Here is a 57,329-nt window from a genome sequence, read left to right as displayed (position 1 = left end):
ATTATAGCTAAAAATAGTCATTAGCAGCGCTAAAACATTTCCATTAGCATATTTCATCAATAAAAAAACCTGAAAATTTATGACACTTATAGCTTAGAGTACGACGATTTCGGAATATATATTCCCACCATTACTTTTATTAAAAGGACCACCAGATAAATAAATCAACCGTTCTGGAATAACGAAATCACTTATACGGCATAACACTTATTTAAATACGGATATAATCTGATGACATCCCCCTCTAAAGGACTTTTTACCTTTAAGACGAAAGCTATTGTCTGGAGTCAAATCATCACCCTGGCCCTTTTACCATTAGTTACTGCCTTTTCCGCCAACGCCGCTTCACCGCAAAATAACGATGATTTACCGAATGAGCAGATGGTAAGTTCGCTCGCGAGTTCATTATCGACAAGTGGCGCCAGCGGGCTTAAAAATCATGCGCAAAGTATGGCTACCGGGGCAGCATCTGCCAATATAGAACAGTGGCTGAGCCAATTTGGCACAGCCAAAGTCGCTCTTAATGTCGATAGCAACGGACACTGGGACCAAAGCGCATTCGATCTGCTCGCCCCACTTTACGATAATCGCAAAGCCGTATGGTTTACGCAGTTCGGGTTGAGAGCACCTGACGGACGCATCACGAGCAATATCGGCACTGGTGTACGAACGTTCTATGTCGATAACTGGATGTTTGGTGGCAATGTTTTTTTTGATGACGACGTTAGCGGAAAAAACCGGCGCATTGGATTTGGAGCTGAGGCGTGGACTAATTACCTGAAATTATCGGCCAACACCTATGTCGGTACTAGCCAGTGGCATGATTCTCGCGATCTTGATGACTATGATGAAAAACCGGCAGACGGTTTCGATATTCAGGCTGAAGGTTATCTCCCTGCCTGGCCGCAGATGGGCGCAAAAGTTATCTACGAAAAATACTATGGCAATAACGTTGCACTCTTCGACACCGACCATCTACAACATTCCCCCTCAGCCATCACCTTAGGCATGAGCTACACCCCTATCCCACTTATATCTTTGGAGACCCATTTTCGCCAGGGGCAGGACGCTGAGAACGACACGCAGTTCCAGATGAATGTTCGTTATGATTTAGGTCACGACTGGCGCTACCAACTGGATCCCGAAAATGTGGACGCATTGCGTACCCTGGCCGGGAGCCGCTATGACCTGGTTGAACGAAATAACCAGATAATTATGCAATATAAAAAGAAAGCTACACAGGGCGTGGCCAATCTCACGCTACAAACCATTACCGATAACTCGCCTGCCGACGGACTAACGCCGAATACTCTGCGAGTGCTGGCAACCAATCGGAACAATACACCGGTCATTAATGCGCCTGTGGTATGGTCAACCAGCGGTCAAGCAAAATTGGAGAATACCGTCACCGTCACTGACGCACAGGGGATCGCCAGCGTCAACCTGACCAATACGGCAGTGGAAACAGTCAACGTCACAGCCCAAAGCGGCGCATCTACCGTGGCGCAAGAGAGTCATTTCAGCGCCGTTAGCATCAGCAATCTGGCGCTGAAAATGACTAAAGATGGAAGCGTAGCTGACGGCAGCTCAGCAGACATCGCTGTCGCAACCATCACGGACGCCAATAATCGTCCCATAGCTAACAGCAAGATTAGCTGGTCGGTCACCGCTCCAGCGGTGGTAAAACAAGCCGATACGCAAACGGATGCCAACGGTCAGGCGCTAATACAACTAACCGCAACGCAGGCCGGTACGGCAACCATCAAAGCTAACGCAGGAAACCTTAGCGCAGAACAACAAGGTACGTTTGTCGCCAATGCGGCAAGTGCGGTAATTTCCACCTTTGCTATCGTCAAGAACAACAGTCCAGCCAACGGTATCACACCTGATGCCGCGCTGCTCACTGTAACGGACGCCAACCACAATCCCATCAGCGATACACGTGTCAATATTAGCGTCAATAACGACACGGTCATGCTCAGACCGCTGAAAGCTACCTCGGTATCATCGTCTGCGCAAACGGATAAAAACGGCCAATTACGGGTAGTCTTTACCGATACCATTGCGGAGTCGGACACACTGACAGCTAGCCTTGATAACGGTGAAACAAAAACAGCAACGGCACAGTTTGCAGCTGACGCGAAATCTGCCCAATTGCAGGATTTGCAACTCACCCAAGATGGCAGCCTTGCAAATGGCTCAATGGAAAATGCTGCGCAAGTGTATGTCACAGACGACCACGGCAACGCCCTCAGTGGCATACAGGTTAACTGGCATGCCGATAAATCAACCGTTCATTTTACCCCGTCCCCCGTCACCGATGCGTCGGGTAAAACAACTATTCATTTTACCGACACCATCGCCGAAAACGTCACCGTGACGGCTCAACTGGAGAACGGAAACCACTTGAGTGTGACCTCCAGTTTTGTCAAGGGCCAGCAAACAGCGACTATCCAGTCTCTGGTGGTTGAGCACGACAACAGCCCGGCTGATGGCGTCACTCAAAATCTGGCAACGGTGACCGTAGTCGACGAAAACGGAACCCCAAGGCCCGATCAACATGTCCGGTGGGCAAGGCAAAGCGGCAACGCCAGGTTCACGCAAATAAATACGACGACTGATGCCAATGGCAGGGCATCGGGCACATTTACTGATACCAAAGCCCAAATGGTAACAATCAGCGCGACACTGGATAACAGCGCCACAAAAACGGTGCAGAGCCAGTTCGTTGCCAACAGCGCAACGGCAAAAATTGCCAGTTTTATCGTCCATCCAAACGGCAGCTTTGCAGATGGTAAAAGCACAGACATTGCCACTGTGATGGTGAACGATGCCTATGGTAATAAGATCGCCGGAGAGAATATTACCTGGCAGAGTAGCCGTAGCAGCGTAGTATTAACACCATCCGGCGCGACGGATGAAGAAGGGAAAGCCTCGGTCACAATGACGGATACCGTTGGCGGGAATGCCACCATTACGGCAATACTGGACAACGGTCAGACGCGAAGGGCAAACGCCTCATTCATTACTATCGCGGTTGGAGCATTAACCTCTGACGTAACCACACAAGATGCGAATGGACAGGCAACGATCGCCTTCACTGCCACACTCACCGCCAATGGTCAGAGCGCCAGCGCCCGAGTGCCAGACTCAGATGTCATCTTCAGTATTACAAACGGTGTCGGCACGCTCAGTGCAACTGAAGCCACCACCAACACCAGCGGCCAGGCAACCGTCACACTCAGCTCAACAACAGCAGGTTCGGTTACCGTTAACGCCAGGTCGAAGGCGAATACCGCCGATAGCGGCCAGTCTCGCAGCGTTAGCTTTAATAAGAACGCGATAAGCCAGGTCATGATTAACGGCTTTAGTTTTGATCCCAGCGCAGGAGTCCCAACCACCGGTTTTCCTGGCGCGAACTTTCAGATATTAATCAATTATGATGCCCGAAATGCAGCCAACTATAGCTGGAGCACGAACCAGTCCTGGGCGAGCGTCGACAGCAGCGGTACCGTCACGTTTTCCGGCGCGCCTGGCACCGCGACTAAAACGGTTACCGTCAGCGCGACGCCCAAAAATGGCGCAACCGGCGATCCTCTGACCTATACCTTTACCGTCAATCGCTGGTTTATATCCGCCGGGAAACAGACGGCCGATCAGTCTGAACCTGATGGCGTTTGCTCAGCGATGGGGATGAACGTCCCCAGCTATACGGAAATGAGCAATTCCCCTCTCGGCGGGAGTGGGCATAATGGAACGCCAGGCACGTTATACGGCGAGTGGGGATCGCTGCTCCACTACCCTACATGGACACGGGTCAGCAACGAAAACGCTGGCTGGGCACAAGAACAGGGACGTAACTCAAGAACCTATATGTTCTGGTCCAACGGGAACGTTTACGATAATGCAGGCGATCACGCCATGGATATCGCCTGCTCTCGCAGTGTGTAATAGATTGACTAAAAAAACAGAGGCGATTGTGTAATCGCCTCTGTCAGACTCGGCCACTAAAAAAGTATTTTTACGCGTTTTTCAACACTTCGCTGACGATCTCAACGGCTTCTTTTTCGATCTGTTTGCGGTGTTCTTCACCGAGGAAGCTTTCGCAGTAGATCTTGTAAGCGTCTTCCGTGCCTGACGGACGCGCGGCAAACCAACCGTTGTCAGTCATCACTTTCAGGCCGCCAATCGATGCGCCGTTGCCTGGCGCTGCCGTCAGACGCGCTGTGATCGGGTCGCCCGCCAGCGTGCTGGCGCTCACCATTTCCGGAGAGAGCTTAGACAACGCCGCTTTCTGCGCGGAGGTGGCTCCAGCCTGAATTCGGTTATAGCTCGGTGCACCAAAGCGCGCCGCCAGTTCGTTGTAATGCTCTTGCGGGTTCTTGCCTGTCACAGCCGTAATTTCCGCTGCCAGCAGACACATGATGATGCCATCTTTGTCAGTCGACCACGGTGTACCGTCGAAACGCAGGAAAGATGCCCCCGCACTTTCTTCGCCGCCGAAACCAAAGCTACCGTCGAACAGACCGTCAACGAACCATTTGAACCCTACCGGCACTTCGACCAGTTTACGTCCAAGGTCGTTCACCACACGATCGATCATCGCGGAGGACACCAGTGTTTTACCCACAGCGACATCTTTGCCCCACTGTGGGCGATGCTGGAACAGGTAGTTGATCGCCACCGCCAGGTAGTGGTTCGGATTCATCAGCCCCGCCGGCGTTACGATACCGTGACGGTCATAGTCTGGGTCATTGGCAAACGCCAAATCGAACTTGTCACGCAGCGCCAGCAGACCGGCCATCGCGCACTCGGAGGAGCAGTCCATACGAATGGCGCCGTCTTTATCAAGATGCATAAAGCGGAAAGTCTGGTCAACCTGATCGTTAACGAGGGTCAGATTCAGGTTGTAGTGCTTCGCAATACGTTTCCAGTATTCGATACCGGAACCACCCAGTGGATCAACGCCCAGCGTCAGACCCGCTTTCTGGATTGCCGCCATATCGACGATATCTGCCAGCCCTTCCACGAAGGGTTGAACCAGGTCTTGCTCTTTAACATGACCGGACGCCAGTGCGGCATCCAGCGGGATACGCTTCACGCCTTTCAGACCATCAGCCAACAGTGCATTAGCCCTGTCCTCTACGACTTTGGTGACGTTGGTATCCGCCGGGCCACCGTTTGGCGGATTGTATTTAATGCCGCCGTCTTCTGGTGGGTTATGGGACGGCGTGATCACAATACCGTCAGCCAGCAGACCGCCTTTTTTATTGTGGACCAGGATAGCATTAGACACGGCAGGTGTTGGCGTAAAGCCGTTGTTTTCCTGCACGATGACATCAACACCGTTCGCCGCCAGCACTTCCAGTACAGAGATAAATGCCGGTTCAGACAACGCGTGGGTATCCTTGCCCACATAGCACGGGCCAGTAATCCCGTTTTTCGCACGTTCTTCGGCAATCGCCTGAGCGATAGCCAGAATATGCGGCTCATTAAAACTATGACGACCCGCACTACCGCGATGCCCGGATGTACCGAACTTCACCGCGTGCTCCGCATTCCCTGCCGTCGGTTTTAGTACATAGTATTGCGCCGTTAACTGGGCGACATTAATCAAATCACTCTGTTGTGCAGGTTCACCTGCACGGTTGTGGATTGCCATTGCCTGGTCCTTCTAATGCAAGGATTAAATTGTTCCGCAAACCTTTTCAATCAACTCCGCGGGGAATTGCATTGACTGCATGATATGTTCAACCATGCTGCATTTACGGCCGGTATTCGTGTTGGTGATCACCCAATATGGCGTGCCTGGCACGTGTTTCGGTTTGGTTTGATTACCATTTTTCAGCAACGTCTGTTCATCCGCTGCGAAATAAACGCGCGTGCGGCCATGCAACGATTCTGTTGCTTGTGCAAACGCGTGTTGATCCAGTGAGTAAAGTGTAGACAGCACCAGCATAAAGCGATTCACTGCTTTTTTCTGTTCCGCATATTCATCGGAAAGCAGCAGTTCACGCATGGCGCGCACTTTGTCTTTCGCGGGGTTGACCGGCTTGGCTTCCACGACAGGTTGCACGGCGCGGACTTCTTTTACTACCGGAGTGACAGGCTGTGATGCGGCGGAAAACTTCAACATACGCCGTAAAATGTCGGATGCGCTCTCGCCAATATGCTTGGTGTGGCTGGCAATATAGCTATAGAGTTCATCATCAACTTCAATCGTTTTCATCTTAATCCAGTGCAATGTTTGGCTGAATACAAGTTGTCAGGACTTTACACACTGTAGTGTAAAGGCAAATCCTAACAGCGGATAGCGTCGAGCCTGGTGACCAGCAAAACTCGGAGTAACCGTAGTTGTTGCAGCCATGTGGCAGAATGGTCAACATGATACCCTAACCCGTGAGTGTGAAAAAAAGAACTTTGCCATGAAATTGAATATCCGAGCGCAATCTGCGCAAAACCCGCACAATAATTCTCCCATCGTCCTGGTTCACGGTCTGTTTGGCAGTCTGGATAATCTGGGCATACTGGCACGCTCCCTGGTCGTTGATCACGATATCATCCAGGTCGATATGCGAAATCATGGCCTCTCTCCCCGCTCACCGGAGATGAATTATCCTGCAATGGCGCAGGATCTGTTGGATACCCTCGATGAGCAACACATCGAAAAAGCGACCTTTATTGGGCACTCCATGGGGGGCAAAGCCGTCATGGCACTGACCGCACTGGCACCGGAACGCATCGATCAACTGGTCGCCATCGATATTGCACCGGTTGACTATCACGTACGCCGCCACGATGAGATTTTTGCCGCCATTAACGCGGTAACAGATGCCCAGGCTTCCTCTCGCCAGCAGGCCGCGAGCGTCATGCGTCAGCATTTGCAAGAAGAAGGCGTGATCCAGTTTCTGCTGAAATCCTTTGTTGACGGCGAGTGGCGCTTTAACGTCCCGGTGTTGTGGGATCAGTATCCCCATATCGTAGGATGGGAAACCATACCCGCCTGGGAACATCCGGCGTTGTTTATCCCCGGCGGTAATTCACCTTATGTGACACAAGCGTATCGCGAGCAATTACTGGCCCAGTTTCCGCAGGCCCGCGCCCACGTTATTGCCGGCGCAGGCCATTGGGTACATGCGGAAAAACCCGATGCGGTGCTGCGCGCTATCCGTCGTTATCTGAGTGAGAAGGTTAACTGATTAAAAACTCAGCGTCCGCGCGCGATTACGTGCGTGGGCGTTGGCGCGCCTCCCCTGCTGATGTATTATGGCGCGCTATCCATCCGGGCAGGCGCCTGGCTGATTGTTTCCCCGAAGTCACCAAGATCATGGCCAAAGAACAAACGGACCGTACGACATTAGATCTGTTCGCGCAGGAGCGTCGCCCGGGACGACCCAAAACTAATCCGCTCTCGCGTGATGAACAGTTACGTATAAATAAACGTAATCAGCTTAAACGTGACAAAGTTCGCGGGCTTAAGCGTGTCGAACTGAAACTGAACGCGGATGCCGTTGACGCATTAAACGAGCTGGCCGAGGCGCGCAACATGAGTCGCAGTGAACTCATCGAAGAGATGCTGATGACCCAACTCACCGCATTGCGCGGTCAGGCATAGTCTGAATTTCTGCTCTAAATCATAAATCGTGTAGCACAGAGTGCAGTCCCGCGTGTTTGCTGTTTCCGCATGCCGGACTGTTCTGCTATGATTGCCCTTATCCGTGGGCAATGCGCCACCACCATTTCAATAAGTTTCAAGAGGTTATTTTACTCATGGCAATCACTGGCATCTTTTTCGGCAGCGACACCGGTAATACCGAAAATATCGCAAAAATGATTCAAAAACAGCTTGGTAAAGACGTTGCCGATGTACATGACATTGCAAAAAGCAGCAAAGAAGACCTGGAAGGGTATGACATTCTGCTGCTCGGCATCCCAACCTGGTACTACGGTGAAGCGCAGTGCGACTGGGATGACTTCTTCCCTACTCTGGAAGACATTGATTTTAACGGTAAACTGGTGGCATTGTTCGGCTGTGGCGACCAGGAAGATTACGCAGAATATTTCTGTGATGCGTTAGGCACCATCCGCGACATCATCGAGCCACGCGGCGCTACCATCGTCGGCCACTGGCCAACGGCGGGCTACCATTTTGAAGCGTCCAAAGGCCTGGCAGATGACGACCACTTTGTGGGTCTGGCTATCGATGAAGATCGCCAGCCGGAACTGACCGCTGAGCGCGTAGAAAAATGGGTTAAGCAGATCGCTGAAGAGCTGCACCTCGACGAAATCATCAATGCCTGATTTCGTGCGGCGTAGATATTCATCTGCGCCGCATCAATAGATAAAACCAATCAAAATAATTGCTACAAATTTGTAACTTTTTCGCCTGACCCTGTACAATGGCTGGATGCCAATCGGGTATTGCACAGTGTGTTTGTTGGTGATACCACGTTTTGATTAACAATATTTGCCAGAGACTTGCAGTTTTCATTTAGGCATGGCAGTTCTATAATGATACGCATTATCTCAAGTGCAATTTCTGTCACTTCTGTTAATGAAGTGAACCGTTTAGCTACAGGACAGATTCCGCATGACTGACAACAATACCGCATTAAAGAAGGCTGGCCTGAAAGTAACGCTTCCTCGTTTAAAGATTCTGGAAGTTCTTCAGGAACCGGATAACCATCACGTCAGTGCGGAAGACTTATACAAACGCCTGATCGACATGGGTGAAGAAATTGGTCTGGCGACCGTGTATCGCGTGCTGAACCAATTTGATGATGCCGGTATCGTGACCCGCCACAATTTCGAAGGGGGTAAATCCGTCTTCGAACTGACCCAGCAACATCATCACGATCACCTGATTTGCCTTGACTGCGGCAAAGTGGTCGAATTCAGCGATGACTCCATCGAAGCGCGTCAACGTGAGATTGCGGCTAAACATGGTATTCGTTTAACTAACCATAGCCTCTATCTTTACGGTCACTGCGCTGAAGGCGATTGCCGCGAAGATGATCATGCGCACGACGCCAAATAATGTGATGCTTTCTGAAAAGCCAACCTTACGGTTGGCTTTTTTTATGGGCGTTACCTGCCCCTTTCCCCTTCCCACCGCTCCTGTGTTGCTTTAATGTAAAAATCAATTGCCTTCATCGGAGAGTCGAAATGGAACTTCGCCAGTTACGCTATTTTGTGCGCATTGTAGAAACCGGCAGCATGGGTAGCGCAGCGCTCGACCTCAATATCGGTGTTTCGGCGCTCAGTCAGCAAATGACCCGTCTGGAAAACGAACTCGCCATACGTCTGCTGCAACGGACTTCTCGTGGCGTGACGCCCACCAGCGCTGGACTGGCTTTTTACTCTCAGGCACAACTGGCATTACGCCACGCAGACGATGCCATCCTTGCGGCACGGGAGGCCAGACTTTCCGGGCACGTCAGCGTCGGTATGGCACCCAGCACCGCTTCCGTGCTCGGAATGCCTTTCATCAACGCTATGCGGGAAAGCTATGCCGATGTCCGCCTGCATGTAGTGGAAAGTCTCTCTGGCAATCTGGAACGAATGATTAATACCCGTCAAATTGATTTGGCCGTGGTCTTTCAGAAGGAAAAAATCCTGCGCTGGAGCGCAAGAGCGATTCTTGAGGAACGGTTATTTTTGATTGGTACTCATACCTTGCTGGCAGGTATTGCGGATGACACTATTGCGCCAGCCGAACTGGTTAATATTCCATTGATAATGCCAAGCCCAGGTCATGGTCTGCGCGGCAGACTGGATGCTATCAGCCAGGAGCATGCGCTGAACATTGAGATCGCCACAGAAATTGACGGCCTGACGCTACTGATGCACGCCGTTCGCAGCGGAATTGGTGCAACACTTCAGCCCGGCGCGGCAATTTCCCATCTTGATAAAGAGACATTAAGAGTGGTTGGCATCCATAATCCCATACTTAGCCGCCCCAACTTTTTGGTCAGCCTTTCTGACGATGAACTCACCCCAGCAGGCCTCGCTGCCCGTGTGGTACTCACCAAAGTGATGCATCAACTGGTGGAATCTGGACGCTGGCCAGGTGCTACCCTTTACAATAATTAAAGGGCTGTTTAGCATCACGTCATAGCGTCCCCACAACTTACTCGTATACATTTTAATTACAAACTTAACAATTGGTTAAGTGGTAATGGAGTCTGCGATGGTTGATGTTCTGGTGATTGGCGGCGGCAATGCAGCACTATGTGCCGCTTTAACCGCCAGGGAGCAAGGCGCTTCGGTATTGCTGCTTGAGGCGGCCCCGCGTGAATGGCGCGGAGGGAACTCCCAACACACGCGTAATTTACGCTGTATGCATGATGCGCCACAGGATGTACTGGTGGAGAGCTATCCCGAAGAGGAGTTCTGGCAGGACCTCTGGCGTGTAACGGAAGGTAATACCAACGAAGCACTGGCTCGGCTGGTGATCCGTACCTCTTCCCAATGCCGCGACTGGATACGCCAGCACGGCGTTAACTTTCAACCGCCACTTTCTGGCGCTTTGCATGTCGCGCGAACGAATGCCTTCTTTATGGGCGGAGGAAAAGCACTCGTAAACGCCTATTATCGCAGCGCAGAAAAACTGGGGGTGCAAATCCGCTATAACACACCAGTCCAGGCACTTGAACTGCATAATGGCAAGTTCGTGGCAGCACTGGCAGGTGCAGAACGCATTCCGGCAAAGACCTGTGTACTTGCTGCTGGCGGGTTTGAATCTAACCGCGAATGGCTGCGAGAAGCATGGGGTGAGAACGCCCGCGGTGAATGGCCAGCGGATAACTTCCTCATTCGCGGCACGCGCTTTAATCAGGGCGTACTACTCAAATTTATGATCGATGCCGGCGCGGACATTATCGGCGAGCCCTCGCAATCACACTGCGTGGCGATTGATGCCCGGGCTCCCTTATATGACGGCGGAATTTGCACCCGGGTGGACTGTGTCTCTCTGGGCATCGTAGTGAACCGTGATGCAGAACGATTTTATGATGAAGGCGAGGATTTCTGGCCAAAACGTTATGCCATCTGGGGACGTCTGGTTGCCCACCAGCCCGGACAAATTGGTTACTCCATTATCGACAGTAAAGCCATCGGTCACTTCATGCCCCCGGTTTTTCCTGGTGCACAGGCCAATACGTTAGCAGAGCTGGCACGTCAGTTGGGACTGGATACTGAGCGCTTTACCCATACTGTCATGCAGTACAACAGCGCCTGCCGGCCAGGGCACTTTGACCACACCACACTGGATAACTGTGCAACACAAAATCTGACACCGGCAAAAACACATTGGGCGCGACCACTGGATACGCCACCTTACTATGGCTATGCCTTACGTCCGGGGATCACCTTCACCTACCTGGGGTTAAAGGTGAATGAACACGCCGCGGTGCATTTTGCAGGGCTTCCAAGTCGCAATCTGTTCGTAGCCGGAGAGATGATGGCGGGCAACGTGCTGGGAAAAGGCTACACCGCAGGTGTGGGCATGTCGATAGGGACCACCTTTGGTCGTATTGCCGGAAAAGAAGCCGCTCTGGCAGCACGTGAGGAGGCTCATCATGAAACAGCTTGAGAGATTAATTATCGAAGCGAAAATGCTTACCGAGCCAGAAGCAGAAGTTGAACGAGTCATGCAAGTTTGCAATGCCTGCCGCTATTGCGAGGGTTTTTGCGCCGTTTTCCCGGCGATGACTCAGCGTCTGGAATTCGGAAAAGCGGATATCAACTATCTGGCCAATTTGTGCCATAACTGCGGCGCCTGCCTGCACGCGTGTCAATACGCACCGCCCCATGAATTTGCCATCAATGTGCCGAAAGCAATGGCAGAAGTAAGGCTGGAAACCTATCAACACTATACGCAACCCGCCACTTTTGGCGCGCTTTACCGCCGGGCTGGCATGACCGTAACGCTGTCGCTGGTTTTCGGCCTGATCCTGTTTTTACTTCTTGCCGTGGGGTTAAAAGGTTCCCTGCTCCATCCTCCGCTGGCCGGAGATTTTTATCAAATTTTCCCGCATAACCTGCTGGCATGGATGTTTGGTTCAGTCTTTATTCTGGCGATGGGTCTGCTCATGGCGGGCGTTATCCGGTTCTGGCGGGAGATTTCTCCGGGGATGCCGCGTTCTGCTGACATTGCTGAAGCCTCACACAATGCGCTGACGCTGAAATATCTCGATGGTGGGCACGGTAAAGGGTGTAACGAAGCGGATGATGCTTTCACCCTGATGCGCCGCCGGTTTCATCACTTCACTTTCTACGGTTTTATGCTCTGTTTTGCCGCCACCGTCGTGGCGACAGGCTACCACTATTTCGCTGGTATCGAAGCCCCCTACCCGTTTTTCAGCATCCCGGTAATCCTTGGCACATTGGGCGGTATTGGTCTGGTGATCGGACCTGCAGGCTTGCTATGGCTGAATTTTAAACGCTCACCGCTACAGGGCGACGCAAGGCAAAAGCCGATGGACCGCGGTTTTATCCTGTTGCTGCTACTGACGAGTCTGACAGGCTTAGCGCTGTTGGCAGGCAGAGATACCTCATGGATGGCTATTTTGCTTGCTATTCATCTTGGTGTCGTCATGGCGCTATTTCTGACCATCCCATACGGAAAATTTGCCCACGGATTCTACCGTTGTGCGGCATTACTCAAGTGGGCAATTGAAAAACAACGCTAAAATGCAAACGGGCGAAGATATCTCTCCGCCCGTTCTTGTTCATACCACGTTTTATTTCGCCGTATTATTACTGCGAATTTCCTGCCAGACCTTATCGCAATCGGCCTTGACGGATTGATCGTTACCCGTACGCGTTGCCTGGATACACTGCTGGTAATCCAGAACGCGCACGCTTTCTTCATTCGCAAACTGCTGGTGCTGTTTTTCTTTCTTCAGCACATTCAACACACTTTGGCAGGCCTCGATTTTCTCCGGCGAGCCCTGTGCGGTATTGATACAAGCGCTGTAGGCTTCCTTAAGACGGCTATCTTCTTTCGGCGCGGGTGATTGCGCGCAGGCAACCAGCCCTGATGCCATGACGGCGATGAGTATCAGCTTTTTCATAACACACTCCTCAACAAAACGGCAGGCTTGCGGCCTGCCGCTGTCGGCATTAGAAGATGGTGAACGGAGCAATAACGATGAATTTCACGTCACGCTCATCCTGGAAGATGTTACCGTAACCACCGCCCCAGCTTGGAATATCTGAATGGTTGTCGTACTGGGTGAAGTGCAGTTTAAACATAGTGCCCTTCGCACGGCCGTCCTGCAGGGTATAGACCGCATCCAGGCTGTAAGACGACTCTTCGATAGTACGATTTTTGTCGTAGTACGCATCCGGATTGAGCTGCCAGGTAGCCGGTTTAGCATCCCACGCGTAAACGTATGATGCACCCACTGCCCAGCCAGGCAGGTTCCAGTTCTTCAGGTCATACATCGCACCGAAGAACACGGCCTTTTCACCGTTGGCGTTGAAGTCAGAGCGGTTATCCCACCAAACGTCCAGACGGCCGTTTGAAGACGCATAGGTCGGGGTCATACGCTGCAGGAAGTAGCCCTGCTGCCCGTCAGCTTTAACCCAGGTCCCTTCCAGTCGCAGATCAACGACTTCTGCCACTTTGTAGCCGAAGGTCAGTGCCTGCAGCCAGGCCGTGCCATCATAAATGTCGTTAACAGTGCGGTCATCTACCTTATCGCGGGCACCGTAAAACTGGTAGCTGGTGGTAAACGGATTACCGCCTAAATCAAATTTGTAGCTGGCTTTGGCGAAATACTGATCGACGTAGCCTTCAGACTGACCGAATGCCGCTTCCAGCAACAGGTTATTTTTGAAGTCATACTTTGCGCCGATTGAATGGAGGTAATCAACTTTGGTCTTTTTATCGGCCTGATAGAATTTATCGACTTCGGTGTGCCACGGTGCTTTATACTCGTTGGCCCACATATAGGAGAAGCTCAGCGCACCCGCATCACCATAATCGAAGTTGGCACCGGCTTCAGCCCCCTGATAGGTGCCAGGCATAAAGCTCCAGTGTGGTGCCAGCAGAGTTTGCCCGGTTGGCTGAATATAACCAGCGCGCGCCCAGGTCGGGCCAAACTTAAATTTAGCTGCCGCTTTATACAGGCTAATCCCGCTCTTATCGCCGGAGTAATCTTCGTCATAGCCTTTATTTTTTGAAGAGAATGCGATTTCGTTTGGATGGCCACTTTCGCTACTTTCGTTCATTTCAATAGCGGTAAATGCTGCGACATCAATACCAAACATATCAGCCGCATAACCGGACTGGAAGTCGAGGTTTGCGTTCCAGGTGGAGTGAGAAAGGTTAGTCTTGTATTTGTCATGATCGGTAACGTCTTTACGGTCACGCTCACGCTGCCAGTAATAAATGCCACCCGTTAAGGTAGAGTCATCAATAAAACCTTCGGCGTGAACCTGAGGAGCGACAACAAAACCCGACATTGCTGTGATACCGGCGATAGCCAGCGCCAGCGTACTACGTTTGCCACTAAACGTACGCATATGTTAATCCTCTTTGACGTATAACCCTTCGTCTTTCAAGCTGCATCTGCGTTGGCTTTCCTCGCTCATCCCAGTCACGTACTGATGTACACTCCCGGGAATTCGCTGCGTCGCCGCCTTGATGCAACTCGAAATCCATTGGGTATTAAATGCTGCCGATAAAAGCGGTCAGCGAAAAAGCAAAAATTAAAAAAGTAGCGCTGAGAAAACCTCATTGACTACAATGAATAGACTATTTTTCGCGACGCGAATTATCAATCTCTTTCTGTAACGAGTATATAATAGTATGAGCAACCGCACATATTTCATTGCTTTCTGTTACATTTTCATCGGGAGATAAAAAAGCGTTGAAAAAATGAAAAAACCGCTTGTTTTCCATGAAGATGAAATCGGTTTCAGTCCAGAGTGGCTGATAACCCAAGGTTTTTGTTAGAAAAATATAAACGACAAAAATCATTCCTGAATAACAATTATTTCGCTGCGCAAATAGAGTTTGCTAACCATTTTCAGGCGAAAAAAAACGCCGCAGAGTGCGGCGTTTGAAAGGATGCGTAACGACGGTTTATTCGCCTACTTTAGCCCATGTATCGCGCAGACCCACGGTGCGGTTAAACACCAGTTTGTCAGCTGTTGCATAGCGGCTGTCGAGGCAGAAGTACCCTTCACGCTCGAACTGGAACGCTTTACCAGCAACCGCGGCCTGTAGCGAAGGCTCACCATAGCCCTGTTTAATCACCAGCGACTCTGGGTTAATAACGGACAGGAAATCTTCCGCAGCCCCCGGGTTAGGTACACTGAACAGACGATCGTACAGGCGGATTTCAATCGGCAGCGCATGAGCCGCACTTACCCAATGAATAACGCCTTTTACTTTACGGCCATCGGCCGGGTCTTTACTCAGCGTGTCAGCATCGTAGGTGCAGAAAATAGTCGTGATATTACCTTCCGCATCTTTCTCTACGCGCTCAGCTTTGATGACGTAAGCATTACGCAGACGGACTTCTTTACCCATCACCAGACGCTTGTACTGTTTGTTGGCTTCTTCGCGGAAATCGGCCCTGTCGATCCAGATTTCACCGCTGAACGGTACTTCACGGCTGCCCATTTCCGGCTTGCTCGGATGGTTAGGCATAGTGACCAACTCGCTTTCGCCCTGTGGGTAGTTTTCGATAACCAGTTTCACCGGATCGATAACCGCCATTGCGCGCGGTGCGTTTTCGTTCAGATCTTCACGGATGCAGGATTCCAGAGAAGCGATTTCAATGGTGTTATCCTGTTTGGTCACACCGATGCGTTTGCAGAATTCACGAATTGCAGCAGCCGTGTAACCACGACGGCGCAGACCCGAGATAGTCGGCATGCGCGGATCGTCCCAGCCTTCAACGTGCTTATCAGTCACCAGCAGGTTCAGCTTACGCTTAGACATCACAGTGTATTCAAGATTCAGGCGCGAGAACTCGTACTGGCGCGGGTGAACCGGAATGGTGATGTTATCCAGCACCCAGTCGTACAAACGGCGGTTATCCTGGAATTCCAGCGTACACAGTGAATGTGTGATACCTTCCAGCGCATCGCTGATGCAGTGGGTGAAGTCGTACATCGGATAGATGCACCACTTGTTGCCAGTCTGATGGTGTTCAGCAAACTTAATGCGGTACAGCACCGGGTCACGCATCACGATAAACGGCGAAGCCATATCGATTTTCGCACGCAGGCAGGCTTTACCTTCTTCAAAACCACCGGTACGCATTTTTTCAAACAGCGCGAGGTTTTCTTCAACGCTGCGATCGCGGAACGGGCTGTTTTTACCCGGCTGAGTCAGCGTGCCACGGTATTCACGGATTTCGTCGGCGGACAGTTCGTCGACATACGCCAGACCTTTGTTAATAAGCTCTACCGCGTAAGCATGTAGCTGATCGAAGTAATCCGAAGAGTAGCGAATATCGCCAGTCCAGTGGAAACCTAACCATTCAACGTCGTTTTTAATCGATTCAACGTACTCGATATCTTCTTTAACCGGGTTCGTATCATCAAAACGCAGGTTGCACTGGCCCTGGTAATCTTGCGCAATACCAAAGTTCAGACAAATGGATTTCGCGTGGCCAATGTGCAGATAGCCATTTGGCTCCGGCGGAAAACGGGTATGGATAGTGGTGTGCTTACCACTGGCCAGATCTTCATCGATGATCTGACGAATAAAGTTACTCGGGCGGGCTTCAGCCTCACTCATCGTGGATTCCTCAAAGCGTAAACAACGTATAACGGCGTATGATCTTATAAGCAGGACTGACTGACAACCTTTAGTTACGCAAAATACGTATCAGACAGCTATTATGCGGGCAATTGCTGCAAAAAAAAGCGGCGGAGGATTATCCCCCGCCGCTTAAGGCACTTAACTCACTTTACTCAGGAGCAGTTATTTACCTTTAATCTCGTACAGTGGTGTTTGACCGGCAACCACATGACCTTCGGCTTTAACAACCAGACCACCGAAATCATCGCTATTGCTGCAAACAACCGGACTAATCATGGAACGTGCGTTCGCGTTCAGGTATTCCAGATCCATTTCCAGAATCGGTTGACCTGCTGCAACAACCGCACCTTCTTCAACCAGACGTTTAAAGCCTTTACCTTCCAACGCCACGGTATCGATACCCATATGGACCACGATTTCCGCACCTTTTTCTGTTTCCAGACAGAACGCATGGTTGGTGTTGAAGATTTTCACAATGGTACCCGCTGCTGGAGAAACCACGATTTTATCCGTTGGTTTTACCGCCACGCCGTCACCTACTGCTTTGCTGGCGAAGGCTTCATCAGGCACTTGCTCCAGTGCAACCACATCACCGGTAATCGGAGAAACCAGCGCTTCAATGGTGGCTGCATTCGCTACCGCCTGCGGTTTTGCAACCGGGGCAGCCGCTGCCGGAGTACTGTCAGTAGACGCTGCCGCAACCGGGCCACGTGCCACAACTTTCTTCATTTCATCGCCGATGGATTCAGCTTTCGCACCCACGATGACCTGAATAGTTTGTTTGTTCAGCTTAACCACACCCGATGCGCCTAAACGTTTGCACATCGCATCATTTACGCGGGCAGAATCGCCAACGGTCAGACGCAGGCGGGTGATACAGGCATCAATCGCTTTCAGGTTATCCGTACCGCCAACCGCTGCAATGTAGTTAGTTGCCAGTTGAGCTAAACCTTCTTCGGTATTGCTGTTCGCTTCGTCAGTAACAATCTCGTCTTCTTTATCTTCGCGACCCGGCGTTTTCAGGTTAAACATACGAATAACCGCGCTGAACAGGACGAAGTAAATAACGAAGAACACCAGACCCATGACGACCAGCATCCAGACGTTCTTACTTGCAGCCGGCAGGTTGTACATCAACACGTAGTCAATTGCACCTGCGGAGAAGGAGAAGCCGGCGTGAATCCCCAACAGCGTCGCAACGAACAGGCTGATACCTGTCAGAACAGCGTGCAAGAGGTACAGCAACGGAGCCAGGAACATAAACAGGAATTCCAGCGGCTCGGTAACACCGGTCAGGAATGCGGTGATAGCAACGGACAACAGCATACCGCCGACCATCGGACGACGTGCTTTCGGCGCGGCGAAGTACATCGCCAGTGCCGCACCCGGCAGACCAAACATCATGATCGGGAAGAAGCCAGACATGAACATACCCGCAGTGCCGTCACCCGCGTAGAAGCGGTTGATATCACCATGGAATACTGTACCTGCAGCGTTAGTGAATTCACCAATCTGGAACCAGGCGATGGTGTTCAGAACCTGATGCAGACCGGTTGGGATCAGCAGACGGTTGATGAAGCCAAAAATACCGGAACCCAGCGCGCCAGCGCCCACGATCCACTCACCACCCGCATGGATGGCGTTCTGCACCGGCGGCCACACGTAGCCGAAGATAGCAGCCAGCACCAAGCAGAAGAAGCCCGTGGCGATGGGTACAAAACGTTTGCCACCGAAGAAACTCAGGAAATCAGGCAGTTTGATGCCAGACCAACGGTTATACACAGCGCCGCCGACCAGACCGGTGATGATACCTGCCAGGACGCCCATGTTGATCGCTGGGTTAATGGTAACCATTGCTTTGGTCAATATGAAATAACCAACCGCACCTGCCAGCGCTGCCGCACCCGCGCTGTCTTTAGACCAGCTGGAAGCCACACCGATAGCAAAAATTAACGCGAGGTTATCAAAGATAGCCCCACCCGCTTGCGCGATGAAGGGTACGTTCAGTAAATCTGGTTGGCCGAATCGCAGCAACAGTGCCGCGACTGGCAGCACCGCGATGGGGAGCTGTAACGCCCTACCCAGCCGCTGGAAAAAACCTAAAATATTCATTTTATTCCCCCTACGAGACCCCGATTAGGCTCCTTTGAAGCCATATTTTTATTGTGCGACCATTCCTAACTGCAACAGCAAGAGATTTTGGAACAACAACATTAACCATTCATCTACATTCAGAGTGTGTGAAAAATTAATTCGTACCGCAAATTAAAAGCGTGTTTTTTGTGATTCCAATCACCAAATATCGTTATTAACCCCCCCTTGCACTGGCTAACTACGAAAACTTATTTTATCATTCAAAAAATCGAAACGGATTGATCCTTACCGATGCAAAACCAGGTTACGCTTAATACTGCACAGAGACTCAATCCGCCAACTGCTTACATTTACTTTTGAGGTGAAGAATGAGACTGATCCCCCTGAATACCGCTGAACAAGTCGGCAAATGGGCTGCTCGCCATATCGTTAACCGTATTAACGCGTTCAAACCAACGGCAGATCGTCCGTTCGTTCTGGGCCTGCCGACTGGCGGCACTCCGCTGACTGCCTATAAAGCATTAGTCGAAATGCACAAAGCGGGCCAGGTGAGCTTCAAACATGTTGTCACTTTCAACATGGACGAATATGTTGGCCTGCCGAAAGAGCATCCGGAAAGCTATCACAGCTTTATGCACCGTAACTTCTTTGATCATGTTGATATTCCAGCAGAAAACATCAACCTCCTCAATGGTAACGCGCCGGATATTGATGCAGAATGCCGTCAGTATGAAGAGAAAATCCGTTCTTACGGTAAAATCCATCTGTTTATGGGCGGCGTAGGTAACGATGGTCACATTGCGTTCAACGAACCCGCTTCATCTTTAGCTTCCCGTACTCGTATCAAAACGCTGACCCACGACACCCGCGTAGCAAACTCACGCTTCTTTGACGGCGACGTAAGCCAGGTGCCTAAATATGCACTGACCGTAGGCGTGGGCACCTTGTTGGATGCTGAAGAAGTGATGATCCTGGTGCTGGGTCACCAGAAAGCCCAGGCGCTGCAGGCGGCTGTTGAAGGTAACGTTAACCACATGTGGACTATCAGCTGTCTGCAACTGCATCCGAAAGCGGTTGTGGTCTGCGATGAGCCTTCCACTATGGAACTGAAAGTGAAGACGCTGAAATACTTTAACGAGTTAGAAGCGGAAAATATTAAAGGTCTGTAATGATGTCTCCGCCCTGCCGAAAACGTGCAGGGCGGCATTTTTTTGAAATCGGGGGTCGGAATGTATGCTTTAACCCAGGGCCGGATTTTTACCGGTCACGAAATTCTTGATGACCATGCGATTGTTGTCGCCAATGGCCTGATCGATAGCGTTTGCCCACTGTCTGAATTGCCGTCAGGGATTGAACAACGCTCACTGAATGGGGCCATTGTCTCCCCCGGTTTTATTGATGTGCAGTTAAACGGCTGTGGCGGTGTACAGTTTAACGATACGGCAGAGGCCGTTACCGTTGAGACGCTGGAAATCATGCAGAAAGCCAATGAAAAATCTGGCTGCACCAACTATCTGCCAACGCTAATCACCACCAGCGATGACCTGATGAAGCAGGGCGTTCGCGTCATGCGTGAATACCTCGCTAAGCATCCAAATCAGGCATTAGGGCTTCACCTTGAAGGTCCGTGGCTGAATCTGGTGAAAAAAGGTACGCATAATCCGAGCTTTGTCCGCCAGCCAGACGCTGCGCTGGTCGATTTCCTGTGCGATAATGCGGATGTCATCACCAAAGTGACGCTGGCGCCTGAAATGGTTCCTGCCGAAGTGATCACCCAACTGGTGAATGCAGGTATCGTGGTGTCTGCGGGCCACTCTAACGCGACGCTGAAAGAAGCAAAAATCGGTTTCCGTGCAGGTATTTCCTTTGCAACACATCTGTTCAACGCGATGCCTTATATTACCGGCCGCGAACCAGGTCTGGCAGGTGCGGTTCTTGATGAGGCCGATATTTATTGCGGTATCATCGCCGATGGCATGCATGTTGACTATGCCAACATCCGCAATGCCAAACGCCTGAAAGGTGACAAACTGTGCCTGGTGACCGACGCAACTGCACCAGCGGGTGCAAACATTGAACAGTTCATTTTCGCTGGTAAAACAATATACTACCGCAATGGACTGTGTGTTGATGAGAACGGCACGCTGAGCGGTTCATCATTAACCATGATAGAAGGTGTACGCAATCTGGTTGAACATTGCGGTATCGCACTGGACGAAGTCCTGCGTATGGCAACGCTCTACCCTGCTCGCGCCATTGGCGTCGACAAACAACTCGGCAGTATCGCGCCAGGCAAAGTAGCCAACCTGACCGCGTTCACGCACGACTTTAAAATTATCAAGACCATCGTTAATGGCAACGAGGTCGTTACTGAGTAAGAGAAAGAATGACACCAGGCGGACAAGCTCAAATAGGTAATGTTGATCTCGTAAAACAGCTTAACAGCGCGGCAGTTTATCGTCTGATTGACCAGCATGGGCCAATCTCGCGAATTCAGATTGCCGAGCAAAGCCAGCTTGCTCCCGCCAGCGTAACCAAAATTACGCGTCAACTGATTGAACGCGGGCTGATTAAAGAAGTCGATCAGCAGGCCTCCACCGGGGGCCGCCGCGCCATCTCTATCGTCACCGAAACCCGTAATTTCCACGCAATTGGCGTTCGCCTTGGCCGCCACGACACCACGCTGACACTCTATGATATGAGCAGCAAAGTGGTTGCCGAAGAGCATTATCCGCTACCCGAGCGCACCCAGGAAACACTGGAGCACGCGCTGCTCAATACGATTGCCACCTTTATTGACAGTTGCCAGCGGAAAATCCGTGAGCTGATTGCAATCTCCGTTATCCTGCCAGGACTCGTTGACCCCGAAAGTGGCGTCATTCGCTATATGCCCCATATTCAGGTTGAAAACTGGGGACTGGTCGACGCACTGGAAAAACGTTTTCAGGTCACCTGTTTTGTCGGCCATGATATCCGCAGCCTTGCGCTTGCCGAGCACTATTTTGGGGCAAGTCAGGACTGCGAAGACTCCATTCTGGTGCGTGTCCATCGCGGAACCGGCGCAGGGATTATCTCCAACGGGCGTATTTTCATCGGACGCAACGGCAACGTGGGCGAAATAGGCCATATCCAGGTTGAGCCACTGGGCGAACGCTGCCATTGCGGTAACTTTGGTTGTCTGGAAACGATCGCTGCCAATGCGTCCATTGAACATCGCGTACAAAACTTACTGAAACAAGGCTATCCGAGCCGTCTCACGTTGGACGATTGCAGTATCAAAGCTATCTGCAAGGCAGCCAACAAAGGTGACAATCTGGCAGCAGAAGTTATCGAGCACGTGGGTCGCCACCTGGGTAAAACCATCGCGATTGCGATTAACCTGTTTAATCCGCAAAAAGTCGTCATCGCCGGTGAGATTACCGAAGCAGATAAAGTCCTGCTTCCGGCAATAGAAAGCTGCATTAATAATCAGGCACTGAAGGCGTTTCGCCACAATTTACCGGTGGTACGTTCCACGCTGGATCACCGTTCAGCAATTGGTGCATTTGCGCTGGTGAAGCGCGCCATGCTCAATGGTTCATTGCTGCAACGTTTGCTGGAAAGCTAATGCTCTCATATAGTAGTGGATTACTATACCCTAAATAATTCGAGTTACAGGACAAAACGCATTAGCGTTTTGAACAGCGCTTGTGCTGGCCCCGTAGGGGTGAGGCCGCTTGGCCGAATAACGCGGCGACGCAGCGAATCCCCTGGAGCGTACACCAGTACGTGACTGGGGTGAGCGAGGAAAGCCAACGCACATGCAACTTGAAGTATGACGGGTATATAAGACTCATAACGAATTCCCTGGGTAGTTCATGACCATTAAGAATGTAATTTGTGATATCGACGGCGTGCTGATGCACGACAATGTTGCCGTACCCGGTGCGGCAGAATTTCTGACCGGCATTCTGGAGAAAGGTTTACCGTTAGTCCTGCTGACGAACTACCCTTCGCAGACCGGGCAAGATCTGGCAAACCGCTTCGCCACCGCGGGTGTGAATGTCCCCGATAGCGTCTTTTATACTTCCGCCATGGCTACTGCTGATTTTCTCCGTCGCCAGGAAGGGAAAAAAGCCTACGTGGTGGGTGAAGGCGCGTTAATCCATGAGCTGTATAAAGCGGGCTTTACCATTACCGACGTTAACCCTGATTTTGTCATTGTCGGAGAGACCCGTTCGTACAACTGGGACATGATGCATAAAGCGGCTTACTTTGTGGCTAACGGCGCACGTTTTATCGCCACTAACCCGGATACCCACGGTCGCGGCTTTTACCCTGCCTGTGGTGCGCTCTGCGCCGGTATTGAGAAGATCTCCGGCCGTAAACCGTTTTATGTCGGCAAACCCAGCCCGTGGATTATTCGCGCAGCACTCAACAAAATGCAGGCGCACTCAGAAGAAACGGTCATTGTTGGCGACAACCTGCGCACCGATATTCTGGCAGGCTTTCAGGCGGGTCTGGAAACTATCCTGGTACTGTCTGGCGTATCCAAGCTTGACGATATTGACAACATGCCATTCAGACCAAGCTGGATCTATCCCTCCGTTGCAGAGATTGATGTGATTTGATCCCAGGCCGGATAAGACGCACGCGCGTCATCATCCGGCAATGTTGCGGCGCGAATACCGGATGATGGTGTAAGCGCCTTATTCGGCCCACAGAAATACCCCCATCTAATAAAATTGCCATTTTATTGATGATTCATCAATAAATGCGCTCATTACGTAATCTTTTTTCACCATTCAACAATCATCATTGAGTTTTTTATTTTCAGCCCACCAAACTCCTTGCGCCCCCAGCGGCTTTGCGGCATTTTCTTTATCAAGCAAACATAAAAAGCATCACGCAACAGGTTAACGGAGAAGGTTATGTGTTCTATTTTTGGCGTATTCGATATTAAAACTGACGCAGTTGAACTGCGTAAAAAGGCTCTGGAATTGTCCCGTCTGATGCGCCATCGCGGCCCGGACTGGTCTGGCATTTACGCCAGCGATAACGCCATTCTGGCGCACGAACGTCTGTCTATTGTCGACGTCAACGCCGGCGCTCAGCCGCTGTATAACGTGAAGAAAACACATATCCTGGCCGTTAACGGTGAGATTTATAACCATCAGGCGCTGCGTGCCGAATACGGCGATCGCTATCAGTTCCAGACTGGTTCTGACTGCGAAGTGATCCTTGCGCTGTATCAGGAAAAAGGTCCAGAGTTTCTGGATGACCTGCAAGGCATGTTTGCCTTCGCACTGTACGACAGCGAGCAGGACGCTTACCTGATTGGCCGCGATCACATCGGCATCATCCCACTGTATATGGGCTACGACGAACACGGTAACTTCTACGTTGCGTCTGAAATGAAGGCGCTGGTCCCTGTTTGCCGTACGATTAAAGAATTCCCGGCCGGTAGCTATCTGTGGAGTAAAGACGGCGAAATTCGTCAGTATTACCAGCGTGACTGGTTTGATTACGATGCAGTAAAAGACAACGTTACGGATAAAAACGAGCTGCGTCAGGCACTGGAAGATGCCGTGAAAAGTCACCTGATGTCCGATGTTCCTTACGGCGTGCTGTTATCCGGTGGTCTGGACTCCTCCGTGATTTCCGCCATCACGAAAAAGTATGCGGCGCGTCGTGTAGAAGATCAGGAACGCAGTGAAGCCTGGTGGCCGCAACTGCACTCTTTCGCGGTTGGCCTTGAAGGCGCACCGGACCTGAAAGCCGCGCAGGAAGTGGCAAACCACCTTGGTACTGTCCACCACGAGATCCATTTCACCGTGCAGGAAGGTCTGGATGCTATTCGCGACGTGATTTATCACATCGAAACCTATGATGTCACAACCATTCGTGCCTCAACGCCGATGTACTTAATGTCGCGCAAGATTAAAGCAATGGGCATTAAAATGGTGTTATCGGGTGAAGGGTCAGATGAAGTGTTTGGCGGCTATCTCTACTTCCACAAAGCGCCAGACGCGAAAGAGTTGCACGAAGAAACCGTGCGTAAACTGCAGGCGCTACACATGTTCGACTGCGCCCGTGCCAACAAAGCAATGTCTGCCTGGGGTGTCGAAGCCCGTGTGCCTTTCCTGGACAAAAAATTCCTTGATGTGGCAATGCGCATCAACCCACAGGACAAAATGTGCGGCAACGGAAAAATGGAAAAACATGTCCTGCGCGAATGTTTTGAATCGTATCTGCCCGCCAGCGTGGCGTGGCGTCAGAAAGAGCAGTTCTCTGACGGCGTCGGTTACAGCTGGATTGACACGCTGAAAGAAGTCGCTGCCGAGCAAGTTTCCGACCAACAACTGGAAACCGCCAGCTTCCGCTTCCCGTATAACACGCCATCGTCTAAAGAAGCGTATTTGTATCGTGAGATTTTTGAGGAACTGTTCCCGGTTGCCAGCGCGGCTGAATGTGTTCCTGGTGGCCCTTCTGTTGCCTGTTCTTCAGCAAAAGCCATTGAATGGGATGAAGCGTTCAAAACCATGAACGATCCGTCTGGTCGCGCGGTTGGCGTGCATCAGTCAGCCTATAAGTAAGCGAATCATCAGCAAAGAGCCCTGCGGGGCTCTTTTTTTATGTCGATTTAACGCGCGAAAAAACAATTAATAACTAATAATTGCCGAATATTGCGTCATGCTGTTCGCAACCTAACCAAACAGTCACATTCCAGCTATTTTCAATGAAAAAGGGGTTGACGCTTCAAGGCTCAATACGCATAATGCGCCCCGCAACGCCGATAAGGTTACGCGAAAAAAAGATGGCTACGTAGCTCAGCTGGTTAGAGCACATCACTCATAATGATGGGGTCACAGGTTCGAATCCCGTCGTAGCCACCATCTTTTTTTGCGGGAGTGGCGAAATTGGTAGACGCACCAGATTTAGGTTCTGGCGCCGCAAGGTGTGCGAGTTCAAGTCTCGCCTCCCGCACCATTCACCCGTAAGCGTTGCACGGATGGGGTATCGCCAAGCGGTAAGGCACCGGTTTTTGATACCGGCATTCCCTGGTTCGAATCCAGGTACCCCAGCCATTTTTTCTTCGATATAGCGGTTCACCGCGACGGTCATTGGGGTATCGCCAAGCGGTAAGGCACCGGTTTTTGATACCGGCATTCCCTGGTTCGAATCCAGGTACCCCAGCCATCGAAGAATATGTTAGTATTTGGCTACGTAGCTCAGCTGGTTAGAGCACATCACTCATAATGATGGGGTCACAGGTTCGAATCCCGTCGTAGCCACCATATTAAGGACGTATCGACTCGTTCGGTAAATCCAAAAAATTGTTGGGGTATCGCCAAGCGGTAAGGCTCTGGTTTCTGATACCAGCATTCCGAGGTTCGAATCCTCGTACCCCAGCCAATTTCAAAAAGTCGTCCACTCTGTGGGTGCACCCGTTGGGGTATCGCCAAGCGGTAAGGCTCTGGTTTCTGATACCAGCATTCCGAGGTTCGAATCCTCGTACCCCAGCCATATTAAAAAAGCTCGCTTCGGCGAGCTTTTTGCTTTTCTAACGCCGGTTGACGGCAATCCTTATCAGGCCTACATGACTTGTAGGCCTGATAAGCGTAGCGACATCAGGTACTACCCGAGCTACAACCCTAACGCATACTTCAGTGCCTGGCGCTTCAACACGCCTGCGCGTTCTGCAGCCATGAGCCCGAGATTACGTATGATGCGCAGCGGTTGCAGGTTATTACTGAATCCGGCGTAGAACAAATCCATGCCACTCTGCATGATAAAATTATCGGTCATACGGCGATTCTGATAGCGTTTCAGTACTGGCTGGCTAGCCCAGGACTCACCGTAGCTGCGGGCATTCACCAGCACGTCAATCAGTGCATCGACATCGCGAAATCCCAGATTTACGCCCTGCCCCGCCAAGGGATGAATGGTATGCGCGGCATCACCGACCAGCGCCAACCCCGGCTGGACATACTGCAACGCATGACGACGCGTAAGAGGAAATGCGCCTGCAGCCACAGGCAGCACGTTACCCAGTCGCGATGGGAAATGTTTGCCTATCTCTGTCTGGAGTTGCGCCATGCTTAAGCTTTGTAACTGGCGGATACGCGCCGGGGTGTCGTACCACACCAACGAAGCCCAGTCGTCGAACAACGGTAAAAATGCACGCGGACCGTCAGGGGTAAACTGCTGCCAGGTGCTGTCTCCGGGTGCGTTTTCACACTGGACAGTTATCAGCATACAAGATTGCGCGTATTGCCAGGCATGGATACCAATCCCGGCCATTTTGCGTACCTGGGAGTTGGCACCATCAGCACCGATCACCAGCTTCGCGTTGATTTTTCCACCATCTGCCAGCTCAAGTTCATGCCGGTCATTATGCCGATGTAAAGAAATCAGCGATGTGGGCACGCGCAACGTCACTTTAGGGTGAGCTTCCAGCGCCTGCCAGAGCGCTTGTTGCAGGACGGTATTCTCCACCATGTAACCCAACAACGGCAGCTTAAGCTCCGCAGCATCAAACACCACATGGGCATTTTCCCATTCCCACGTCTCCAGCCGACGATAAGGATGGCTGCGCATCCCCTGCACCGTATCCCAGACGCCCAGCCCCTTAAGCAGCGATACCGAAGCGGAACTGATGGCCGAAATTCTGACATCCGGCTGTCCGTCAGCCACAAACGGCGCGGGCACGGCATGCTCGATAACCGTTACCGTAAATCCGTGCTGCGCCAGTCCCAGCGCCAGCGCGCCGCCGACCATCCCCCCGCCGACAATGGCAATTTCCGTTGGTTGATTTGTCATGGTCAATCATCCTGTTACATGTATTGTGTAAGTTTACAGGATTTTTTACCCCTTGAGGCTGACATCCGTCATACTGGTCACAACCGCGCCAAAGCAGTACACTATGCGCCCTGCATTTCAGCCACAATTTCGCAAGAGCAAGTCGATGACCAAAAAACTCCATATTAAAACCTGGGGCTGTCAGATGAACGAATACGATTCATCGAAGATGGCCGATCTGCTGGATGCCACTCACGGGTATCAACTGACCGACGTGGCGGAAGAAGCGGATGTGCTGCTGCTGAATACCTGCTCAATCCGCGAGAAGGCTCAGGAAAAAGTCTTCCATCAGTTAGGTCGCTGGAAGCTCTTAAAAGAGAAAAATCCCGATCTCATCATTGGTGTTGGTGGCTGCGTGGCATCTCAGGAAGGCGACCATATTCGCCAACGCGCACACTACGTCGATATTATTTTCGGGCCGCAAACTCTGCATCGTCTGCCGGAAATGATCAACAAAGTGCGCGGTAGCAATACCCGTAGCCCGGTGGTAGATATCAGCTTCCCGGAGATCGAAAAGTTCGATCGTCTGCCGGAACCGCGTGCCGAAGGTCCAAGCGCATTTGTGTCCATCATGGAAGGCTGCAATAAATATTGTACTTACTGCGTGGTGCCCTACACCCGTGGTGAAGAAGTCAGCCGCCCGGCGGATGATATCCTGTTTGAAATCGCCCAGCTTGCGGCGCAAGGCGTACGCGAAGTGAACCTGCTGGGGCAAAACGTCAACGCCTGGCGTGGTGAAAACTACGATGGCACGATCGGTTCGTTCGCTGATCTACTCCGTCTGGTCGCTGCAATCGACGGCATTGACCGTATCCGATTTACCACCAGCCATCCGATCGAATTCACCGATGATATCGTTGAGGTCTACCGTGATACGCCAGAACTGGTGAGCTTCCTGCACCTGCCGGTACAGAGCGGTTCGGATCGTGTGCTAAACCTGATGGGTCGTACACATACCGCGCTGGAATACAAAGCGATCATCCGTAAACTGCGCGCAGCACGTCCGGATATCCAGATTAGCTCCGACTTTATCGTCGGCTTCCCAGGTGAAACCACCCAGGACTTCGAGCAGACCATGAAGCTGATCGCTGATGTCAATTTCGACATGAGTTACAGCTTTATCTTCTCTGCGCGCCCTGGCACTCCAGCAGCCGATATGGTTGACGATGTGCCGGAAGAAGAGAAAAAACAGCGTCTGTACATCCTGCAGGAGCGTATTAACCAGCAAGCCATGGCCTGGAGCCGTCGTATGCTTGGCACGACTCAGCGTATTCTGGTAGAAGGTACATCGCGTAAGAGCATCATGGAGCTATCAGGTCGTACCGAAAATAACCGCGTGGTGAACTTCGAAGGAACCCCGGAAATGGTCGGTAAGTTTGTGGATGTTGAAATTACCGATGTCTGGACGAACTCCCTGCGCGGCAAAGTCGTGCGCACTGAAGACGAAATGGGCCTGCGCATCGCAGAAACCCCGGAGTCAGTGATCGCACGCACCCGTAAAGAAAACGATCTGGGTGTCGGTATTTATCAGCCGTAATCCTGCTGAAATACGCCAATAATGCCCGATGGTGCTGCGCTTATCGGGCCTACACTTCCAGGCTCGCTGCTCCGGCGGGCCTTGTAATCTGCCCTGGCACCCCCATATTTATCGCAATGCTTGCGCCTTTCCCCCATGGCGTGAATAATTTCCTTAGATGCCGGTATATGTTCAGCGTCCGGCGAGACATGCATAAGAGGAACAGTTTGAACATAGACACTCGCGAAATCACCCTTGAACCCGCAGACAACGCCCGTCTGTTGAGCCTTTGCGGGCCATTTGATGACAACATAAAACAACTGGAGCGTCGTCTCGGCATCGAAATTAACCGCCGCGATAACCACTTCAAACTGACCGGTCGTCCCATTTGTGTCACCGCTGCGGCAGATATTTTACGCAGCCTGTATGTCGATACGGCCCCAATGCGCGGCCAGACACAGGACATCGAGCCAGAACAAATTCATCTGGCGATTAAAGAAGCGCGTGTGCTTGAACAGAGCGCAGACAGCGTGCCTGAGTTCGGCAAAGCGGTGAATATCAAAACTAAGCGCGGCGTCATTAAACCGCGTACGCCGAACCAGGCGCAGTATATTGCTAATATTCTTGACCACGACATCACCTTCGGTGTTGGCCCGGCGGGTACCGGTAAAACGTACCTTGCGGTTGCTGCTGCCGTCGATGCGCTAGAGCGTCAGGAGATCCGCCGTATTCTGCTAACCCGTCCGGCGGTTGAAGCCGGTGAAAAACTGGGTTTCCTGCCAGGCGATCTGAGCCAGAAAGTCGATCCGTATTTGCGTCCACTGTATGATGCGCTGTTCGAAATGCTGGGTTTTGAAAAGGTCGAGAAGCTGATTGAGCGTAACGTCATTGAGGTCGCACCGTTGGCCTATATGCGTGGCCGCACGTTAAACGATGCGTTCATCATTCTTGATGAGAGCCAGAACACCACCATCGAACAGATGAAAATGTTCCTGACCCGTATCGGCTTTAACTCCAAAGCCGTCATTACCGGGGACATCACGCAGATTGACCTGCCGCGCAGCACCAAGTCTGGTCTGCGTCATGCCATAGAAGTGCTGGCCGAAGTCGATGAGATTAGCTTTAATTTCTTCCATAGCGAAGACGTGGTACGCCACCCGGTTGTTGCCCGTATCGTGACGGCATATGAAGCCTGGGAAGAAGCAGAACAAAAACGCAAAGCCGAGCTGGCGGCAGAACGCAAGCGCGAAGCTCAGGAGCAGGAACAAAAATGAGTCAGGTTATTCTCGATTTACAGCTGGCATGCGAAAACGAATCCGGCTTACCACCAGAAAGTCAGTTTCAGACATGGCTGGATGCCGTGATCCCACAGTTTCAGGAAGAGTCAGAGGTCACGATTCGTTTGGTCGATGACGCTGAAAGCCACGAGCTGAACCTGACCTATCGCGGGAAAGATAAATCAACCAACGTGCTCTCTTTCCCGTTTGAAGCGCCTCCGGGCATTGAAATGCCGCTGCTGGGCGATCTGGTCATCTGCCGCCAGGTGGTTGAGAAAGAAGCTCAGGAGCAAGGCAAACCGCTTGAGGCCCACTGGGCGCATATGGTGGTACATGGTAGCTTGCATTTATTGGGCTACGACCATATTGAAGATGACGAAGCAGAAGAGATGGAATCCCTCGAAACAGAGATTATGCTTGCTCTGGGCTATGAGGATCCGTACATTGCCGAGAAAGAATAAGCATTTCGAAGTCTTGTAGCCTGATAAGCGTAGCGCCATCAGGCAAAACATGCCGTCACAGCTGAGTATACGCATGACGAGCGCCCCATTAACTAACATGAGAACCCATACGACGCCATGAGCGACGACAATTCACACAGTAGTGACACGTTAACCAGCAAAAAGGGATTTTTTTCCCTGTTACTGAGCCAACTTTTCCACGGTGAACCGAAAAACCGTGACGAACTGTTGGAGCTGATCCGTGATTCCGGGCAGAACGACCTTATCGATGAAGATACGCGCGATATGCTCGAAGGGGTGATGGACATTGCGGACCAGCGCGTTCGCGACATCATGATCCCCCGCTCTCAGATGATTACCCTGAAACGCAACCAGACTCTGGACGAATGCCTTGATGTCATTATCGAGTCTGCCCACTCGCGTTTTCCGGTGATCAGCGAAGACAAAGATCACATTGAAGGGATTCTGATGGCCAAGGATCTGCTGCCCTTTATGCGCAGCGATGCCGAAGCATTCAGCATGGAAAAAGTGTTACGCCAGGCGGTTGTTGTCCCTGAGAGCAAGCGTGTTGATCGCATGCTGAAAGAGTTCCGCTCCCAGCGTTACCATATGGCAATCGTCATCGACGAATTCGGCGGCGTGTCTGGTCTGGTGACCATCGAAGACATTCTTGAGCTGATCGTCGGTGAAATTGAAGATGAGTACGACGAAGAAGACGATATCGATTTCCGTCAGCTCAGCCGTCACACCTGGACTATTCGCGCGCTGGCGCCGATTGAAGACTTCAACGACGCCTTCGGGACCCACTTTAGCGACGAAGAAGTTGATACCATTGGCGGGCTGGTTATGCAGGCCTTTGGTCATTTACCCGCTCGCGGTGAGACCATCGACATCGATGGTTACCAGTTCAAAGTGGCGATGGCTGACAGCCGTCGTATTGTTCAGGTTCATGTCAGAATTCCGGACGACTCACCCCAGCCCAAACTGGACGAATAAACCCGAAACTGGATCATACACTACATGGCATTTGCCCCATTAATTGAACGCCAGCGCATTCGCCTGCTGCTGGCGTTATTATTCGGTGCCTGCGGGACGCTGGCGTTCTCTCCGTATGACATCTGGCCCGCCGCGATTATTTCGCTGATGGGTTTGCAGGCCCTCACCCTCAACCGCCGTCCACTCCAGTCTGCTGCCATTGGCTACTTCTGGGGAATGGGGCTGTTTGGTTCAGGCATCAACTGGGTCTACGTCAGCATCGCGCAATTTGGCGGCATGCCGGGGCCGGTAAACGTTTTTCTCGTGGTTCTGCTTGCCGCCTACCTGTCGCTCTACACCGGTCTGTTTGCTGGCATTCTGTCGCGTCTGTGGCCGAAAACTAGCTGGATTCGGGTAGCGATTGCCGCGCCGGTTATCTGGCAGATAACTGAATTCCTGCGCGGCTGGGTTCTGACCGGCTTCCCATGGTTGCAGTTTGGCTACAGCCAAATTGATGGCCCGCTTAAAGGGCTTGCACCGGTAATGGGCGTAGAAGCAATCAACTTCCTGTTGATGATAGTCAGCGGCCTGCTGGTGCTGGCGTTAGTCAGCCGTAACTGGCGTCCGCTGGTCGTGGCCGTGATCCTCTTCGCACTGCCCTTCCCGCTTCGCTATATCCAGTGGTATACGCTGGAACCTGAAAAAACCACGCAGGTATCGATGGTGCAAGGCGACATTCCACAGTCGCTGAAGTGGGATGAGGGCCAGCTACTTAACACGCTGAAGATTTACCTTGATGCTACCGAGCAAGAGATGGGTAAATCGCAGCTAATTATCTGGCCGGAGTCTGCAATCCCGGATCTGGAAATTAATCAGCAGCGTTTTCTGAGCATGATGGATGACCTGCTGAAATCCAAAAACAGCACGCTGATCACCGGCATTGTCGACGCTCGCCTCAACAAGCAGAACCGTTACGATACCTACAACACCATCATTACGCTGGGTAAAGACAGTCCGTACAGTTATGACTCGACCAATCGCTATAACAAAAATCACCTCGTCCCATTTGGTGAGTTTGTTCCGCTGGAATCGATTCTGCGCCCGTTAGCACCGTTCTTTGATCTGCCGATGTCGTCATTCAGCCGTGGGCCATATGTTCAGCCCCAGCTCCATGCGCATGGTTTCAAACTGACAGCGGCAATCTGCTACGAAATTATTCTTGGCGAACAGGTACGTGACAACTTCCGCCCGGATACTGACTATCTGTTGACCATCTCTAACGATGCCTGGTTCGGTAAGTCGATCGGTCCGTGGCAACATTTCCAGATGGCGCGTATGCGTTCTCTGGAGCTGGCACGCCCGCTGCTGCGTAGCACCAATAACGGTATTACCGCGGTGATTGGCCCGCAAGGTGAAATTCAGGCGATGATCCCGCAGTTTACCCGTCAGGTACTGACCACCAGCGTTACGCCAACCACGGGCTTAACCCCATATGCGCGAACCGGTAACTGGCCGCTGTGGCTGCTTACCGCTTTGTTTGGTTTCGGTGCGGTGGTAATGAGCCTGCGCCAACGCCGCCGTTAAATTCGCAGGCCGGATAAGGCGGTACGCCGCCGCCCGGCCATCATGCCTCCTCCGCCGGATGGCGCTGCGCTTATCCGGCTTACTCCTCTCTCCTCTCCCATTCTGGCACGTCTATTGCTTTGTTATACAAGGCAAACGCTGTTTTGGCTGAATGTGCAACCTGGTCGCACCAAAGTTGAGCGAAGGTAGCACCTGAAAAGTGCAACAAGATATTTTTGCCCCCAAATGGTGCGGCGCACTTCGCAAAAATAAACAATAACACAGCAAATTCTTTACATTCATCCAAACTAAATGTTAACAAACATATACAAGACTGCACGTTTAAGTAGCAAACAATAACAACATCACAATGGGTATCAATGCGTCACCGGCGCAGACGATAAAGGAGTTGGATATGCAATTACGTAAGCTCGCCACAGCCATGCTGGTTATGGGAATGTCCGCTGGTCTGGCGCACGCAGAAGACGCAGCACCAGCGGCAGGCAGTACGCTGGATAAGATCGCTAAAAATGGCGTAATCGTCGTCGGACACCGCGAATCCTCGGTACCGTTTTCTTACTACGATAATCAGCAAAAAGTGGTCGGCTATTCACAGGATTACTCCAACGCAATTGTTGACGCTGTGAAGAAAAAGCTGAACAAGCCTGACCTGCAGGTGAAACTGATCCCAATTACCTCTCAGAACCGTATTCCGCTGTTGCAAAATGGCACCTTCGACTTTGAGTGTGGTTCCACCACCAACAACGTTGAGCGCCAGAAGCAAGCGGCTTTCTCTGACACTATTTTCGTTGTCGGCACCCGTCTGCTGGCGAAAAAAGGTGGCGATATCAAAGATTTCCCTGATCTGAAAGGGAAAGCGGTAGTCGTTACTTCCGGTACCACCTCAGAAGTGCTGCTGCACAAACTGAACGAAGAACAAAAAATGGATATGCGCATCATCAGCGCGAAAGACCACGGTGACTCTTTCCGTACTCTGGAAAGTGGTCGCGCCGTTGCCTTTATGATGGATGACGCACTGCTGGCCGGCGAGCGCGCGAAAGCGAAGAAACCGGACAACTGGGAGATCGTTGGCAAGCCGCAATCTCAGGAAGCTTACGGCTGTATGCTGCGTAAAGACGATGCTGAATTCAAAAAGCTGATGGATGACACCATTGCCCAGGCTCAGACTTCAGGCGAGGCGGAAAAATGGTTTGATAAGTGGTTTAAAAACCCGATTCCACCGAAAAACCTGAACATGAATTTCGAACTGTCAGACGAAATGAAGGCTCTGTTCAAGTCACCGAATGATAAAGCGCTTAACTAACTAAAATAAATGGGGCGAGTTCACCTTGCCCTCTCGATTGTTACTTGGCACGGACAGACTATAAGCCTGATGGTCGTTCCCCATCAGGCCTGAAAACCGCTAAACGCTGAATAACAATCTTCGAGGGTAGCGCTGCTACCCTTTTTTTTCTGGAGTAGATTTATGTCTATAGACTGGAACTGGGGTATTTTTTTACAACAGGCCCCGTTCGGCAACACCACCTATCTTGGCTGGCTCTGGAGCGGTTTCCAGGTCACTGTCGCATTATCCATCACCGCCTGGATTATCGCTTTCCTGGTGGGTTCGTTATTCGGCATCTTACGTACCGTTCCAAATCGTTTCCTTTCCGGGATCGGTACGCTGTATGTCGAGCTCTTTCGTAACGTACCGCTGATCGTTCAATTTTTTACCTGGTACCTGGTCGTGCCTGAGTTGCTGCCGGAAAATATTGGCATGTGGTTTAAGTCAGAGCTGGACCCTAACATCCAGTTCTTCCTTTCCTCCATGATTTGTCTGGGGCTGTTTACCGCCGCACGCGTCTGTGAGCAGGTTCGTGCCGCGATTCAATCACTGCCTCGCGGGCAGAAAAACGCCGCACTGGCGATGGGGCTAACGCTGCCACAGGCCTACCGCTATGTTTTGCTGCCAAACGCCTACCGCGTGATTGTGCCGCCGATGACGTCAGAGATGATGAACCTGGTGAAGAACTCAGCCATCGCCTCAACCATCGGTCTGGTTGATATGGCTGCACAGGCGGGAAAACTGCTGGATTACTCTGCCCACGCATGGGAATCATTTACGGCCATTACCCTGGCCTATGTACTGATTAACGCCTTTATTATGCTGGTGATGAATCTCGTCGAACGTAAAATCCGCCTGCCTGGCAATTTAGGAGGCAAATAATGTACGAATTTGACTGGAGTTCTATCGTCCCTTCCCTGCCATTTTTGTTGGATGGGCTGCTCATCACGCTGAAAATCACCGTTACAGCGGTTGTCATCGGTATCGTGTGGGGAACCCTCCTGGCAGTCATGCGACTGTCGAGCTTTGCGCCGATTTCCTGGTTTGCAAAGATCTACGTCAACGTATTCCGCTCCATCCCTCTGGTCATGGTGCTGCTGTGGTTCTACCTGATTGTGCCCGGTTTTCTGCAAAACGTGCTGGGGCTGTCACCGAAAACCGATATTCGCCTGATCTCAGCAATGGTCGCGTTTTCGATGTTCGAAGCGGCCTACTACTCGGAAATTATCCGTGCCGGGATCCAGAGTATCTCTCGCGGGCAGTCCAGCGCTGCGCTGGCGCTAGGGATGACGCACTGGCAATCAATGAAACTCATCATATTGCCACAGGCATTCCGCGCCATGGTTCCGCTGCTACTGACTCAGGGCATCGTACTGTTCCAGGATACCTCGCTGGTCTACGTATTGAGTCTGGCAGATTTCTTCCGCACCGCCTCCACTATTGGCGAGCGTGACGGTACACAGGTTGAAATGATCCTGTTCGCTGGCGCCGTTTATTTTGTATTCAGTCTGAGCGCATCGTTGTTGGTCAGCTATTTGAAGAAAAGGACAGTTTAATGATTACCCTGAAAAATGTTTCTAAATGGTATGGTCACTTTCAGGTGCTGACCGACTGCTCCACGGAAGTGAAAAAAGGAGAAGTGGTGGTGGTCTGTGGCCCGTCAGGCTCCGGTAAATCCACACTTATCAAGACGGTAAACGGCCTGGAACCAGTCCAGCAGGGCATCATCACGGTTGACGGCACCGTCGTAAATGACAAGAAAACCGATCTGGCCAAACTGCGCTCCCGCGTCGGCATGGTGTTCCAGCACTTTGAGCTGTTCCCCCATTTGTCGATCATCGAGAATTTGACACTAGCCCAGGTCAAAGTGCTTAAACGCGATAAAGCGCCTGCGCGTGCAAAAGCGCAAAAGCTGCTTGAACGCGTTGGTCTGGCAGCGCATGCCGAGAAGTTTCCGGCACAACTCTCAGGGGGTCAGCAACAACGTGTCGCTATCGCCCGGGCGCTGTGTATGGATCCTATTGCCATGCTGTTTGACGAGCCGACGTCAGCACTGGACCCCGAAATGATCAACGAAGTACTGGACGTGATGGTTGAGCTGGCCAATGAAGGGATGACCATGATGGTGGTTACCCACGAAATGGGCTTTGCGCGGAAAGTAGCGAACCGGGTGATCTTTATGGATGAAGGGAAAATTGTTGAAGACTCACCGAAAGAAGAGTTCTTCGCCAATCCAAAATCAGACCGAGCCAAAGACTTCCTCGCGAAAATATTGCACTGATCATACTGGCGCGTACATTCAGGTGCGCGCCACCTCACGCTTTATACCTTCACTTCTCGAATCATGTACAGCCCAGCGTTAACCTTGTCACAAAGTCCCACTTACAAGGAGCAACAATGGCACTTCCCATTCTGTTTGATTGCGATCCAGGTCATGACGACGCTATCGCAATTGTTCTCGCCCTCGCCTCACCTGAGCTGGACGTTAAAGCGATAACCTCTTCTGCTGGTAACCAGACACCCGATAAAACGTTACGTAACGTGTTGCGCATGTTGACGCTGCTTAACCGTACCGATATTCCAGTGGCCGGCGGAGCGCTAAAACCATTGATGCGCGATCTGATTATCGCCGACAACGTGCACGGTGAAAGCGGTCTGGATGGCCCTGCGCTACCGGAGCCCGCTTTTGCTCCACAGGCCTGTACAGCCGTTGAATTGATGGCAAAAACCCTACGCGAGAGCCATGAGCCGGTAACGATTGTCTCCACCGGGCCGCAAACGAACGTGGCGTTGCTGCTGAACAGCCATCCTGAACTGCACGCTAAGATCGCCCGTATCGTTATCATGGGTGGTGCAATGGGTCTCGGGAACTGGACGCCCGCGGCAGAGTTCAATATTTATGTTGATCCTGAAGCGGCCGAGATTGTGTTCCAGTCGGGAATTCTGGTAGTGATGGCGGGGCTTGATGTCACACATAAAGCACAAATTCATCGTGAAGATACTGAACGGTTCCGTGCGATTGGGAACCCCATTTCCACCATTGTCGCTGAGTTGCTGGACTTTTTCTTCGAGTATCACAAAGACGAGAAATGGGGATTTGTCGGTGCACCGCTGCACGACCCATGCACCATTGCCTGGCTGCTGAAACCTGAGCTGTTTACTACCGTTGAGCGGTGGGTCGGGGTGGAAACGCAGGGTAAATATACCCAGGGAATGACCGTGGTGGACTACTACTTCCTGAGCGGCAATAAGCCAAATGCCAGTGTGATGGTGGACGTTGATCGCCAGGGGTTTGTCGATCTGCTGGCAGAGCGTCTGAAGTTTTACGCCTAAACCACGTCGGATGGCGCTAACGCTTATCCGGCCTACAAAATCGTGCAATTTGTAGGCCGGATAAGACGCTTTGCGTCGCCATCCGGCAATAAGCGATTACGGTTCAAACGGCCGGCGCTGGAACTGATCGTGTCCACATTTCGGACACAGCGGCAGCACATCCGGGGTGTAAACCGCTAAATGGAAATGGCACTTCTCGCAGACCAGATTTCCCAGTCCCACCACCTCGCCACTGTGATAAACCCCATGATGGCTAAGGTCCTGAAATACCTCGCGCCATTCAAGCTGCGTTTTGTCGGTGATATCGGCCAACTCTTGCCAGATACTCTCCTTGATAACCCGCATAAAGACGCTGTCACTCTCTTCATCAAGGCTCTCTTCATAGCTAAGAGCGAACTCCTCCAGGTCACGCCTCACGGCCCGGGTAAGCTCTTCCACCTCGGTTCGGGTTAACTCCCCGGTTTGCATCACGCGCTGACGCGCCTGGTCCACCAGCGCATCAATATCGCGTTCGCCATTTCGCAGACGTTCGCTGAGTGACGTCACCAGTTCACGGTAATATTGAGCAACCTTGTTCATCGCTTCGCCTCCTGGGTCGTTAACTGTCTATAATAATAGACGTTATTTACGCTACGCTTTGCAAGACTGTCCACAGAGTGTGTAAATTCGTGCAAGAATTATCCTTGCGGGAATTCAACGCTGAATGCGCGAAAGGCTGTTTTGACGCGGGCGTTTGGGCTATGCTATGCGGATCTGAAACACCACATCTAGAGCTACGTTTGTAGCTGTATTGAAAACAGGACCACTGGCTGCCATGCAAGAGCAATACCGCCCGGAAGAGATAGAATCCAAAGTACAGCTTCACTGGGATGAGAAGCGCACATTTGAAGTTACCGAAGACGAGAGCAAAGAGAAGTATTACTGCCTGTCTATGCTTCCCTATCCTTCTGGTCGACTACACATGGGCCACGTACGTAACTACACCATCGGTGACGTAATCGCCCGCTACCAGCGCATGCTGGGCAAAAACGTACTGCAGCCTATTGGCTGGGATGCGTTCGGTCTGCCTGCGGAAGGTGCTGCGGTTAAAAACAACACCGCGCCAGCACCGTGGACGTACGACAACATCGCTTACATGAAAAACCAGCTCAAAATGCTGGGCTTTGGTTACGACTGGAGCCGCGAGCTGGCAACCTGTACCCCGGAATACTATCGTTGGGAACAGAAGTTCTTCACCGAACTGTACAAAAAAGGTCTGGTATACAAGAAAACCTCTGCGGTGAACTGGTGCCCTAACGACCAGACCGTACTGGCAAACGAACAGGTTATTGACGGCTGCTGCTGGCGCTGCGATACCAAAGTTGAGCGTAAAGAGATCCCACAGTGGTTCATCAAAATTACCGCTTACGCTGACGAACTGCTGCGTGATCTGGATAACCTGGATCACTGGCCTGACACCGTTAAAACAATGCAGCGTAACTGGATTGGCCGCTCTGAAGGTGTAGAAATCACCTTCAACGTGAACGGTTACGACAACACGCTGACCGTCTATACCACCCGTCCGGACACCTTTATGGGTGCAACCTACCTGGCTGTTGCGGCAGGTCATCCGCTGGCGCAAAAAGCGGCGGCAAATAACCCGGAGCTGGCGGCATTTATCGATGAATGTCGCAACACCAAGGTTGCTGAAGCTGAAATGGCGACCATGGAGAAGAAAGGTGTCGATACCGGCTTTAAAGCCATTCACCCGCTGACGGGCGAAGAGATCCCGGTTTGGGCAGCAAACTTTGTCCTGATGGAATACGGTACGGGCGCTGTGATGGCCGTTCCGGGTCACGATCAGCGCGATTATGAGTTTGCGACCAAGTATGGCCTGGCCATCAAGCCGGTCATTCTGACCGCTGAAGGCGCAGAGCCGGATCTGTCTGAACAGGCGCTGACCGAAAAAGGCGTGTTGTTTAACTCTGGCGAGTTTGACGGTCTGGCCTTCGAAGACGCGTTCAACGCCATTGCTGACAAGCTGGTAGCGAAAGGCGTGGGTGAACGTAAAGTTAACTACCGTCTGCGCGACTGGGGTGTTTCCCGTCAGCGTTACTGGGGTGCGCCAATCCCGATGGTCACGCTGGAAGACGGCACCGTACTGCCGACACCAGAAGATCAACTGCCGGTGATTCTGCCAGAAGATGTCGTCATGGACGGTATCACCAGCCCGATCAAAGCCGATCCGGAGTGGGCGAAAACCACCGTTAACGGTATGCCTGCCCTGCGTGAAACCGACACCTTTGATACTTTTATGGAGTCTTCCTGGTACTACGCGCGTTATACCTGCCCGCAGTACAACGAAGGGATGCTGGATCCGGAAGCGGCAAACTACTGGCTGCCGGTTGATATCTACATTGGTGGTATTGAACACGCCATCATGCACCTGCTCTACTTCCGCTTCTTCCACAAACTGATGCGCGACGCGGGCATGGTGAACTCTGACGAACCGGCTAAACAGCTGCTGTGCCAGGGTATGGTGCTGGCAGATGCATTCTACTACGTTGGCGCAAACGGCGAGCGTAACTGGGTTTCTCCGGTTGATGCGATCGTTGAACGCGACGAAAAAGGCCGTATCGTTAAGGCCCAGGACGCACAAGGTCATGAACTGGTGTATACCGGCATGAGCAAAATGTCCAAATCGAAAAATAACGGTATCGACCCGCAGGTAATGGTTGAACGTTACGGTGCGGATACCGTACGTCTGTTCATGATGTTTGCCTCTCCGGCTGATATGACGCTGGAATGGCAAGAATCCGGCGTAGAAGGGGCAAACCGCTTCCTGAAACGTGTCTGGAAACTGGTTTACGAGCACACCACCAAAGGTGATGTGGCTGCACTGAACGTTGATGCGTTGAGCGAAGACCAAAAAACGCTGCGTCGTGACGTGCACAAAACCATCGCTAAAGTCACCGATGATATCGGTCGCCGTCAGACCTTTAACACCGCGATTGCGGCGATTATGGAACTGATGAACAAGCTGGCAAAAGCACCGCAGGAAGACGAACAGGACCGCGCCCTGATGCAGGAAGCGCTGTTGGCCGTTGTGCGTATGCTTAACCCGTTCACCCCACACGTTTGCTTCACCTTGTGGCAAGCGCTGAAAGGCGAAGGTGATATCGACAATGCACCGTGGCCTGTTGCTGACGAAAGCGCAATGGTCGAAGACTCTACGCTGGTCGTGGTTCAGGTCAACGGCAAAGTCCGTGGTAAAATTACCGTCCCGGTAAACGCCACTGAAGAGCAGGTTCGTGAACGTGCTGGCCAGGAGCATCTGGTCGCAAAATATCTTGATGGCGTTACCGTACGTAAAGTGATTTATGTACCGGGTAAACTCCTCAATCTGGTCGTTGGCTAAGCGCGGGAGGAAGCGTGCGACATCTGACAACATTGTTGTTATCCCTGGTGGTGCTTGTCACCGCCGGGTGTGGCTGGCATCTGCGTAGTACTACGCAGGTTCCCCCCACGATGAAAACCATGATTCTGGTCACGGGCGATCCGAACGGCCCGTTAAGCCGTGCGGTGCGTAATCAGCTGCGTTTGAATGGCGTTACACTGCTGGAAGACAGCTCAACGCGCAAAGACGTTCCGTCCTTACGCCTTGGTGCAGTCAGCATTTCGCAGGATACCGCGTCCGTGTTCCAGAACGGTCAAACCGCTGAATACCAGATGGTGATGTCCGTAAGTGCTTCAGTCCTGATCCCGGGCCATGATATTTACCCGATCAGCGCTAAAGTCTATCGTTCATTCTTCGACAACCCGCAAGCGGCACTGGCGAAGGATAACGAGCAGGAGATGATCGTTAAAGAGATGTACGACAAGGCGGCCGAGCAGTTGATTCGTAAACTGCCAAGCGTACATATTGCTGATGTTCAGTCATCCAGTGATGACGTCGAGCCTGCAGTGAAAACTGCAGCGCCAGCGTCCTCCTCTCCGGCGCGTGTTTCCACCACGCTGGGTAACTGATGCTCAAGTTGTACCCTGAACAACTCCGCGCACAGCTCAATGAAGGGCTGCGCGCGGCGTATTTATTACTGGGCAATGACCCCCTGTTGTTGCAGGAGAGCCAGGACATCGTCCGTATGGCTGCCGCCGCACAAGGGTTCGAAGAACACCATACGTTCACCCTCGATACCAGCACCGACTGGGGCGCAATCTTTTCCCTTTGCCAGGCGATGAGCCTGTTTGCCAGCCGTCAAACGTTACTCCTGCAGCTGCCAGAAAATGGCCCCAATGCCGCCATTAACGAACAACTTGCCTCGCTCGTCACGCTGCTACATGACGATCTGCTGCTTATTGTTCGTGGTAACAAGCTGACCAAAGCCCAGGAAAACGCCGCATGGTATTCCGGACTGGCGAATAACGCGGTGCTGGTCAGTTGCCAGACACCTGAACAGGCACAGCTTCCGCGTTGGGTAGCTGCAAGGGCGAAACATCATAATCTGCAGCTGGATGACGCCGCCAACCAGCTCTTATGCTATTGCTACGAAGGCAATCTGTTAGCGTTAGCGCAGGCGCTGGAGCGGTTGTCGCTACTTTGGCCTGACGGTAAATTAACGCTGCCTCGCGTGGAGCAAGCCGTTAACGATGCCGCGCACTTTACCCCCTTCCACTGGGTAGATGCGCTGCTGATGGGCAAAAGCAAGCGCGCGCTGCATATTCTGCAACAGCTCCGTCTTGAAGGCAGTGAACCCGTTATTTTGTTACGTACTCTGCAGCGGGAATTATTACTGCTGGTGAACCTGAAACGGCAGTCGGCCCATACCCCATTACGGGCATTGTTTGACAAACATCGGGTATGGCAAAATCGCCGTGGCATGATGGGAGATGCGTTAAACCGACTGACCCCCACGCAGTTACGTCAGGCGGTCACGCTGTTAACACGTACGGAAATTACGCTTAAACAAGACTATGGTCAGTCAGTGTGGGCGGAGCTTGAGGGACTTTCCCTGTTGCTTTGCCATAAATCACTGGCAGATGTTTTTATTGATGGTTGATATGAAATCATTGCAGGCTCTGTTCGGTGGCACCTTTGATCCGGTGCATTATGGTCATCTGAAACCCGTTGAAATTCTGGCTAATCTGATTGGCCTGTCTCGGGTTATTGTCATGCCCAATAACGTGCCACCACATCGTGCGCAACCGGAAGCCTCCAGCGCCCAGCGTAAACATATGCTTGAACTGGCCATTGCCGACAAACCTTTGTTTTCACTGGATGAGCGCGAGCTAAAACGCGATACCGCCTCGTACACCGCACAAACACTGCAAGAGTGGCGCGTGGAACAAGGCCCGGATGCACCGCTGGCATTCATTATTGGTCAGGATTCACTGCTGACCTTTCCTTCCTGGCATGATTACGACACGATTCTGGATAACACCCATCTTATCGTGTGTCGACGACCGGGTTATCCCCTTGAGATGGCACAGGAACAGCACCAGCAATGGCTGGAGCGCCATCTGACCCATACGGCAGATGATCTGCATAACCTGCCGGCAGGTAAGATTTACCTTGCCGAAACGCCCTGGTTCAATATCTCCGCTACGCTTATCCGCGAACGCCTGGAAAAAGGCGAGCCGTGCGACGACTTACTGCCACGCGCCGTGCTCGACTATATCAACCAGCAGGGTTTGTACCGCTAAGCGTGTTGTTTAATGCCGCCAGCAGGCGGTCATTTTCTTGCTGGCTGCGAACAGCAACCCGGTAATAACGCGCGTCCAACCCAGGGTAATTGGCACAACTACGGATCAAAACATGTTGTTCCAGCAGTGATTTTTGCAAATCGATATCCGGTCGATCGCAGCGTAACAGCCGATAGTTAGCCCGACCGGGATAGACAGTCAGGCCGGGCAGCGTTTGCAATTGTTGATCAAATCGCTGTCCTTCCTGTGCCAGCCATTGCCACGTCGCCCGCTGGTAGGCGCTATCGCTTAGAATCATCTCTCCCGCCAGCGCGGCAAATGCGTTAATTGACCACGGCATTTGTCGGCTGCGCATCCGTGCCACGGCCTGTTCGTCGCTATTGACCAGATAACCCAATCGCAACCCCGGTATCGCATAGAACTTGGTCAGCGAGCGAAGAACCCAAATGTGCGGATTCTCTTGTAGCCGCGGAATAAAACCTTCCTCCCCGGCAATAAAATCGATAAAGGCTTCATCCAGAATCAAGGTAATCCCCAATTCAGCGCAGCGCGTTGTTATCGCAGCAAGCAGACGATCATCGGGCAATAGCCCTGTCGGGTTGTTCGGCGTACAGAGAAAAAGGCAGTCCAACTGCGGCGTTAACGCATCAAGGATCGTGGCGGTGAGCTGCCAGCCATCCTCCTCGCGCAGCGCAAACTCATGGATTGCACATTCTCCCCATTCCAGCGCCCGGCGGTATTCAGCAAATCCGGGGGCGACAATCATCGCATGGCGCGGCTTGAGCCCATTAACGATGGTGAAAATAGATTCTGTTTCGCCATTCCCCGCGAGGATCCACGAAACAGGTATCTGGTGATGCTGCGCCAGCGCCGCATGCAACTGGGTGTAGTCAACGTCCGGGTAGCGTTCAGCCCTGTCCAGATTGTCGATAAGCGCGCATTTTAAGGTTGCGGGCATACCCAGCGGGTTAATATTCGCGCTAAAATCCAGCAATTGCTCAGGCGGGATGCCCAACAATGCGGCGGCTTCTCGGGTATTACCGCCGTGCGCGCTCTTCAATAAAGACATCGTGCCGCTCCAGTCAAAAGAGGGTATTTTATTGAAAAAATCTCTACGCAATCAGGGCAAGCATCATATTTTGTGCGAATAGCCCTAAGAGGAAAAAATGAGACTCTGGTTAGTACGTCACGGAGAAACCGAAGCCAATGTCGCTGGGTTATACAGCGGTCATGCCCCCACACCGCTAACGGAACGGGGGATTGCTCAGGCGCAATCACTGAGTGGGCTGCTACGCAATGTCCCTTTCAACAACGTTCTGTGCAGCGAACTCGAACGCGCCCGCCATACAACCCAACTGATTCTGGCGGAACGCGAGGTTCCTGTGCGTGTCATGCCTGAACTTAATGAGATGTTCTTTGGCGACTGGGAAATGCGCCATCATCGCGATCTTGCACGTGAAGACGCTGAAAATTATGCCGTATGGTGTAATGACTGGCAGAACGCAACCCCAACCAATGGCGAAGGATTCCAGGCATTTTCACAGCGTGTTGAACGTTTCATTGCGCAGCTTGCTGATTACAAAGACAGTCAAAATCTGTTGGTGGTAAGTCATCAGGGTGTGCTGAGCGTGCTGGTGGCCCGGCTGCTGTCCATGCCCGCGGCCGCCATGTGGCACTTTCGCATCGAACAGGGTTGCTGGAGTGCAATTGATTTTTGTGACGACTTTGCGGTTCTGAAAGTTCTCAATAGTCGCGCCGTGTGGCACGAGGGTGAGTGAATGCACTGTTTTTTCTGCCGAAGGGCCTCTCTCCCATTGACACCCTATGACAGGCTGCTATTCTCCGCAACCTGACTTTTCCCGCCTTTCAGAGCTTTGCAGAAATTGTTTTACAAAAATGGCGATGCATTCTGTTGCGCGGGGTGGGATGATAGCGCACTTCAAAAGCGCTTTCGGAGACATTTGTCCCGATATCGCCTCTGGTTCAGGTATACTAACAGACGTTTTTAACTCTTTTTCACCCAGGGGGAACACTTGCAGGGTAAAGCACTCCAGGATTTTGTAATCGACAAAATTGATGACCTGAAAGGTCAAGACATCATCGCCTTAGATGTTCAGGGCAAATCCAGTATCACCGATTGCATGATTATCTGCACTGGCACGTCCAGCCGCCATGTCATGTCTATCGCCGATCACGTTGTTCAGGAATCTCGCACCGCCGGTCTGCTGCCGCTTGGCGTAGAAGGCGAAAACGTAGCTGACTGGATCGTTGTCGATCTTGGCGATGTGATTGTCCACGTTATGCAGGAAGAGAGCCGTCGCCTGTATGAACTGGAAAAACTCTGGAGTTAATACGTGAAGCTGCAACTTGTCGCCGTGGGTACGAAAATGCCTGACTGGGTGCAAACCGGTTTTACGGAGTACCTGCGTCGGTTTCCAAAAGACATGCCCTTTGAGCTGATTGAAATCCCGGCAGGAAAACGCGGCAAGAACGCGGACATTAAACGCATTCTCGACAAAGAGGGTGAACAGATGCTGGCCGCCGCAGGCAAAAACCGCATCGTCACCCTTGATATCCCAGGCAAACCCTGGGACACGCCACAACTGGCGACCGAGCTGGAACGCTGGAAACTGGATGGTCGTGACGTCAGTCTGTTGATTGGCGGGCCGGAAGGGCTGTCCCCCGCCTGCAAAGCGGCAGCGGAACAAAGCTGGTCACTCTCTGCATTAACCCTTCCCCACCCTCTTGTTCGGGTGCTGGTCGCAGAGAGTCTGTACAGGGCGTGGAGCATTACCACCAACCATCCTTATCACCGTGAGTGATCATTGATTCTTGAGTAGATTAAGCAGCGGATGAAACTACAGAATTCTTTTCGCGACTATACGGCTGAGTCCGCGCTGTTTGTGCGTCGGGCGCTGGTCGCTTTTTTGGGGATTTTGCTGCTCACTGGTGTGCTAATCGCCAATCTTTATAATCTGCAAATCGTTCGCTTTACTGATTATCAGACCCGTTCGAACGAGAACCGTATCAAACTGGTGCCTATCGCCCCCAGCCGCGGCATCATTTATGACCGCAACGGAATTCCTCTCGCCCTTAACCGCACTATTTATCAGATAGAGATGATGCCGGAGAAGGTCGACAATATTCAGGATACCCTCGACGCGCTACGCAACGTCGTGGATCTGACCGATGACGATATCGCAGCCTTTAAAAAAGAGCGAGCCCGCTCGCATCGCTTCACCTCGATCCCGGTAAAAACCAACCTGACTGAAGTTCAGGTCGCACGCTTTGCCGTGAATCAGTATCGTTTCCCCGGCGTCGAGGTCAAAGGCTATAAACGCCGCTATTATCCATACGGTTCTGCACTGACCCACGTGATTGGCTACGTATCGAAAATCAACGACAAAGACGTTGAACGTCTGGATAAAGACGGCAAGCTGGCCAACTACGCAGCCACACATGACATCGGCAAGCTGGGTATCGAGCGCTATTACGAAGACGTACTTCATGGCCAAACCGGTTATGAAGAGGTTGAAGTCAATAACCGTGGCCGCGTCATTCGACAGCTCAAAGAAGTCGCCCCGCAGGCCGGGCACGATATCTATCTGACGCTTGATTTAAAACTCCAGCAATACATTGAAACGTTGCTGGCGGGTAGCCGTGCCGCCGTCGTGGTCACAGACCCGCGTACTGGCGGTGTTCTGGCTCTGGTCTCTATGCCGAGCTACGATCCGAACCTGTTCGTGGACGGCATCTCCAGCAAAGATTATTCCGGGTTACTCAATGACCCCAATACCCCACTGGTCAACCGCGCCACGCAAGGTGTTTACCCTCCAGCGTCCACGGTTAAACCTTATGTTGCGGTCTCTGCGTTAAGCGCAGGCGTGATTACCCGCAATACCGGGCTATTCGATCCCGGTTGGTGGCAATTACCCGGTTCAGAGAAACGTTACCGTGACTGGAAAAAATGGGGACACGGTCATCTGAACATCACCCGTTCTCTGGAAGAGTCTGCTGATACGTTTTTCTATCAAATCGCCTATGATATGGGGATTGACCGTCTTTCTGAGTGGATGAGCAAGTTTGGTTACGGTCATTATACGGGCATCGATCTCGCTGAAGAGCGCGCCGGAAACATGCCAACCCGCGAGTGGAAGCAAAAACGGTTTAAAAAGCCCTGGTACCAGGGTGATACAATCCCTGTCGGTATCGGTCAGGGCTACTGGACAGCAACACCTATCCAGATGAGTAAAGCGCTGATGATCCTCATCAACGACGGCATGGTGAAAGTCCCGCATCTGCTGATGAGCACAGCGGAAAACGGCAAGCAAGTGCCGTGGATACAGCCACATGAGCCTCCTGTCGGTGACATTCATTCTGGCTACTGGGAAATCGCCAAAGACGGTATGTACGGTGTAGCGAATCGCCCTAATGGGACTGCGCACAAGTATTTTGCTGGCGCACCCTACAAAATTGCGGCGAAATCCGGTACCGCGCAGGTATTTGGCCTGAAAGCCAATGAAACCTATAACGCACATAAGATCGCCGAACGTTTACGCGACCACAAACTGATGACTGCATTCGCGCCCTATGACAAACCCGAGGTCGCTGTCGCGATGATCCTCGAAAACGGTGGGGCCGGTCCGGCGGTAGGTACACTCATGCGCCAGATCCTTGACCACATTATGTTGGGCGACAACAACACCAATCTGCCTGCTGAAAACCCGGCGGTTGCAGCAGGTGAGGACCAATAATCGTGACGGATAATCCGAACAAAAAGACATTCTGGGACAAAATTCATATCGATCCCACAATGTTGCTTATCTTGCTGGCTCTGCTGGTATACAGCTCGCTGGTCATCTGGAGCGCCAGCGGCCAGGATATTGGCATGATGGAACGTAAGGTCGGCCAGATCGCTATGGGGCTGGTCATCATGGTCGTGATGGCGCAAATTCCCCCCAGGGTCTATGAAGGTTGGGCACCGTACCTCTATATCTTCTGTATCATTCTGTTGGTGGCTGTCGATGCCTTCGGCGCCATTTCTAAAGGCGCGCAACGTTGGTTGGATTTGGGCATCGTGCGTTTTCAGCCCTCGGAAATTGCCAAGATAGCCGTCCCGCTGATGGTGGCGCGCTTTATCAACCGCGATGTCTGCCCACCCTCGCTGAAGAATACGGCGATCGCGCTGGTGCTCATTTTTATGCCCACGCTGCTGGTTGCCGCGCAGCCTGACCTTGGAACCTCAATCCTGGTTGCTCTTTCCGGCCTGTTTGTCCTGTTCCTCTCCGGGTTAAGCTGGCGTCTGATCGGCGTTGCTGTGGTTCTGGTGGCCGCATTTATTCCAATACTGTGGTTCTTCCTGATGCATGATTACCAGCGACAACGCGTGATGATGCTTCTCGACCCGGAAACCGATCCGCTGGGCGCGGGCTATCACATTATTCAGTCTAAAATTGCTATTGGTTCAGGTGGGCTACGCGGCAAAGGCTGGTTGCATGGTACGCAGTCGCAGTTGGAGTTTTTGCCCGAACGTCATACTGACTTTATCTTTGCAGTACTGGCGGAAGAGCTGGGTCTGGTTGGGATTTTAATCCTGCTTGCCCTGTACATTTTGCTGATAATGCGCGGATTGTGGATTGCCGCCCACGCGCAAACAACCTTTGGTCGCGTCATGGCCGGTGGTTTAATGTTGATATTATTCGTTTATGTCTTCGTAAATATTGGTATGGTGAGCGGTATTCTGCCTGTAGTTGGGGTTCCACTCCCACTGGTCAGTTACGGAGGCTCTGCACTGATCGTGCTGATGGCCGGGTTCGGGATTGTCATGTCGATCCACACCCATAGAAAAATGTTGTCGAAAAGCGTGTAAGGGGTACGCAATGCGTAAGCAGTGGATTGGAATCTGCATCGCAGCAGGAATGCTCGCGGCGTGTTCAAGTGATGATGGTCAGCAACAGGCTGCCGTCGCGCCGCAGCCTGCGGTGTGTAATGGTCCGATTGTTGAAATCAGCGGGGCCGATCCGCGCTTTGAACCCCTGAACCCAACGGCAAATCAGGACTATCAGCGTGACGGTAAGAGCTACAAGATAGTCCAGGATCCTTCCCGCTTTAGCCAGGCTGGACTGGCCGCCATTTACGATGCAGAGCCAGGAAGTAATTTGACCGCCTCAGGTGAAGCGTTCGACCCGATGCAGCTGACCGCTGCGCACCCAACGCTGCCTATTCCAAGCTATGCCAGAATTACTAACCTGGCAAACGGTCGAATGATCGTCGTACGCATTAACGATCGTGGCCCCTATGGCAACGATCGCGTCGTTTCGCTGTCGCGAGCAGCAGCCGATCGTCTGAATACCTCTAACAACACGAAAGTGCGTATTGATCCTATCATTGTCGCACAGGGTGGTTCGTTGTCCGGCCCAGGTATGGCCTGTACGACAGTGGCCAAACAAACCTATGCCCTGCCCTCACGCCCTGACTTAAGCGGCGGCGGCAGTATGCCTGCTACACCGGATGCGGGTCAGCCGCAAGGTGATATCCGCCCGATCAGCAATTCCACGCTGAAAAGCGATGACCCTACCGGAGCACCAGTAAACAGCGGTGGTTTCCTCGGCGCACCGACCACGCTCGCTTCCGGCGTGCTTGAAGGTAGCGAACCGACGCCAGCGCCACAGCCGGCCGCCCCTGTGACTGCGCCAGCCACAACACCGACTGACGCAGCAGCACCAGCCGCCGCCGTTGCCACTCCGGCAGCTGCAGCCAACGGTCGTTATGTCGTTCAGGTTGGTGCGGTAAGCGAGCAGGCGCGTGCGCAGCAGTATCAAAAGCGTTTAAGTCAGCAGTTTGGCGTTCCGGGCCGGGTTGTGCAAAACGGTGCCGTTTGGCGTATTCAGATGGGGCCATTCGCCAGCAAGGCTGAAGCCTCCACACTGCAACAGCGTCTTCAATCCGAGGCGCAATTACAGTCCTTCATCACCGGCGTGTAATAACGTAAATCAGGCATCTGAGTTGTCAATTTCTGTAAACGACATTAACAAAGTCACGCGGAAAGTCAGATGCCTGTGAGTTATGCATTTGCTATAGTAGGGCACTTTTTTTAATTTCACCACGGACGTCGTAGTTCAGACCATGAAGACCACTTTTTCCGCTCGTTTCGTGCAGCGCATGGCGCTCACCGCGGCTCTCTGCGCAGCCTCTCTTTCTGCTGCCCATGCAGATGACCTGAATATTAAAACCATGATCCCGGGTGTTCCGCAGATCGATGCGGAGTCGTATATCCTGATTGACTACAATTCAGGCAAAGTTCTGGCAGAACAGAATGCGGACTCTCGCCGCGATCCCGCCAGCCTGACCAAAATGATGACCAGCTACGTCATCGGACAGGCAATGAAAGCCGGGAAATTCAAAGAAACCGATTTGGTCACCGTCGGCAACGACGCCTGGGCTACGGGCAACCCTGTCTTTAAAGGTTCGTCCCTGATGTTCCTCAAGCCGGGTATGCAGGTTCCGGTATCGCAGCTAATCCGTGGTATCAACCTGCAATCCGGTAACGATGCTTGCGTGGCAATGGCAGACTTTTCTGCCGGTAGTCAGGATGCTTTCGTCGGTCTGATGAACAGCTATGTTAATGCGCTGGGGCTGAAAAACACCCACTTCCAGACCGTACATGGCCTGGATGCAGAGGGCCAGTACAGCTCAGCTCGCGATATGGCGCTGATTGGTCAGGCCCTGATCCGCGATGTACCTAACGAGTACTCTATCTATAAAGAAAAAGAGTTCACCTTTAACGGCATCCGCCAGCTCAACCGTAACGGTCTGCTGTGGGATAACAGCCTGAATGTTGACGGTATCAAAACCGGCCATACTGACAAAGCGGGTTATAACCTTGTTGCCTCTGCGACAGAAGGTCAGATGCGTCTGATCTCCGCCGTGATGGGTGGTCGCACTTATAAAGGTCGTGAAACTGAAAGTAAAAAGCTGCTGACCTGGGGTTTCCGTTTCTTTGAAACCGTGAACCCATTGAAAGTCGGCAAAGAGTTTGCCTCAGAGCCCGCCTGGTTTGGTAATACCGATCGTGCGTCGTTAGGTGTCGATAAAGATGTCTACCTGACGATTCCACGCGGCCGCATGAAAGACCTGAAAGCCAGCTATGTTCTGAACACCACGGAACTGCATGCCCCGCTGCAGAAAAACCAGGTTGTCGGCACCATCAACTTCCAGCTTGATGGCAAAACCATTGAGCAGCGTCCACTGGTGGTTCTGCAGGAAATCCCGGAAGGCAACTTCTTTGGTAAAATCATTGATTACATTAAATTAATGTTCCATCACTGGTTTGGCTAAAAATCGAACACTTGAAAGTGTGATTTACGTCCCCATATACTAAGTATCCAGATAACTCCCACTCTCTGTGGGAGTTATTATTTTTTGATGTAACGCCGGAGCTGACATGAAAACCAAACTTAACGAACTGCTTGAATTCCCTACTCCATTTACTTACAAAGTAATGGGGCAGGCGTTGCCTGAGCTGGTTGATCAGGTGGTTGAAGTGGTACAGCGCCATGCGCCAGGTGATTACTCCCCAACGGTAAAACCGAGCAGCAAAGGCAACTACCACTCGGTCTCAATCACTATTAATGCGACACACATTGAGCAGGTTGAAACGCTGTACGAAGAATTAGGTAATATCGATATCGTACGTATGGTGCTGTAAAAACCTGTCGGTTACCCGCTGCATCCCCGCTCGGGTAACCCCACCCTCCTGTGGTATACTTTTCCCCTCTTTAACATTCTCTACTCTGTGTGAGTATCTACGGAGATGCCGTTTTGTATCAGGATAAAATTCTGGTCCGCCAGCTCGGTCTTCAGCCCTACGAGCCAGTCTCTCTGGCCATGCACGAATTCACCGATACCCGTGATGAAAACAGTCATGATGAAATCTGGCTGGTAGAGCATTATCCTGTCTTTACCCAGGGTCAGGCCGGTAAAGCAGAGCACGTACTGATGCCCGGTGATATTCCCGTTATCCAGAGCGATCGGGGCGGCCAGGTGACATACCACGGACCGGGTCAGCAGGTTATGTATGTTCTGTTGAACCTCAAACGCCGCAAACTGGGCGTACGTGAACTGGTAACACTACTGGAACAAACCGTGGTGAATACGCTTGCGGAGATAGGTATTGACGCCCATCCGCGTGCTGATGCGCCGGGGGTCTATGTCGGCGAAAAGAAAATCTGCTCGTTAGGGTTACGTATCCGTAGAGGCTGCTCGTTTCACGGCTTAGCGCTCAACGTAGATATGGATCTATCACCTTTCCTGCGCATCAACCCCTGTGGCTATGCGGGAATGGAAATGGCAAAAGTCTCGCTGTGGGACAGTACGGCAACAACCGAGAGCGTGCGCCCTCGTCTGCTGGCTAATATTTTAGCGCTGTTGGGCAATCCCCCCCACGAGTACATTGCAGACTGAAAAAAAGGTTATAGTTTGCCGCAGCATATGTTGTGGCAAATGGCACAAAACAACAACTATTTTACATTTTGCCAGCCTGTCAGGCTGCTTTCTGGCCCGTTTCAATGATATACTGCGTATCACTAATTCAAAAATAGTTGATAAATGCAACATTCCCTTGAATTGAAACGCTTTCCTTCGTAATTCGCAACTGGAACACGCAAGCTATGAGTAAACCCATTGTGATGGAACGCGGTGTTAAATACCGCGATGCCGATAAGATGGCTCTTATCCCGGTAAAAAATGTAGCAACAGAGCGCGAAGCCCTGCTGCGTAAACCGGAATGGATGAAAATAAAACTGCCAGCGGACTCCACTCGCATCCAGGGTATCAAAGCAGCGATGCGCAAAAATGGCCTGCACTCTGTCTGCGAAGAAGCGTCCTGCCCTAACCTGGCAGAATGTTTCAACCACGGGACCGCGACCTTTATGATCCTCGGCGCAATCTGTACTCGCCGCTGCCCATTCTGTGACGTTGCCCATGGTCGCCCGGTTGCCCCTGATGCTAACGAACCGTTAAAGCTGGCTCAGACGATTGCGGACATGGCGCTGCGCTATGTGGTCATTACCTCCGTTGACCGCGACGATCTGCGCGACGGTGGCGCCCAGCACTTTGCAGACTGCATCACCGCTATTCGTGAGAAAAGCCCGTCGATTAAAATCGAAACGCTGGTACCTGACTTCCGTGGTCGTATGGATCGTGCGCTGGATATCCTCACGGCCACCCCGCCAGACGTGTTTAACCATAACCTCGAGAACGTTCCGCGTATTTACCGCAACGTACGCCCTGGGGCTGATTACAACTGGTCACTGAAGCTTCTGGAGCGTTTTAAGGAAGCGCACCCTGAGATCCCAACCAAATCCGGCCTGATGGTAGGTCTGGGTGAAACCAATGCTGAAATCATTGAGGTTATGCGCGATCTGCGCAGTCACGGCGTGACAATGCTGACGCTGGGCCAGTATTTACAACCCAGTCGTCACCACCTGCCGGTTCAGCGCTATGTAAGCCCGGACGAGTTTGATGAGATGAAGGCGGAAGCCATGGCAATGGGCTTTACCCATGCAGCCTGCGGCCCATTTGTTCGTTCTTCTTACCATGCGGACATGCAGGCGAAAGGGCTGGAAGTGAAGTGATCGTGTAATACTCACTTACATTTCAGCAATAAAAAAACCGGCAATTGCCGGTTTTTTTTCATGCAGAGTATGCAGTATGAGCATCGTGCTCCTGACATTACTCTTTATGGGAAAGCTTCTCAGTCTGAACGCTACCGTCAGCATCTTTCTTAGCATCGGCATTATCATCGTTCATCGCTTTCTTGAAGCCTTTAATTGCCGTTCCCAGGTCTCCACCCAGTGTACGTAACTTCTTGGTACCAAACAGCAGAACGACCAGTGCGGCAACCACCAGCAGTTTGGTAATACTAATCTCACCCATAGATACCTTCTTAACTTAAACCAGGCTGCATAAAGCGCCATATTAACCTGAGAATATTAACGGCCTTTCGACGCGCGCACACAATAGCAATCTGTAACAAGGTGAATCAAGCCTTGTTTAAAAAAACGTCATAATAATTGCGGTGGCGCAAAGCGGCGGTTCCGTAACACAGGAAGTTGCGCCCTGACCTGCCTCACCCGCTCAGCAGAAACCTCCGTCATTATCAGCGCGGGCGTTTCCGCCGCAGCGGCAATCGTCACGCCAAACGGATCGATAACCCGGCTTTGACCGATATTCTTGTTACCACACTCCCCCGCGGCAATCACATAACAGGTTGCATCCAGGGCTCTTGCCGCCAGCAGCGTTGTCCAATGATGCTCTTTCAGCGAACCACGAACCCAGGCAGCCGGTAAGACCAGGATTTCAGCCCCCTGTAACGCGAGCGCCAATGCCAGCTCAGGAAAGCGCAGGTCATAGCAGGTCATTAACCCTACCTTTAATCCGTCTACGTCCAGCAATGGCGCTACAGCCTCACCTGCATCGACATTCCGCGACTCCTGAATCGAAAAGGCGTCATAGAGATGTAATTTTGCGTAATGGGCAACAACCCGGCCTCCCCGTAGCGCAACCAGCATGTTCAACGCCCGGCCAGGTACAGAGGGAACATGAATCGTCAGAATCGTCGTCATCTCGTTTTGCGCGCTCTCTTGCTGTAGCCGCGTCAGAAAACCGCCCTCCAGTAGCTGAGCCGACTTCACCGAAAGGTCGGGGTCGAGATCGTCACGGGCCAACAGCGCTTCCGGCAGCACCAACAGAGATGCTCCTTCTCCTGCGGCCTGTGACATCAACTGGACACACGTTTCCGCATTTTTCTCCCACGAGGGACCCACGGCAAATTGCCCTGCTGCAACAAACATATTCCCTCCAGAAAAATGGGTTAAGCTCGCCAACAACAATTATTCAGCGTTACACTCACGCTATATACAATCAAATAGCAGGATTACGCAGTGTTACAACTCCTTTTAGCAGTTTTTATCGGTGGCGGTACAGGAAGCGTAGCAAGATGGATGTTAAGCATGCGGTTCAATCCGCTGCATCAGGCCATCCCATTCGGTACGCTGGCAGCAAATCTGATTGGCGCGTTTATTATCGGTATGGGGCTGGCGTGGTTTAACCGCATGACAAACATTGATCCAATGTGGAAAGTGCTCATCACCACCGGTTTCTGCGGCGGACTGACGACGTTTTCAACCTTTTCGGCAGAAGTGGTGTTTTTACTACAGGAAGGACGTTTTGGTTGGGCAATGGTGAATGTGCTGGTTAACCTGTTAGGGTCATTTGCGATGACGGCTCTGGCATTCTGGCTGGTTTCGGCCTCTCCTGCACACTAAACGAAAAAAAACCCGCAATTAAGCGGGTTTTGAATTCTTGCTGTCGTATGCTTACAGAGCGATTACGTTTGCAGCAGAAGGGCCTTTGGCACCGTTAGTGATTTCGAACTCTACGCGCTGACCTTCAGCCAGAGTTTTAAAACCATTGGTCTGGATTGCAGAGAAGTGTACGAACACGTCTTTGCTGCCATCTTCCGGAGTAATGAAACCGAATCCTTTGGACTCATTAAACCACTTAACGTTACCTTTAATCTTAGACATCAAAATTACCTTTACATGAAAAATAGACACAAATGCTGTGTCGGGTATCAGTACAACAATTGTGGTGCACTTTGTCCAGTCGAACTTTGTCAAAAAGTGATAAATGTCGCGTTATTTTTCAGACAACCAACATATCCATCTGTTTTTAAACAAGTTTATAATAATCCACCTGACAATACAGGTAGTCTGTCAAAACTGGAAACGCATCCAGGCAAAGTAGACATTTCCGTTGTTATACGTACCCGGAATGTAGGTCATCTGGAACGTTGCCGGACCATAGCCTATCGAGGCCAACGGCAGGATCAATGGCACGGGAATATAGTTCCAGTTATCGCGCGCGGTGAAACCGGCTGTATAGCCCAGCCCAAGACGAAAATTATCATCGGCCAGCGGTCGCCAGGTCTTTTCCCAGCCATAGCCGCCAATCGGCTCCCATTTATTGAAGGAGTCCTTGAAGGCCATAATATAGAGCCCGTGCCAATTACCTTTATCATCCCAACGGGACTGACCAAATCCTGCCCCCCAGGGACGTTCGTTGTACCGATCGGTTTTCTCTTTATCGTAGGCAAAACGCGCATGCCAGGTAATGGCCGGCACATACAGATCATAATGTTCAGGCTGCTGCCAGGTTTCACTGACATTATCTTTAAAAGTATCAAACCACCCTTTATCCTCAGCAAACACCTGGGGAATAAAGGCTAACTGAATAAAAAGAAATGAAAAAATGAGAAAATAACGTTTAGCGACAATCACGACTTAATTACCATCCTGGGAGTTAGTATTAATTGTAGCAAACAAAACCTTAATGTTAGCTTAACAAAGATGCGCTAATAAAAAATCAGAATATTCTCCACATATAAATTCCAGATTAT

At 51.8% G+C, this 57,329-nt stretch carries 52 protein-coding genes and 7 tRNA genes; 46 read left to right on the top strand and 13 right to left on the bottom strand.

The window, feature by feature from the left end:
* Positions 1 to 231: 231 nt before the first annotated feature.
* Positions 232 to 3,951: an Ig-like domain-containing protein gene (locus NNO02_RS07715; RefSeq protein WP_271454525.1), complete on the top strand. Its 3,720-nt coding sequence runs from the start codon at positions 232 to 234 to the stop codon at positions 3,949 to 3,951.
* 70 nt (positions 3,952 to 4,021) lie between these two features.
* Here NNO02_RS07715 and pgm read toward each other — a convergent pair whose 3' ends face one another.
* Together pgm and seqA are read right to left on the bottom strand one after the other, a co-directional pair.
* Positions 4,022 to 5,662 (bottom strand): phosphoglucomutase (alpha-D-glucose-1,6-bisphosphate-dependent), encoded by a 1,641-nt coding sequence (pgm, locus tag NNO02_RS07710; RefSeq protein WP_271454524.1) that lies wholly within the window; start codon positions 5,660 to 5,662, stop codon positions 4,022 to 4,024.
* Positions 5,663 to 5,686: 24 nt separating this feature from the next.
* Complete coding sequence (seqA, locus tag NNO02_RS07705; RefSeq protein ID WP_271441588.1) at positions 5,687 to 6,229, bottom strand: replication initiation negative regulator SeqA; 543 nt, start codon at positions 6,227 to 6,229, stop codon at positions 5,687 to 5,689.
* Positions 6,230 to 6,425: 196 nt separating this feature from the next.
* On the opposite strand from seqA, the gene ybfF reads away from it, so the two are divergent.
* From ybfF to tcuB, 8 genes are all read left to right on the top strand, one after another.
* Positions 6,426 to 7,199, top strand: a complete 774-nt coding sequence (ybfF, locus tag NNO02_RS07700) for an esterase (RefSeq protein ID WP_271449855.1) — start codon at positions 6,426 to 6,428, stop codon at positions 7,197 to 7,199.
* A 128-nt stretch (positions 7,200 to 7,327) separates the two neighbouring features.
* Entirely contained in the window at positions 7,328 to 7,615 is a 288-nt protein-coding gene (ybfE, locus tag NNO02_RS07695; RefSeq protein WP_042310165.1) for a LexA regulated protein, read from the top strand.
* Positions 7,616 to 7,770: 155 nt separating this feature from the next.
* On the top strand, positions 7,771 to 8,301 hold the full coding sequence (gene fldA, locus NNO02_RS07690) for a flavodoxin FldA (protein ID WP_005121401.1): 531 nt from the start codon (positions 7,771 to 7,773) through the stop codon (positions 8,299 to 8,301).
* 210 nt (positions 8,302 to 8,511) lie between these two features.
* The gene (locus tag NNO02_RS07685) at positions 8,512 to 8,598 is read left to right on the top strand and encodes a ryhB-regulated fur leader peptide (protein WP_100247215.1); all 87 of its coding nucleotides are present in this window, start codon (positions 8,512 to 8,514) and stop codon (positions 8,596 to 8,598) included.
* Positions 8,591 to 9,037 (top strand): ferric iron uptake transcriptional regulator, encoded by a 447-nt coding sequence (gene fur, locus NNO02_RS07680; RefSeq protein WP_271441586.1) that lies wholly within the window; start codon positions 8,591 to 8,593, stop codon positions 9,035 to 9,037. The genes NNO02_RS07685 and fur overlap by 8 nt, the downstream gene beginning before the upstream one ends.
* A gap of 128 nt (positions 9,038 to 9,165) precedes the next feature.
* The gene (gene tcuR / locus NNO02_RS07675; protein ID WP_271454523.1) at positions 9,166 to 10,092 is read left to right on the top strand and encodes a tricarballylate utilization LysR family transcriptional regulator TcuR; all 927 of its coding nucleotides are present in this window, start codon (positions 9,166 to 9,168) and stop codon (positions 10,090 to 10,092) included.
* A gap of 97 nt (positions 10,093 to 10,189) precedes the next feature.
* Entirely contained in the window at positions 10,190 to 11,593 is a 1,404-nt protein-coding gene (gene tcuA, locus NNO02_RS07670) for an FAD-dependent tricarballylate dehydrogenase TcuA (RefSeq protein WP_271454522.1), read from the top strand.
* Positions 11,580 to 12,692, top strand: a complete 1,113-nt coding sequence (gene tcuB / locus NNO02_RS07665) for a tricarballylate utilization 4Fe-4S protein TcuB (protein ID WP_271454521.1) — start codon at positions 11,580 to 11,582, stop codon at positions 12,690 to 12,692. Before tcuA ends, tcuB begins: the two co-directional genes overlap by 14 nt.
* Before the next feature lie 51 nt (positions 12,693 to 12,743).
* Here the strand turns inward: tcuB and chiQ are convergent, their stop codons facing one another.
* The 4 genes from chiQ to nagE form a co-directional block, all read right to left on the bottom strand.
* Entirely contained in the window at positions 12,744 to 13,076 is a 333-nt protein-coding gene (chiQ, locus tag NNO02_RS07660; RefSeq protein ID WP_005121405.1) for a ChiQ/YbfN family lipoprotein, read from the bottom strand.
* Between the two features lie 49 nt (positions 13,077 to 13,125).
* Positions 13,126 to 14,532, bottom strand: coding sequence for a chitoporin ChiP (chiP, locus tag NNO02_RS07655; RefSeq protein ID WP_137384491.1), 1,407 nt, complete (start codon positions 14,530 to 14,532; stop codon positions 13,126 to 13,128).
* A gap of 562 nt (positions 14,533 to 15,094) precedes the next feature.
* Positions 15,095 to 16,762, bottom strand: a complete 1,668-nt coding sequence (gene glnS, locus NNO02_RS07650) for a glutamine--tRNA ligase (protein WP_137384492.1) — start codon at positions 16,760 to 16,762, stop codon at positions 15,095 to 15,097.
* Between the two features lie 186 nt (positions 16,763 to 16,948).
* Positions 16,949 to 18,898, bottom strand: a complete 1,950-nt coding sequence (gene nagE, locus NNO02_RS07645) for a PTS N-acetyl glucosamine transporter subunit IIABC (RefSeq protein ID WP_271441582.1) — start codon at positions 18,896 to 18,898, stop codon at positions 16,949 to 16,951.
* Between the two features lie 350 nt (positions 18,899 to 19,248).
* Here nagE and nagB point away from each other — a divergent pair, with 350 nt between their 5' ends.
* The 12 genes from nagB (at position 19,249) to NNO02_RS07585 (ending at position 26,386) form a co-directional block, all read left to right on the top strand.
* The gene (gene nagB / locus NNO02_RS07640; protein WP_003022803.1) at positions 19,249 to 20,049 is read left to right on the top strand and encodes a glucosamine-6-phosphate deaminase; all 801 of its coding nucleotides are present in this window, start codon (positions 19,249 to 19,251) and stop codon (positions 20,047 to 20,049) included.
* Between the two features lie 60 nt (positions 20,050 to 20,109).
* Positions 20,110 to 21,258, top strand: a complete 1,149-nt coding sequence (nagA, locus tag NNO02_RS07635; protein ID WP_271454520.1) for an N-acetylglucosamine-6-phosphate deacetylase — start codon at positions 20,110 to 20,112, stop codon at positions 21,256 to 21,258.
* A gap of 8 nt (positions 21,259 to 21,266) precedes the next feature.
* The gene (gene nagC / locus NNO02_RS07630; protein WP_137384495.1) at positions 21,267 to 22,487 is read left to right on the top strand and encodes a DNA-binding transcriptional regulator NagC; all 1,221 of its coding nucleotides are present in this window, start codon (positions 21,267 to 21,269) and stop codon (positions 22,485 to 22,487) included.
* 250 nt (positions 22,488 to 22,737) lie between these two features.
* On the top strand, positions 22,738 to 23,490 hold the full coding sequence (gene nagD, locus NNO02_RS07625; protein ID WP_137345352.1) for a ribonucleotide monophosphatase NagD: 753 nt from the start codon (positions 22,738 to 22,740) through the stop codon (positions 23,488 to 23,490).
* A 300-nt stretch (positions 23,491 to 23,790) separates the two neighbouring features.
* Entirely contained in the window at positions 23,791 to 25,455 is a 1,665-nt protein-coding gene (gene asnB, locus NNO02_RS07620; protein ID WP_202039142.1) for an asparagine synthase B, read from the top strand.
* A gap of 223 nt (positions 25,456 to 25,678) precedes the next feature.
* A tRNA-Met gene (locus NNO02_RS07615) sits at positions 25,679 to 25,755 on the top strand.
* Between the two features lie 9 nt (positions 25,756 to 25,764).
* Positions 25,765 to 25,849, top strand: a tRNA-Leu gene (locus NNO02_RS07610).
* A 23-nt stretch (positions 25,850 to 25,872) separates the two neighbouring features.
* Positions 25,873 to 25,947 (top strand) — tRNA-Gln (locus tag NNO02_RS07605).
* A 37-nt stretch (positions 25,948 to 25,984) separates the two neighbouring features.
* Positions 25,985 to 26,059 (top strand) — tRNA-Gln (locus NNO02_RS07600).
* 21 nt (positions 26,060 to 26,080) lie between these two features.
* Positions 26,081 to 26,157: transfer RNA gene (locus NNO02_RS07595), tRNA-Met, on the top strand.
* Positions 26,158 to 26,200: 43 nt separating this feature from the next.
* Positions 26,201 to 26,275: transfer RNA gene (locus NNO02_RS07590), tRNA-Gln, on the top strand.
* Positions 26,276 to 26,311: 36 nt separating this feature from the next.
* Positions 26,312 to 26,386, top strand: a tRNA-Gln gene (locus tag NNO02_RS07585).
* 120 nt (positions 26,387 to 26,506) lie between these two features.
* Here NNO02_RS07585 and ubiF read toward each other — a convergent pair.
* Positions 26,507 to 27,682, bottom strand: a complete 1,176-nt coding sequence (gene ubiF, locus NNO02_RS07580) for a 3-demethoxyubiquinol 3-hydroxylase (RefSeq protein WP_271449863.1) — start codon at positions 27,680 to 27,682, stop codon at positions 26,507 to 26,509.
* Positions 27,683 to 27,827: 145 nt separating this feature from the next.
* Here ubiF and miaB point away from each other — a divergent pair, with 145 nt between their 5' ends.
* The 10 genes from miaB (at position 27,828) to rihA (ending at position 38,191) form a co-directional block, all read left to right on the top strand.
* On the top strand, positions 27,828 to 29,258 hold the full coding sequence (miaB, locus tag NNO02_RS07575; RefSeq protein WP_202039144.1) for a tRNA (N6-isopentenyl adenosine(37)-C2)-methylthiotransferase MiaB: 1,431 nt from the start codon (positions 27,828 to 27,830) through the stop codon (positions 29,256 to 29,258).
* Between the two features lie 206 nt (positions 29,259 to 29,464).
* Positions 29,465 to 30,511: a PhoH family protein gene (locus NNO02_RS07570; RefSeq protein WP_019076268.1), complete on the top strand. Its 1,047-nt coding sequence runs from the start codon at positions 29,465 to 29,467 to the stop codon at positions 30,509 to 30,511.
* Positions 30,508 to 30,975: an rRNA maturation RNase YbeY gene (gene ybeY / locus NNO02_RS07565; RefSeq protein ID WP_137384499.1), complete on the top strand. Its 468-nt coding sequence runs from the start codon at positions 30,508 to 30,510 to the stop codon at positions 30,973 to 30,975. The genes NNO02_RS07570 and ybeY overlap by 4 nt, the downstream gene beginning before the upstream one ends.
* 117 nt (positions 30,976 to 31,092) lie before the next feature.
* Positions 31,093 to 31,971, top strand: a complete 879-nt coding sequence (gene corC, locus NNO02_RS07560) for a CNNM family magnesium/cobalt transport protein CorC (protein WP_271454519.1) — start codon at positions 31,093 to 31,095, stop codon at positions 31,969 to 31,971.
* Between the two features lie 24 nt (positions 31,972 to 31,995).
* On the top strand, positions 31,996 to 33,534 hold the full coding sequence (gene lnt / locus NNO02_RS07555; protein ID WP_271454518.1) for an apolipoprotein N-acyltransferase: 1,539 nt from the start codon (positions 31,996 to 31,998) through the stop codon (positions 33,532 to 33,534).
* 394 nt (positions 33,535 to 33,928) lie between these two features.
* Positions 33,929 to 34,837, top strand: a complete 909-nt coding sequence (locus NNO02_RS07550) for an amino acid ABC transporter substrate-binding protein (RefSeq protein ID WP_271441578.1) — start codon at positions 33,929 to 33,931, stop codon at positions 34,835 to 34,837.
* A 162-nt stretch (positions 34,838 to 34,999) separates the two neighbouring features.
* Positions 35,000 to 35,740, top strand: coding sequence for a glutamate/aspartate ABC transporter permease GltJ (gene gltJ / locus NNO02_RS07545; RefSeq protein WP_271441577.1), 741 nt, complete (start codon positions 35,000 to 35,002; stop codon positions 35,738 to 35,740).
* Positions 35,740 to 36,414 (top strand): glutamate/aspartate ABC transporter permease GltK, encoded by a 675-nt coding sequence (gene gltK / locus NNO02_RS07540; RefSeq protein WP_271449864.1) that lies wholly within the window; start codon positions 35,740 to 35,742, stop codon positions 36,412 to 36,414. The genes gltJ and gltK overlap by 1 nt, the downstream gene beginning before the upstream one ends.
* A complete protein-coding gene (gene gltL / locus NNO02_RS07535) occupies positions 36,414 to 37,139 on the top strand; it encodes a glutamate/aspartate ABC transporter ATP-binding protein GltL (protein ID WP_042309800.1) in 726 nt (241 codons plus the stop codon). Before gltK ends, gltL begins: the two co-directional genes overlap by 1 nt.
* Before the next feature lie 116 nt (positions 37,140 to 37,255).
* Positions 37,256 to 38,191, top strand: a complete 936-nt coding sequence (gene rihA, locus NNO02_RS07530) for a pyrimidine-specific ribonucleoside hydrolase RihA (RefSeq protein WP_271454517.1) — start codon at positions 37,256 to 37,258, stop codon at positions 38,189 to 38,191.
* A 96-nt stretch (positions 38,192 to 38,287) separates the two neighbouring features.
* On the opposite strand, the gene NNO02_RS07525 is transcribed toward rihA, so the two are convergent.
* Positions 38,288 to 38,770 (bottom strand): zinc ribbon-containing protein, encoded by a 483-nt coding sequence (locus NNO02_RS07525; protein WP_271449865.1) that lies wholly within the window; start codon positions 38,768 to 38,770, stop codon positions 38,288 to 38,290.
* Positions 38,771 to 39,005: 235 nt separating this feature from the next.
* Between NNO02_RS07525 and leuS the strand changes: the two genes are divergently transcribed.
* From leuS to nadD, 4 genes are read left to right on the top strand one after another with little or no spacing between them, the layout of a single operon-like run.
* Positions 39,006 to 41,588: a leucine--tRNA ligase gene (leuS, locus tag NNO02_RS07520; RefSeq protein ID WP_271454516.1), complete on the top strand. Its 2,583-nt coding sequence runs from the start codon at positions 39,006 to 39,008 to the stop codon at positions 41,586 to 41,588.
* Between the two features lie 14 nt (positions 41,589 to 41,602).
* Complete coding sequence (gene lptE / locus NNO02_RS07515; RefSeq protein ID WP_271441574.1) at positions 41,603 to 42,196, top strand: LPS assembly lipoprotein LptE; 594 nt, start codon at positions 41,603 to 41,605, stop codon at positions 42,194 to 42,196.
* Positions 42,196 to 43,227 carry a DNA polymerase III subunit delta gene (gene holA / locus NNO02_RS07510; protein WP_271449867.1) on the top strand — a complete coding sequence of 344 codons (1,032 nt, stop codon included), beginning with the start codon at positions 42,196 to 42,198 and terminating at the stop codon, positions 43,225 to 43,227. Before lptE ends, holA begins: the two co-directional genes overlap by 1 nt.
* A gap of 1 nt (position 43,228) precedes the next feature.
* A complete protein-coding gene (gene nadD / locus NNO02_RS07505; RefSeq protein WP_137384696.1) occupies positions 43,229 to 43,870 on the top strand; it encodes a nicotinate-nucleotide adenylyltransferase in 642 nt (213 codons plus the stop codon).
* Here nadD and cobD read toward each other — a convergent pair.
* Complete coding sequence (cobD, locus tag NNO02_RS07500) at positions 43,845 to 44,939, bottom strand: threonine-phosphate decarboxylase CobD (protein ID WP_271454515.1); 1,095 nt, start codon at positions 44,937 to 44,939, stop codon at positions 43,845 to 43,847. The two genes, nadD and cobD, sit on opposite strands and share 26 nt — an antisense overlap.
* A 97-nt stretch (positions 44,940 to 45,036) precedes the next feature.
* On the opposite strand from cobD, the gene NNO02_RS07495 reads away from it, so the two are divergent.
* From NNO02_RS07495 to lipA, 10 genes are all read left to right on the top strand, one after another.
* A complete protein-coding gene (locus tag NNO02_RS07495) occupies positions 45,037 to 45,648 on the top strand; it encodes an adenosylcobalamin/alpha-ribazole phosphatase (protein WP_271449869.1) in 612 nt (203 codons plus the stop codon).
* A 255-nt stretch (positions 45,649 to 45,903) separates the two neighbouring features.
* Positions 45,904 to 46,221, top strand: coding sequence for a ribosome silencing factor (rsfS, locus tag NNO02_RS07490; protein WP_003022728.1), 318 nt, complete (start codon positions 45,904 to 45,906; stop codon positions 46,219 to 46,221).
* Between the two features lie 3 nt (positions 46,222 to 46,224).
* Positions 46,225 to 46,692, top strand: coding sequence for a 23S rRNA (pseudouridine(1915)-N(3))-methyltransferase RlmH (rlmH, locus tag NNO02_RS07485; RefSeq protein ID WP_003022725.1), 468 nt, complete (start codon positions 46,225 to 46,227; stop codon positions 46,690 to 46,692).
* 30 nt (positions 46,693 to 46,722) lie between these two features.
* Positions 46,723 to 48,624, top strand: a complete 1,902-nt coding sequence (gene mrdA, locus NNO02_RS07480) for a peptidoglycan DD-transpeptidase MrdA (RefSeq protein WP_271449870.1) — start codon at positions 46,723 to 46,725, stop codon at positions 48,622 to 48,624.
* Positions 48,625 to 48,626: 2 nt separating this feature from the next.
* Positions 48,627 to 49,739 (top strand): peptidoglycan glycosyltransferase MrdB, encoded by a 1,113-nt coding sequence (gene mrdB / locus NNO02_RS07475; protein ID WP_003022718.1) that lies wholly within the window; start codon positions 48,627 to 48,629, stop codon positions 49,737 to 49,739.
* Between the two features lie 10 nt (positions 49,740 to 49,749).
* Positions 49,750 to 50,853 (top strand): endolytic peptidoglycan transglycosylase RlpA, encoded by a 1,104-nt coding sequence (gene rlpA / locus NNO02_RS07470; RefSeq protein ID WP_271454514.1) that lies wholly within the window; start codon positions 49,750 to 49,752, stop codon positions 50,851 to 50,853.
* A 142-nt stretch (positions 50,854 to 50,995) separates the two neighbouring features.
* Positions 50,996 to 52,207, top strand: coding sequence for a D-alanyl-D-alanine carboxypeptidase DacA (dacA, locus tag NNO02_RS07465; RefSeq protein WP_137384513.1), 1,212 nt, complete (start codon positions 50,996 to 50,998; stop codon positions 52,205 to 52,207).
* 106 nt (positions 52,208 to 52,313) lie between these two features.
* On the top strand, positions 52,314 to 52,577 hold the full coding sequence (ybeD, locus tag NNO02_RS07460; protein WP_000850547.1) for a DUF493 family protein YbeD: 264 nt from the start codon (positions 52,314 to 52,316) through the stop codon (positions 52,575 to 52,577).
* Positions 52,578 to 52,690: 113 nt separating this feature from the next.
* Entirely contained in the window at positions 52,691 to 53,332 is a 642-nt protein-coding gene (gene lipB / locus NNO02_RS07455) for a lipoyl(octanoyl) transferase LipB (RefSeq protein WP_271441569.1), read from the top strand.
* Positions 53,333 to 53,538: 206 nt separating this feature from the next.
* Positions 53,539 to 54,504: a lipoyl synthase gene (gene lipA / locus NNO02_RS07450; RefSeq protein ID WP_003022702.1), complete on the top strand. Its 966-nt coding sequence runs from the start codon at positions 53,539 to 53,541 to the stop codon at positions 54,502 to 54,504.
* Between the two features lie 97 nt (positions 54,505 to 54,601).
* On the opposite strand, the gene tatE is transcribed toward lipA, so the two are convergent.
* Both tatE and NNO02_RS07440 read right to left on the bottom strand, forming a co-directional pair.
* Positions 54,602 to 54,805 (bottom strand): twin-arginine translocase subunit TatE, encoded by a 204-nt coding sequence (gene tatE / locus NNO02_RS07445; protein ID WP_048212302.1) that lies wholly within the window; start codon positions 54,803 to 54,805, stop codon positions 54,602 to 54,604.
* Between the two features lie 128 nt (positions 54,806 to 54,933).
* Complete coding sequence (locus tag NNO02_RS07440; protein WP_271441568.1) at positions 54,934 to 55,722, bottom strand: deaminated glutathione amidase; 789 nt, start codon at positions 55,720 to 55,722, stop codon at positions 54,934 to 54,936.
* 90 nt (positions 55,723 to 55,812) lie between these two features.
* Here NNO02_RS07440 and crcB point away from each other — a divergent pair, with 90 nt between their 5' ends.
* The gene (gene crcB / locus NNO02_RS07435) at positions 55,813 to 56,196 is read left to right on the top strand and encodes a fluoride efflux transporter CrcB (RefSeq protein WP_043015566.1); all 384 of its coding nucleotides are present in this window, start codon (positions 55,813 to 55,815) and stop codon (positions 56,194 to 56,196) included.
* A 51-nt stretch (positions 56,197 to 56,247) separates the two neighbouring features.
* On the opposite strand, the gene cspE is transcribed toward crcB, so the two are convergent.
* The gene (cspE, locus tag NNO02_RS07430; RefSeq protein WP_000034825.1) at positions 56,248 to 56,457 is read right to left on the bottom strand and encodes a transcription antiterminator/RNA stability regulator CspE; all 210 of its coding nucleotides are present in this window, start codon (positions 56,455 to 56,457) and stop codon (positions 56,248 to 56,250) included.
* A 189-nt stretch (positions 56,458 to 56,646) separates the two neighbouring features.
* A complete protein-coding gene (pagP, locus tag NNO02_RS07425) occupies positions 56,647 to 57,210 on the bottom strand; it encodes a lipid IV(A) palmitoyltransferase PagP (protein ID WP_369124578.1) in 564 nt (187 codons plus the stop codon).
* Between the last annotated feature and the right edge of the window lie 119 nt (positions 57,211 to 57,329).

The organism is Citrobacter sp. Awk 2 (genome assembly GCF_028069815.1).
Taxonomy (GTDB): Bacteria; Pseudomonadota; Gammaproteobacteria; order Enterobacterales; family Enterobacteriaceae; genus Citrobacter.
This window is presented reverse-complemented; position numbering and strand designations above follow the sequence as displayed.

Excerpts from the sequence above, each read along its gene's own strand:
- NNO02_RS07715 (WP_271454525.1), top strand. The coding sequence starts at position 232 with ATGACATCCCCCTCTAAAGGACTTTTTACCTTTAAGACGAAAGCTATT.
- pgm (WP_271454524.1), bottom strand. The coding sequence starts at position 5,662 with ATGGCAATCCACAACCGTGCAGGTGAACCTGCACAACAGAGTGATTTG.
- seqA (WP_271441588.1), bottom strand. The coding sequence starts at position 6,229 with ATGAAAACGATTGAAGTTGATGATGAACTCTATAGCTATATTGCCAGC.
- ybfF (WP_271449855.1), top strand. The coding sequence starts at position 6,426 with ATGAAATTGAATATCCGAGCGCAATCTGCGCAAAACCCGCACAATAAT.
- ybfE (WP_042310165.1), top strand. The coding sequence starts at position 7,328 with ATGGCCAAAGAACAAACGGACCGTACGACATTAGATCTGTTCGCGCAG.
- fldA (WP_005121401.1), top strand. The coding sequence starts at position 7,771 with ATGGCAATCACTGGCATCTTTTTCGGCAGCGACACCGGTAATACCGAA.
- NNO02_RS07685 (WP_100247215.1), top strand. The coding sequence starts at position 8,512 with ATGATACGCATTATCTCAAGTGCAATTTCTGTCACTTCTGTTAATGAA.
- fur (WP_271441586.1), top strand. The coding sequence starts at position 8,591 with ATGACTGACAACAATACCGCATTAAAGAAGGCTGGCCTGAAAGTAACG.
- tcuR (WP_271454523.1), top strand. The coding sequence starts at position 9,166 with ATGGAACTTCGCCAGTTACGCTATTTTGTGCGCATTGTAGAAACCGGC.
- tcuA (WP_271454522.1), top strand. The coding sequence starts at position 10,190 with ATGGTTGATGTTCTGGTGATTGGCGGCGGCAATGCAGCACTATGTGCC.
- tcuB (WP_271454521.1), top strand. The coding sequence starts at position 11,580 with ATGAAACAGCTTGAGAGATTAATTATCGAAGCGAAAATGCTTACCGAG.
- chiQ (WP_005121405.1), bottom strand. The coding sequence starts at position 13,076 with ATGAAAAAGCTGATACTCATCGCCGTCATGGCATCAGGGCTGGTTGCC.
- chiP (WP_137384491.1), bottom strand. The coding sequence starts at position 14,532 with ATGCGTACGTTTAGTGGCAAACGTAGTACGCTGGCGCTGGCTATCGCC.
- glnS (WP_137384492.1), bottom strand. The coding sequence starts at position 16,762 with ATGAGTGAGGCTGAAGCCCGCCCGAGTAACTTTATTCGTCAGATCATC.
- nagE (WP_271441582.1), bottom strand. The coding sequence starts at position 18,898 with ATGAATATTTTAGGTTTTTTCCAGCGGCTGGGTAGGGCGTTACAGCTC.
- nagB (WP_003022803.1), top strand. The coding sequence starts at position 19,249 with ATGAGACTGATCCCCCTGAATACCGCTGAACAAGTCGGCAAATGGGCT.
- nagA (WP_271454520.1), top strand. The coding sequence starts at position 20,110 with ATGTATGCTTTAACCCAGGGCCGGATTTTTACCGGTCACGAAATTCTT.
- nagC (WP_137384495.1), top strand. The coding sequence starts at position 21,267 with ATGACACCAGGCGGACAAGCTCAAATAGGTAATGTTGATCTCGTAAAA.
- nagD (WP_137345352.1), top strand. The coding sequence starts at position 22,738 with ATGACCATTAAGAATGTAATTTGTGATATCGACGGCGTGCTGATGCAC.
- asnB (WP_202039142.1), top strand. The coding sequence starts at position 23,791 with ATGTGTTCTATTTTTGGCGTATTCGATATTAAAACTGACGCAGTTGAA.
- ubiF (WP_271449863.1), bottom strand. The coding sequence starts at position 27,682 with ATGACAAATCAACCAACGGAAATTGCCATTGTCGGCGGGGGGATGGTC.
- miaB (WP_202039144.1), top strand. The coding sequence starts at position 27,828 with ATGACCAAAAAACTCCATATTAAAACCTGGGGCTGTCAGATGAACGAA.
- ybeY (WP_137384499.1), top strand. The coding sequence starts at position 30,508 with ATGAGTCAGGTTATTCTCGATTTACAGCTGGCATGCGAAAACGAATCC.
- corC (WP_271454519.1), top strand. The coding sequence starts at position 31,093 with ATGAGCGACGACAATTCACACAGTAGTGACACGTTAACCAGCAAAAAG.
- lnt (WP_271454518.1), top strand. The coding sequence starts at position 31,996 with ATGGCATTTGCCCCATTAATTGAACGCCAGCGCATTCGCCTGCTGCTG.
- NNO02_RS07550 (WP_271441578.1), top strand. The coding sequence starts at position 33,929 with ATGCAATTACGTAAGCTCGCCACAGCCATGCTGGTTATGGGAATGTCC.
- gltJ (WP_271441577.1), top strand. The coding sequence starts at position 35,000 with ATGTCTATAGACTGGAACTGGGGTATTTTTTTACAACAGGCCCCGTTC.
- gltK (WP_271449864.1), top strand. The coding sequence starts at position 35,740 with ATGTACGAATTTGACTGGAGTTCTATCGTCCCTTCCCTGCCATTTTTG.
- gltL (WP_042309800.1), top strand. The coding sequence starts at position 36,414 with ATGATTACCCTGAAAAATGTTTCTAAATGGTATGGTCACTTTCAGGTG.
- rihA (WP_271454517.1), top strand. The coding sequence starts at position 37,256 with ATGGCACTTCCCATTCTGTTTGATTGCGATCCAGGTCATGACGACGCT.
- NNO02_RS07525 (WP_271449865.1), bottom strand. The coding sequence starts at position 38,770 with ATGAACAAGGTTGCTCAATATTACCGTGAACTGGTGACGTCACTCAGC.
- leuS (WP_271454516.1), top strand. The coding sequence starts at position 39,006 with ATGCAAGAGCAATACCGCCCGGAAGAGATAGAATCCAAAGTACAGCTT.
- holA (WP_271449867.1), top strand. The coding sequence starts at position 42,196 with ATGCTCAAGTTGTACCCTGAACAACTCCGCGCACAGCTCAATGAAGGG.
- nadD (WP_137384696.1), top strand. The coding sequence starts at position 43,229 with ATGAAATCATTGCAGGCTCTGTTCGGTGGCACCTTTGATCCGGTGCAT.
- cobD (WP_271454515.1), bottom strand. The coding sequence starts at position 44,939 with ATGTCTTTATTGAAGAGCGCGCACGGCGGTAATACCCGAGAAGCCGCC.
- NNO02_RS07495 (WP_271449869.1), top strand. The coding sequence starts at position 45,037 with ATGAGACTCTGGTTAGTACGTCACGGAGAAACCGAAGCCAATGTCGCT.
- mrdA (WP_271449870.1), top strand. The coding sequence starts at position 46,723 with ATGAAACTACAGAATTCTTTTCGCGACTATACGGCTGAGTCCGCGCTG.
- rlpA (WP_271454514.1), top strand. The coding sequence starts at position 49,750 with ATGCGTAAGCAGTGGATTGGAATCTGCATCGCAGCAGGAATGCTCGCG.
- dacA (WP_137384513.1), top strand. The coding sequence starts at position 50,996 with ATGAAGACCACTTTTTCCGCTCGTTTCGTGCAGCGCATGGCGCTCACC.
- ybeD (WP_000850547.1), top strand. The coding sequence starts at position 52,314 with ATGAAAACCAAACTTAACGAACTGCTTGAATTCCCTACTCCATTTACT.
- lipA (WP_003022702.1), top strand. The coding sequence starts at position 53,539 with ATGAGTAAACCCATTGTGATGGAACGCGGTGTTAAATACCGCGATGCC.
- tatE (WP_048212302.1), bottom strand. The coding sequence starts at position 54,805 with ATGGGTGAGATTAGTATTACCAAACTGCTGGTGGTTGCCGCACTGGTC.
- NNO02_RS07440 (WP_271441568.1), bottom strand. The coding sequence starts at position 55,722 with ATGTTTGTTGCAGCAGGGCAATTTGCCGTGGGTCCCTCGTGGGAGAAA.
- cspE (WP_000034825.1), bottom strand. The coding sequence starts at position 56,457 with ATGTCTAAGATTAAAGGTAACGTTAAGTGGTTTAATGAGTCCAAAGGA.